At 43.8% G+C, this 51,337-nt stretch carries 42 protein-coding genes and 1 pseudogene; 14 read left to right on the top strand and 29 right to left on the bottom strand.

Going from position 1 to position 51,337, the window contains the following annotated elements; all coding sequences use genetic code 11:
• The first annotated feature begins 602 nt into the window (after window positions 1-602).
• From DSM107010_RS23275 to DSM107010_RS23265, 4 genes and pseudogenes are all read left to right on the top strand, one after another.
• Window positions 603-1,310: a nitrogen regulation protein NR(II) gene (locus tag DSM107010_RS23275; RefSeq protein WP_106168659.1), complete on the top strand. Its 708-nt coding sequence runs from the start codon at window positions 603-605 to the stop codon at window positions 1,308-1,310.
• 12 nt (window positions 1,311-1,322) lie between these two features.
• Window positions 1,323-2,174, top strand: a pseudogene (locus DSM107010_RS42395) (PAS domain-containing protein); the annotation flags it as partial.
• A gap of 24 nt (window positions 2,175-2,198) precedes the next feature.
• Window positions 2,199-3,017, top strand: a complete 819-nt coding sequence (locus DSM107010_RS42390) for a putative bifunctional diguanylate cyclase/phosphodiesterase (protein ID WP_258183942.1) — start codon at window positions 2,199-2,201, stop codon at window positions 3,015-3,017.
• Entirely contained in the window at window positions 3,014-3,823 is an 810-nt protein-coding gene (locus DSM107010_RS23265) for a 4'-phosphopantetheinyl transferase family protein (protein WP_015153946.1), read from the top strand. The genes DSM107010_RS42390 and DSM107010_RS23265 overlap by 4 nt, the downstream gene beginning before the upstream one ends.
• A 60-nt stretch (window positions 3,824-3,883) precedes the next feature.
• Here the strand turns inward: DSM107010_RS23265 and DSM107010_RS23260 are convergent, their stop codons facing one another.
• The 7 genes from DSM107010_RS23260 to xth all read right to left on the bottom strand — a co-directional run bounded on the left by DSM107010_RS23260 (window position 3,884) and on the right by xth (window position 14,520).
• Complete coding sequence (locus DSM107010_RS23260) at window positions 3,884-5,026, bottom strand: PepSY-associated TM helix domain-containing protein (protein WP_106168661.1); 1,143 nt, start codon at window positions 5,024-5,026, stop codon at window positions 3,884-3,886.
• 175 nt (window positions 5,027-5,201) lie between these two features.
• The gene (locus DSM107010_RS23255) at window positions 5,202-6,455 is read right to left on the bottom strand and encodes a TonB-dependent siderophore receptor (RefSeq protein WP_106168662.1); all 1,254 of its coding nucleotides are present in this window, start codon (window positions 6,453-6,455) and stop codon (window positions 5,202-5,204) included.
• A 112-nt stretch (window positions 6,456-6,567) separates the two neighbouring features.
• Window positions 6,568-9,258 carry a TonB-dependent receptor gene (locus DSM107010_RS23250; RefSeq protein ID WP_127024048.1) on the bottom strand — a complete coding sequence of 897 codons (2,691 nt, stop codon included), beginning with the start codon at window positions 9,256-9,258 and terminating at the stop codon, window positions 6,568-6,570.
• 65 nt (window positions 9,259-9,323) lie between these two features.
• On the bottom strand, window positions 9,324-11,870 hold the full coding sequence (locus tag DSM107010_RS23245; protein ID WP_106168744.1) for a TonB-dependent siderophore receptor: 2,547 nt from the start codon (window positions 11,868-11,870) through the stop codon (window positions 9,324-9,326).
• Window positions 11,871-12,137: 267 nt separating this feature from the next.
• Entirely contained in the window at window positions 12,138-12,968 is an 831-nt protein-coding gene (locus DSM107010_RS23240; protein ID WP_015153951.1) for an energy transducer TonB, read from the bottom strand.
• 141 nt (window positions 12,969-13,109) lie between these two features.
• Entirely contained in the window at window positions 13,110-13,712 is a 603-nt protein-coding gene (locus tag DSM107010_RS23235; protein WP_106168745.1) for a hypothetical protein, read from the bottom strand.
• 4 nt (window positions 13,713-13,716) lie between these two features.
• Window positions 13,717-14,520 (bottom strand): exodeoxyribonuclease III, encoded by an 804-nt coding sequence (gene xth / locus DSM107010_RS23230; protein WP_015153953.1) that lies wholly within the window; start codon window positions 14,518-14,520, stop codon window positions 13,717-13,719.
• Between the two features lie 388 nt (window positions 14,521-14,908).
• Here xth and DSM107010_RS23225 point away from each other — a divergent pair, with 388 nt between their 5' ends.
• Window positions 14,909-15,175 (top strand): DUF1816 domain-containing protein, encoded by a 267-nt coding sequence (locus DSM107010_RS23225; protein WP_015153954.1) that lies wholly within the window; start codon window positions 14,909-14,911, stop codon window positions 15,173-15,175.
• Window positions 15,176-15,196: 21 nt separating this feature from the next.
• On the opposite strand, the gene DSM107010_RS23220 is transcribed toward DSM107010_RS23225, so the two are convergent.
• The 4 genes from DSM107010_RS23220 to DSM107010_RS23205 form a co-directional block, all read right to left on the bottom strand.
• Entirely contained in the window at window positions 15,197-15,895 is a 699-nt protein-coding gene (locus DSM107010_RS23220) for a cation diffusion facilitator family transporter (protein ID WP_106168746.1), read from the bottom strand.
• Between the two features lie 147 nt (window positions 15,896-16,042).
• The gene (locus DSM107010_RS23215; protein ID WP_106168747.1) at window positions 16,043-17,230 is read right to left on the bottom strand and encodes an acetamidase/formamidase family protein; all 1,188 of its coding nucleotides are present in this window, start codon (window positions 17,228-17,230) and stop codon (window positions 16,043-16,045) included.
• A gap of 426 nt (window positions 17,231-17,656) precedes the next feature.
• Window positions 17,657-19,300: an acetolactate synthase large subunit gene (locus tag DSM107010_RS23210; protein WP_015153957.1), complete on the bottom strand. Its 1,644-nt coding sequence runs from the start codon at window positions 19,298-19,300 to the stop codon at window positions 17,657-17,659.
• Between the two features lie 142 nt (window positions 19,301-19,442).
• Window positions 19,443-20,810, bottom strand: a complete 1,368-nt coding sequence (locus tag DSM107010_RS23205) for an NAD-dependent succinate-semialdehyde dehydrogenase (RefSeq protein WP_106170900.1) — start codon at window positions 20,808-20,810, stop codon at window positions 19,443-19,445.
• Window positions 20,811-21,570: 760 nt separating this feature from the next.
• On the opposite strand from DSM107010_RS23205, the gene DSM107010_RS23200 reads away from it, so the two are divergent.
• Window positions 21,571-21,963, top strand: a complete 393-nt coding sequence (locus DSM107010_RS23200; protein ID WP_233222841.1) for a response regulator — start codon at window positions 21,571-21,573, stop codon at window positions 21,961-21,963.
• On the opposite strand, the gene DSM107010_RS23195 is transcribed toward DSM107010_RS23200, so the two are convergent.
• On the bottom strand, window positions 21,917-22,351 hold the full coding sequence (locus tag DSM107010_RS23195) for a Na-translocating system protein MpsC family protein (protein ID WP_015153960.1): 435 nt from the start codon (window positions 22,349-22,351) through the stop codon (window positions 21,917-21,919). The genes DSM107010_RS23200 and DSM107010_RS23195 overlap by 47 nt on opposite strands.
• A gap of 648 nt (window positions 22,352-22,999) precedes the next feature.
• Between DSM107010_RS23195 and DSM107010_RS23190 the strand changes: the two genes are divergently transcribed.
• A complete protein-coding gene (locus tag DSM107010_RS23190) occupies window positions 23,000-23,434 on the top strand; it encodes a response regulator (protein ID WP_015153961.1) in 435 nt (144 codons plus the stop codon).
• Window positions 23,435-23,511: 77 nt separating this feature from the next.
• On the opposite strand, the gene DSM107010_RS23185 is transcribed toward DSM107010_RS23190, so the two are convergent.
• The 3 genes from DSM107010_RS23185 to DSM107010_RS38685 all read right to left on the bottom strand — a co-directional run bounded on the left by DSM107010_RS23185 (window position 23,512) and on the right by DSM107010_RS38685 (window position 25,402).
• A complete protein-coding gene (locus DSM107010_RS23185; RefSeq protein WP_015153962.1) occupies window positions 23,512-23,883 on the bottom strand; it encodes a Na-translocating system protein MpsC family protein in 372 nt (123 codons plus the stop codon).
• Between the two features lie 188 nt (window positions 23,884-24,071).
• Window positions 24,072-25,121 (bottom strand): zinc-dependent dehydrogenase, encoded by a 1,050-nt coding sequence (locus DSM107010_RS23180; RefSeq protein WP_015153963.1) that lies wholly within the window; start codon window positions 25,119-25,121, stop codon window positions 24,072-24,074.
• A 119-nt stretch (window positions 25,122-25,240) separates the two neighbouring features.
• A complete protein-coding gene (locus DSM107010_RS38685; RefSeq protein ID WP_158631850.1) occupies window positions 25,241-25,402 on the bottom strand; it encodes a hypothetical protein in 162 nt (53 codons plus the stop codon).
• A gap of 80 nt (window positions 25,403-25,482) precedes the next feature.
• On the opposite strand from DSM107010_RS38685, the gene DSM107010_RS23175 reads away from it, so the two are divergent.
• Entirely contained in the window at window positions 25,483-27,516 is a 2,034-nt protein-coding gene (locus DSM107010_RS23175) for a serine/threonine-protein kinase (protein WP_015153964.1), read from the top strand.
• A gap of 71 nt (window positions 27,517-27,587) precedes the next feature.
• Window positions 27,588-29,417, top strand: coding sequence for an FAD-dependent oxidoreductase (locus tag DSM107010_RS23170; RefSeq protein WP_106167769.1), 1,830 nt, complete (start codon window positions 27,588-27,590; stop codon window positions 29,415-29,417).
• Here the strand turns inward: DSM107010_RS23170 and DSM107010_RS23165 are convergent.
• On the bottom strand, window positions 29,414-30,217 hold the full coding sequence (locus DSM107010_RS23165) for a TIGR00297 family protein (RefSeq protein ID WP_106167768.1): 804 nt from the start codon (window positions 30,215-30,217) through the stop codon (window positions 29,414-29,416). The two genes, DSM107010_RS23170 and DSM107010_RS23165, sit on opposite strands and share 4 nt — an antisense overlap.
• Before the next feature lie 60 nt (window positions 30,218-30,277).
• On the opposite strand from DSM107010_RS23165, the gene DSM107010_RS23160 reads away from it, so the two are divergent.
• Complete coding sequence (locus DSM107010_RS23160) at window positions 30,278-30,709, top strand: VOC family protein (protein WP_106167767.1); 432 nt, start codon at window positions 30,278-30,280, stop codon at window positions 30,707-30,709.
• A 104-nt stretch (window positions 30,710-30,813) separates the two neighbouring features.
• Here the strand turns inward: DSM107010_RS23160 and DSM107010_RS23155 are convergent, their stop codons facing one another.
• The 3 genes from DSM107010_RS23155 to DSM107010_RS23145 form a co-directional block, all read right to left on the bottom strand.
• A complete protein-coding gene (locus tag DSM107010_RS23155) occupies window positions 30,814-31,173 on the bottom strand; it encodes a hypothetical protein (RefSeq protein WP_146138674.1) in 360 nt (119 codons plus the stop codon).
• 163 nt (window positions 31,174-31,336) lie between these two features.
• Complete coding sequence (gene gloA2 / locus DSM107010_RS23150; protein WP_106167765.1) at window positions 31,337-31,723, bottom strand: SMU1112c/YaeR family gloxylase I-like metalloprotein; 387 nt, start codon at window positions 31,721-31,723, stop codon at window positions 31,337-31,339.
• Window positions 31,724-31,968: 245 nt separating this feature from the next.
• Window positions 31,969-32,913: a tetratricopeptide repeat protein gene (locus DSM107010_RS23145; protein WP_106167764.1), complete on the bottom strand. Its 945-nt coding sequence runs from the start codon at window positions 32,911-32,913 to the stop codon at window positions 31,969-31,971.
• A 94-nt stretch (window positions 32,914-33,007) separates the two neighbouring features.
• Between DSM107010_RS23145 and DSM107010_RS23140 the strand changes: the two genes are divergently transcribed.
• Together DSM107010_RS23140 and DSM107010_RS23135 are read left to right on the top strand one after the other, a co-directional pair.
• Complete coding sequence (locus DSM107010_RS23140) at window positions 33,008-34,264, top strand: glycoside hydrolase family 10-like protein (protein ID WP_127024041.1); 1,257 nt, start codon at window positions 33,008-33,010, stop codon at window positions 34,262-34,264.
• A gap of 436 nt (window positions 34,265-34,700) precedes the next feature.
• Entirely contained in the window at window positions 34,701-35,933 is a 1,233-nt protein-coding gene (locus tag DSM107010_RS23135; protein ID WP_241994313.1) for a glycosyltransferase, read from the top strand.
• A gap of 43 nt (window positions 35,934-35,976) precedes the next feature.
• Here DSM107010_RS23135 and DSM107010_RS23130 read toward each other — a convergent pair whose 3' ends face one another.
• The 8 genes from DSM107010_RS23130 to cbiM form a co-directional block, all read right to left on the bottom strand.
• On the bottom strand, window positions 35,977-36,951 hold the full coding sequence (locus tag DSM107010_RS23130; RefSeq protein WP_015153973.1) for an FTR1 family iron permease: 975 nt from the start codon (window positions 36,949-36,951) through the stop codon (window positions 35,977-35,979).
• 108 nt (window positions 36,952-37,059) lie between these two features.
• Window positions 37,060-37,506 (bottom strand): ferritin-like domain-containing protein, encoded by a 447-nt coding sequence (locus tag DSM107010_RS23125; RefSeq protein ID WP_015153974.1) that lies wholly within the window; start codon window positions 37,504-37,506, stop codon window positions 37,060-37,062.
• A gap of 106 nt (window positions 37,507-37,612) precedes the next feature.
• The gene (locus DSM107010_RS23120; protein WP_106166410.1) at window positions 37,613-38,719 is read right to left on the bottom strand and encodes a ComEA family DNA-binding protein; all 1,107 of its coding nucleotides are present in this window, start codon (window positions 38,717-38,719) and stop codon (window positions 37,613-37,615) included.
• A 71-nt stretch (window positions 38,720-38,790) separates the two neighbouring features.
• Window positions 38,791-39,795 carry a multicopper oxidase domain-containing protein gene (locus DSM107010_RS23115; protein WP_015153976.1) on the bottom strand — a complete coding sequence of 335 codons (1,005 nt, stop codon included), beginning with the start codon at window positions 39,793-39,795 and terminating at the stop codon, window positions 38,791-38,793.
• A 164-nt stretch (window positions 39,796-39,959) separates the two neighbouring features.
• On the bottom strand, window positions 39,960-40,733 hold the full coding sequence (locus tag DSM107010_RS23110; RefSeq protein WP_106166411.1) for an energy-coupling factor ABC transporter ATP-binding protein: 774 nt from the start codon (window positions 40,731-40,733) through the stop codon (window positions 39,960-39,962).
• Window positions 40,734-40,840: 107 nt separating this feature from the next.
• Window positions 40,841-41,623, bottom strand: coding sequence for a cobalt ECF transporter T component CbiQ (cbiQ, locus tag DSM107010_RS23105; RefSeq protein WP_106166412.1), 783 nt, complete (start codon window positions 41,621-41,623; stop codon window positions 40,841-40,843).
• A 118-nt stretch (window positions 41,624-41,741) separates the two neighbouring features.
• A complete protein-coding gene (locus DSM107010_RS23100; protein WP_015153979.1) occupies window positions 41,742-42,092 on the bottom strand; it encodes a PDGLE domain-containing protein in 351 nt (116 codons plus the stop codon).
• Window positions 42,093-42,196: 104 nt separating this feature from the next.
• Window positions 42,197-42,949 (bottom strand): cobalt transporter CbiM, encoded by a 753-nt coding sequence (cbiM, locus tag DSM107010_RS23095; protein ID WP_106166413.1) that lies wholly within the window; start codon window positions 42,947-42,949, stop codon window positions 42,197-42,199.
• Window positions 42,950-43,078: 129 nt separating this feature from the next.
• Here cbiM and DSM107010_RS38680 point away from each other — a divergent pair, with 129 nt between their 5' ends.
• Window positions 43,079-43,231: a hypothetical protein gene (locus tag DSM107010_RS38680; RefSeq protein WP_158631849.1), complete on the top strand. Its 153-nt coding sequence runs from the start codon at window positions 43,079-43,081 to the stop codon at window positions 43,229-43,231.
• A 2-nt stretch (window positions 43,232-43,233) separates the two neighbouring features.
• Here the strand turns inward: DSM107010_RS38680 and DSM107010_RS23090 are convergent, their stop codons facing one another.
• Both DSM107010_RS23090 and DSM107010_RS23085 read right to left on the bottom strand, forming a co-directional pair.
• Window positions 43,234-45,999: a condensation domain-containing protein gene (locus DSM107010_RS23090; protein WP_106166415.1), complete on the bottom strand. Its 2,766-nt coding sequence runs from the start codon at window positions 45,997-45,999 to the stop codon at window positions 43,234-43,236.
• A 69-nt stretch (window positions 46,000-46,068) separates the two neighbouring features.
• Entirely contained in the window at window positions 46,069-47,145 is a 1,077-nt protein-coding gene (locus DSM107010_RS23085) for a DUF362 domain-containing protein (RefSeq protein WP_015153982.1), read from the bottom strand.
• 718 nt (window positions 47,146-47,863) lie between these two features.
• On the opposite strand from DSM107010_RS23085, the gene DSM107010_RS23080 reads away from it, so the two are divergent.
• On the top strand, window positions 47,864-51,337 hold a 3,474-nt coding region (locus DSM107010_RS23080), incomplete at its 3' end, for a MupA/Atu3671 family FMN-dependent luciferase-like monooxygenase (protein ID WP_127024038.1).

The raw sequence follows: 51,337 nt of genomic DNA, 5'->3' as shown, positions 1-51,337 counted from the left end.
TTTTTATATTTTTAGCTGGGTAGCTTGTTAACTCAGTACTGCTGAGTCATTTTGTCATTGGTTAGTCTAAACTCCAGTAGATAACATCTGTAGATTCCCTAACTTTACTGAAGCTCGGCGGTCACGCTTGAGGAGTACCACAGCTTTTAAGTGTAAATCTATACAGAAATTATTGAATAGATAACTAGTTTGATCGCTCTAGTATCCGAAATTGCCTAGTATGGGAGTAAGATTGGGCGCATATTTGCTCTAAATAGCGATCGCCATATTAGTTTGTGTAGCAGGTTGAGAAAAAAACCTAGAGAAAACACCGATCCTATAATAAAAAATCTTACCAACTCTGCAATTAGTATAATAAACTGCGATTAAATACCGAATTTCTACTTAGCTTAGCTGAAAACATCAAAAGAAAAACTCCATTGAGGTAGAGTGTCTCTCTAACTTTGAATTAAATTTTCAGGATGTTTACTATTACACTCTGAATCTAGTTTATGTCAAATTATATTGACTATGGATATTCTAGAGCCACTTTACCCGTCTAACAGAATAGCTTAGTACGATTTATCGAGTTGAGATCGAATAGCTACATTTTATAGAAGATTATGGAGAAGTTAGAGTTAAATCAGTCTTTACCTGAAAATATAGATCCTAGCTGTCATTGCTCTTACACTAACTTTGACACTCAACTGAAACTGCCGTCTCATCCAACTAGTACTGCGAATATATCGCGGAAATTCACAGCCTTGCAAGTTACAATCGCACTATTCCTGACGTGCAATTTTGTAACTTTTAGCTGCATATTTTACCTACTGCCAAATAGCCGCTATGGTGCTACCAGTCAAGCGATCGCAGTCAGCTTGTTATCTATTTTAGCTAGTATTGCAGTTTTACTTGCTTATTGGGCTTTCCAATCTCAACATACTGGGTTACCAGCAATTCAACAGGACGAGCAACAAGAAAAATTACAGGAGCGAAGCGTTTTCGATCTTATACCTCTACCAGCTTACTGGATTAATTCGGAATTAAAGATTCTTGCGGTCAATCAACATCTGGTTCAAGCTCAAAACTTGCATACAGAAGAATTAATTGGGCAGCCTATTAGTTTTTATAATTCAAATTGTCATTTTCTTGAGTTTATTCAAGCTTTTTTTTCTCAACCAGAGCAAACCATTTATAAGGAACTAGAGATTCAAGCTGATAGCAGTACTCGTAACTTGCTAATAGTGGCGCAAAAAACTGCGCTAGAAAATACTGCAATTTTGATTGAAATCGATTTAACTGCTCGTCAGCAAAGAGAAATGTTATTGTGAGAGAGTGAAGAACGCTACATTCTGGCTTTGCAGGCTACTAATGATGGCATTTGGGATTGGAATTTAAAAACTAATGCGATTTACTTTTCTTCTCAATGGAAATCAATGCTGGACTATTCAGACAATGAGATGAACTCTTTAGATGAATGGTTTTATCGCATTCATCCTGGAGATGTGGAACGCATCAAAATGGAAATGCTCAATCATCTCTCTGAGCTAAATTCTAAGTTTGAGAGCGAATACCGGATTTTATGCAAGGGGAAAACTTATCGTTGGATGCTTAGCCGAGGAATTATTATCCGGGATACATCAGGAGAAGCGTATCGCATAGTAGGAACGCAATCTGATATTACTAACCGCAAAGTTACCGAAGAACAGTTACTCCATGATGCTCTACATGATGCACTAACTGGATTGCCTAACCGAGTTTTATTTATGGATCGGTTAAGTCATGCAATTTCTCTGGCAAAAAGGCGAAGAAATTATTTATTTGCCGTGCTTTTCTTTGACCTGGATCGCTTTAAGTTAATTAACGATAGTTTAGGTCATTCAGTAGGCGATCAACTACTCATTGCGATCGCCCGTCGTCTAGAAAAATATTTGCGAGTTGGCGATACTGTTGCTCGTTTAGGTGGCGATGAGTTTACGATTTTATTAGAAGATATTAAAGATGAAAATGTGGCTACTAATATTGCCAATCGGCTACAAGAAGAATTAACGCGCTCTTTCAATCTCAGTGGTAACGAGGTTTTTACGAGTGCTAGTATCGGGATTACTCTCAGTAGTTTTAATTACGAACGCCCAGAAGATTTACTTCGCGACGCAGATATAGCCATGTATCGCGCTAAAGCTACAGGTAAAGCTCGCTACGAAGTATTTAATACCACTATGCACACGCGAGCCGCTGCACTTTTACAATTAGAAACTGACTTGCGACGTGGACTAGAACGACGAGAATTTCAATTATATTATCAGCCAATTGTTTCGCTTAAAACAAGTGCAATTACAGGTTTTGAAGCACTTATTCGCTGGCAACACCCACAGAGAGGTTTAGTTTCACCAGCCGAATTTATTCCAGTAGCAGAGGAAACAGGTTTGATCGTTCCGATTGGCTGGTGGGTATTACGAGAAGCGTGCCGTCAGTTGAGTGCTTGGAAAATACAATTTCCTGAATATCAATCGTTAGTCATGAGCATCAATCTTTCTGCCAAGCAGTTTACTCAAACTAATTTAGTAGAAGAAATTACTGAAATTCTGCGGGAAACAAACGTACCTGCCCAAAGTTTAAAGCTGGAAATTACAGAAAGCGTAATTATGGATAATGCTGAAATAGCAACCACAATGCTGTTTCAGTTACAATCTCTGGGAATTCAGCTCTCAATTGATGACTTTGGTACAGGTTATTCGTCGTTAGCATATTTATATCGCTTTCCGACACATACTTTGAAAATTGATCGCTCTTTTATTAATAAGATTGATATCGACAGCGAACAATTTGAGATTGTCCGTACTATTGTCACTCTTGCAGCTAATTTGGGTATGGATGTGGTAGCTGAGGGAGTAGAAACATTAAAACATTTAGCTCAACTCAAAGCACTTAATTGCGGTAGCGGACAAGGATATCTCTTCTCAAAACCAGTTGATAGCCAAATGGCAGCAAAATTGTTACAAGAGCAGAATATAGTTGTAGATACCATACCAATATGATTGCGAATTCTGAAAGCTTAGTACTGCCACAACACGAGATTCACATTTGGCGTGCTAGCCTCAGCCAAAATTCAGCATATTTGCCACAATTAGTTAAAACCTTATCTGTTGATGAATTAGATCGAGCAAATCGCTTTCATTTTGAAGCAGATAGAAACCGTTTTATTATCGGTCGCGGTATCCTCAGAAGCATTCTCAGTTACTATTTAGATATCGAACCTCACCAATTACAGTTTTGTTACGGCAGTCATGGTAAACCAGCACTGAAGACGTGCGACTTGCTGCATTTTAATTTATCTCATTCCCAAGACTTAGCTTTGTATGCTTTTACTTGCGATCGCCAAATTGGAATTGACATAGAATACGTTCGTCACATACCTGAATTAGAGCAAATCGTTGCTCAATTCTTTTCAACCAGAGAACGCACGACTTTTCTCGCGCTTCCTTCCAGCCAGCAGCCAGCAGCCTTTTTCCACGGTTGGACTTGCAAAGAAGCTATCCTCAAAGCACTTGGAGATGGATTAGCACTTCCTTTAAACCAATTTGATGTTTCACTGCTACCAGATCGACCTGCCCAACTACTCAGTATAAATGGCGATCGCGCTGCGGCAGAGCGATGGTTGCTTCGGTCGTTTATCCCAGCTGTCAACTATGTTGCAGCTATGGCAATCGAGGGACATGACTGGAAGGTGAAATGCTGCCAGTGGCAAGGATTGCAGGTTAAAGACAGTGATGTCGTGCTGTCTGTTTGTGAGGATGTAAGCTTTGACTGGCATCGTCCAGTTTATGGAGACAGCCAGTCGTAGAATTCTCAGATTCTTGCTGTTAATTCTCAAATAGATTGAGGCGATCGCCCTAAATATGCATTAATGTCTTTGTACTGGTTCTCTGGCGACATCTATTCGATCTGCAATTTTTTTGCCTCGATAACGGTAGCGCCACATAACAAAGCCAGTAACGAATAAAATTAGAGGTGCAAGTCCAACTAATACGTAGAGAACACGGCTGGGTAATCCCCAAAATGTGCCGTAGTGCAGAGGTGTAAAAGATCCGAGTACTTTTTTTGCTAAAGGTAAGTTTTGTCCATCTATGAGTTTTAATATTTTGCCGCTATATTGGTCGAGATAAACGCTACTGTCGCCATATTCGTTCGACTCTTGAGGATGTTTTTTATAGATAGTGAATGCGTCTTCTGGTTTCCTGGGTAGGTTGATAAAAGTAGTCTCTGTATTAGGTAAAGCCGCATCCGCTGTTTTCAAAATCTCTGTTATTCCCAAAGGTGACTTACCTGTAACAATTTGAGAAACTGGTTCAGGTGATTTTGGCGTGAAAGTCAGGGCATAGATTGCAGGTTCGGCGTAATCGTAAAAATTCCAGCAGAAACCTGTAAAAGCAGTCAAACCCAAAAATATAGCAGTAAAGATACCTGCAACTTTATGAATGTCATAATTAACTCGTTTGGGGTGCGCTTGCCATTTAATCTTGAAGCCACTGATTAGCTTACGCCAACCAGACCATAAAAAGATACCTGTAAGACTGAGAACCAGAAGTAGCAAGGCAACGATTCCAACAATTTTGATCCCAATGTCACCTGCTAGAAGCGCGTAATGGAGTCTAAATACAATGCCGATGATACTATCTTCCCAAACGCGATCGCCTAAAATTTTCCCTGTATAAGGATTGACATAAACATCAGTGGTTTTGTCATCCTCCGTTCTCAGCCGCACTCTGTAAGTCGGGTTGTGGGGCAGAGTATCAATAGAAGCTAGTTTGAGTTCGGGGCGATCGCGGTAAGTTGCTTTTACAGTATTAACAACGGATTCTATTGCGACGCGCTGCGGTTGTGGGGTTATTTGCGCAAATTGGCGCTGTAATAAATATTGGTCAAATTCTTTCTGAAACACTAAAAAGCTACCTGTTACGCCAACAATAATTAAAATCAGCCCTACAGCTAGCCCAATGTATCTATGCAAGCTAAATGCAATACTGCGCAGTGTTTTAGTTTTCATAGTAGATTTTGCATGGAAAAATGTCTGTTGCCGCCTTGGTTGGCGGTGGCGATCGCCTAGCTATGAATTAGAGATTAAAACTAAACCTAGTCAAAGTATCTCATAAGTGAGTATAGTTATCACTTACTAGCTATAAAGTTTACTCTTATTTAAAAGCAGTCTCAAGTAATTTAGCTTAAAATTCTACAAAGATCGTTCCTAAAACAGTCAGAGGCGTGCCGTCGAAATAATTTACATCGAACAGGTTTTCAATGCTGAGTGCAGCTTTCCAGTTTTCGCGCTGGTAGAAGACTGCTAAATCTGTCTGCCAGTAACTCGGTAGTTTAAAACTATTCTCAATATTACCTGGGCGATCGCCAACGTACCGCACACCACCCCCAAAACCCAAACCTTGTAATGTACCTGCCTGAATCTCATATGTCGTCCAAAAACCACCACTATGACTGGCAATGTTGGGAACTTGAGAATCTACAGGCAATTGTGACGATTTGGCAATGCGTGCCTTTGTGTAAGCATAATACAAGATCGCATCCCATCCAGGGGTAATCTCACCGACTATTTCAAAACCGATATCTTGACTTTTTTGTTTTTCTGCCAAAACTTCCAATTCAGGATCGTTTGCATTTGTTAAAGTTACGTTTCGCTGAATGCCGTCGTATAAATAAAGAGTAGCAGAAAAGCGATCGTTAAAAAAATCTGTCTCAATGCCTACTTCTAAACCATTTTCTATTTCTGGTTTTAACAAAATACTAGAAATTTTTGGAACTGGGAGAGAGGAGTAACTTAAATTAGTATAGATAGAAAGCGAGTCACTAATTTGATATGAGATTTCTAGTTCTGGATTAAATGCTACGTAGTCTTGTTGACTAATATTAGGGATTTCATCGGGTAGGTCTGTAATATCGTTAATTACTAAGTCTAGATTACCCTCAAAAAATATACTAAGTCGCTTTCCTATAGCAATTTCATTCTCAAGATATAAGGACAATGAGTTTTGTCTACTAGTAAAATCAGCTAGAGAAAACGGCAAAGGAATTGTTGTTGAGTTTATGAAATTAAATTGTTTGTCTGCTTGAGTATCGGTGGTTTTAGCAGATAGTACAAACGGAGATTTATTCAATTCTATCCCAAAACCCATTTCATGCTGAAGAATTCCAGTTTTAAACTCGTCACTCCACGTAAATTCAAGTACATAAAACCCATTTAGAGAATAATCGTCAAAATCAAATTCTCTGCTTGTTTGATGCGATCGCTTCTTACCATGACAATTTTTAACCCTATCCCAATTCACGTGTGCAGCTTGGAAAGAGTTAGCGATCGCGCAGTTGTCAAGATTGGGATTGCGATGGTCGCGAAGCGAACCGCCTTCGGCATCGCGCAGATCTTTTTCACTATCAGCCCATACTGGTTGAGTAAATAGTACCATCATTGTTACAGGTACGTATAAGAAAGATCTCCCTAACCCCCCTTGGAAAAGGTGGCAAAAGAAGATTTGTTGTAGGAATGAGCGAGATGGCACGATGGCACGGTAAATACTCCAATCAGAATTCTACTGAGAATGAGCCGATAACTGTAAACGGTGTACCAGGTTGAATTGCTCCTCTACCAAAATTGACACTTTCGTAGTACTTCACATCAAAAAGATTTCTAAAATTGATTGCCGCTTGCCAATTGTTACGTCGATAAAAGATAGCAGCATCAGTGCGGACGTAGCTTGGTAACTCATAGGTATTCTCATCGTCACCTGGTTTTTCATCAGCATGAAACAAGCCAATTCCAAACCCTAAACCTTGCAAATCACCGCTTTGAATTCTATAAGTCGTCCAAAGACTAGCAGTATTTCGGGGAACGTTAGCTGTTCGTAAACCAACTGGAAAAGATTCAGGATCGCTGCTTGCCGTTACTTCGCTATCAATATGACCGTAGGAAGCAATGATATTCCAGCCAGGAAGAATTTCCCCATTCACATCGAATTCAATTCCTCGACTTCTGACTTCACCTAGTGGTAGCGAAAAGTCAGGATTATCGGGATCGGTCGTGCCAACATTTTTTTTGGTAATTTCGTATCCTGCAAGCGTTGCAGCGAGTCTGCCGTCAAATAACTCGCCTTTAATACCAACTTCGTATTGCGTTCCTCTTTCAGGTTCTAGAAACGAACCATCAACTCTAGTCGCAGAATTAGGCACAAACGATTGACTATAGCTGGCGTAAAGTGAAATCGGCTCAATCGGTTGATAAACTATACCAATTCGAGGCGAGAAAGCATCTTCAGATTGACTGGAAGAAGTGTCTTCTAGTCTATCTTCACTCTCTTGGTCTACAACATCGAAACGTCCACCAATTAGCAATTTTAAATTATCTAACAAAGCAATCTGATCTTGCAGAAAAATACCGAGCCTATCTGTTTTGGAAAAGTCATCTCGTCTTGGCACGGTATATTCAGAAAGTGGTCTTCGGAAGCCATATACTGGATTAAAAATATTGATGTCAGGAGTAAACGGCAATCCATTGTTTGTTCCTCCTCCTTCTTCTCTAGCTAGATCGAACCCAAATAACAAAGTGTGTTGAATTGAACCCGTAGAAAATTTTCCCGTCAGATCGGTTTGTAAGGCGTATCTTTTCTCAGTATCATCATTAGAGTCAAATCTCCGTTCGATAAAGTCACCCGTTGCTTCATCAAGTTCACCTGGTTGAGTTTTCTGGTCAAAGGTATTAGACTGTTGAAATCGAAAAGCATTGCGTAATAACAAGTTTTCGTTAAATCGATGCTCTAGCCGATAGCCAGCCCCAATTTCTTCTAGTTTGTAAACATCATTTGGGTCGCCTAGAACTCGTGTAATTGGAATATCTGCCACTCCATCACCAAAGGCTACAACACCGCGATCGAATGGTTGCTCAAGATTTAAGTAGTCAAATTCAAAATTTAGGCTAGTATTGTCACCAATTTTCCAAGTCAATACGGGTGCAATGAAAAAGCGTTCGGTATTCTGGTCGTAATCGCGGAAGCTATCTGAGCTTTCGTAAACGGCATTTAATCGATAAAGTAATGTTTTATCGGCGTTGAGCGGACCAGATAGATCGATGCTGGGGCGATAGAGATCGTAGCTTCCTGCTTGGAAGTCGAAAGAGTAGAAAGGCTCGCTCAGGGGCTGTTTTGTTACGAGGTTAACAATTCCCCCTGGTTCGAGGCTACCATATAAAACTGAAGATGGACCCTTAAGAATTTCTATTCTTTCTAAATTAGCAGTCTCTCGCAAACCCCCTTCACCGATCCTGAAGCCATCTCGCAAAACTGTATTCTGCGAAAAACCCCGAATGTTAAACCGATCCAGTGCGCCGCCAAAGTTACTATCTTCCGAAACACCACTGACATTACGCAAAGCCTCCTTGAGTCGGATGGCTTGCTGATCTTCTAGAACTTGTTGAGGAATAACTTGAATTGATTGTGGTATATCTCGAATGGGTGTGTCCGTTCTAGTAGCAGTCGATGCGTCGGGAACGCTATATCCAGTTTCTCGTTCGTCGGTGACGACAATTTCTTGTTCTTCCCCTTGTGTGGTTGTTGGCTGTTGAGTTTCCCCTTCTTTTGGGGGAACTGCTTCTTGTGGTGGTGTTGCTTCTGGTGTCGCTTGGGTTTGAGGTGGTGCAGTTGATGCTGGGGGTGCGGGTTGTTGGGCTAACGCCTCTGGTAGAGTTAAGGTGATAGCGCGATCGCTCGTTGCTACTTCTACCTTGGGTAAATCTCTCGTTCCCGTCACCGTAACGCGGATATTATTCGTTCCCTGCTGCGTCACTGCAATAGACGCAATCCCTGATGCTGGGTTTTCTTGACGAACAGTTTTACCTTCTGCCAGTTGTGCGTTGGGAATGTTGGCGACGAAAGTATTACCGAAACCAGCAGGAAAGACTTGCAATGATTCACCCTCTGGTGTTTCTAAAATAACTGCCAGTCCTTTATCTGTTTGTTGCAGTTGTACGTTAGTAACTTGGGTAATTTTAGTCTGTTGTGCCATAAATCCCCAGATCCCCCCGCCTGTGGCTCCCCCCTTAACAAGGGGGGTTAGGGAGAGTAAATTGCTCTTTGCTGTGTTTTGGGGGGTTGGGGAGAGTAAATTGCCCCCTTTTTTAAGGGGGGTTGGGGGGATCGACTCTGCTTCAGTCGCGCACACTGTTGGCGCGATCGCAACTGCGGCACTAACAACAAGCAATAAAGAATAGATCTGCGACTTCATTGAAATTTCCTCACACCAAATTTGAAACAATTAAGAAAAGCGATCGCGACAAAAAATCACTCAGCTTAAAACTGCCACGAAACTGTTCCCTGAACTGTAAACGGCGCACCAGGAATTGCTTGCGTTCTACTCTGTACTCCTTCAAAATATTCGACATCAAATAAGTTCTTGAAATTTAATGCTGCTTTAAAGTTGTCTCTTTCGTAATAAATAGCAGCATCTACCCGTGTAAAATCTGGGACTGTAAAAGAGTTATCCAAATCCCCTGCTCGACTATCGACATAAAAGATGCCAGCGCCAAATCCTAAACCTGCTAGCGAACCGCTTTGAATCGTATATTTCGTCCATAAACTAGCAGTATTAAAAGGGACGTTGTTGAGGCGATTGCCAACGGCATAAGTATTATCAGCACTAATTTCCGCGTCGGTGTAGGCATAGGAGGCAATAACGTTCCACCCTGGTAGAATTTCTCCCGATACATCGAATTCAAACCCTTTACTTTGTTGTTCGCCTACCTGAATCGAAAAGTCAGGATCGGGATTATTGGCATCGTCAGTCAGAACGTTACTCTTGGTAATATCGTAAAAAGCTAAAGTTGAGGCAAGCCGACCGTCCAAAAACTCACCTTTAACACCGACTTCGTATTGTTCTCCAATCTCTGGTTCAACAGCACCGCCACCAGTAAGCCTACCAGTCTGCGGTATGAAAGCGCGGCTGTAGTTGGCATAGAGAGAAATTGGTTGAATTGGTTGATAAACAATTCCAACTCGCGGTGAAAATTCGCTGGCTTCTGTATCAACGTTTAATGTTGGGTCACCAGGATATCTTTCTTCTGAGTCAAAACTATCAAATCTGCCGCCTAGAACCAGTTTCAGATTGTCAGTAAAAGCAATTTGATCTTGCAAATAAAAGGCAATCGTATCTGATGAAAGCTTACCACCGTTATAGGCAGGATCGGGTTCGAGTGAGAAAGGAAAATCAAAGACAGATTCGTAGTCGGGATCGAAAATATCTATTGATGGGGATTCTGCCGCTGTTGCATCCTCGAAGTATCGTCCCGTCTGTCTAGCGAGTTCGACACCGAACAACAACGTATGCGCGATCGCTCCCGTGTTAAACTTCCAAGTCAAGTCATTTTGTAGCGTATAAGTCTCGTAATACTGACCGCCAAAATAACGAGCTAAAAGTAAAGTCCGGTCATCTGCTTCCAGTTCGTTTGCTTCTACAGAGTTATAGATTTCCTTACTACTGGTGTACCGCAAGGCAGTTCTGAGTGATAAATTTTCGCTGAAGCGATGGTCTAGATAAAGATAAGTGCGAAATTCGTCCATTTCTTGCTCGTAAGAGGGATCGCCCAAAAAGCGACTCAAGGGAATGTCAGCTACTTCGTCACCAACGGCTACTAAACCTCGGTCAATCGGTCGGCGATCGCGCAGATACTCTCCTTCAAAAGTTAAGCTGGTATTGGGGCTAATTCTCCACGAAACTACGGGAGCGATGAAATACCGCTCCGTTGAAACAAAATCTCGGAAACTTTCGGCGTGTTCGTAAGCAGCGTTCAACCGATAAGCAAGCGTACCATCAGAGTTGAGCGGACCCGAAAAATTCAGCGTCGGACGATAGAAATCGTAACTTCCTGCCGTGAAATCAATTTGGTAAAAGGGTTCGGGTAGCGGTCTTTTAGTCGTAAAGTTAATGATTCCTCCAGGTTGTGCTTGTCCAAACAGGACGGAAGCTGGTCCTTTTAGCACTTCAATTTGCTCGATATTTGCTGTTTCTGGGTAAGTACGAGTGTTAAATTGTCTGTCCTCTCTTAACCCGTTTTTGAATTGGATAGCCTCAAATCCCCGCACGTTATAGGTGGGGCTACGACCGCCAGCGTCTGTGGAGAAATTGACACCGCTAACGTTACGCAGTACGTCGTTGATGCGAACTGCTCCCTGGTCTTCTATCACCTCTCGCGGAATGACTTGAATGTTTCCTGGGACATCGCGGATGGGTGTATCGGTCTTAGTTGCTGTTGTGGAGTTAGGAACGCGATAGCCAGTTTCTCGCTCTCCCGTGACTACGATTTCTGATTCCTCATCTCTCTGTGTTGTTAGCTGTTGGACTTCACCTTCTGTAGGGGGAACTTCTGACTGCGGTGTAGTGACTTGTGGCTGTGTCTCGCTTGCAGGTGGTGCTGCTGGTGCTGCTGGGGGTTGAGTTGCAGCTGTTGTAGATGTGGTTGCACTCAGAACCAAACCATTTTCGCTTTGTCGTACCCGTACCTTCGGTAACTCTGTCTCACCCGTCACCACAACACGGAGACTATTGGCTCCAGTTTCGCTAACTGTCACCGCTGCAATGCCCTTTACAGGGTTTATTTGTCGCAGATTATTTCTATCTGAAATTTGTAATTGAGTATTGACAACATTAGCAACAAAAGTTTTACCAAAACTAGATGTAAAAACTTGCAGCGATTCGTTACTCGTTGTTTTTAAGACAATCTCTGTTCCTGATGCTGTCGGTTGAATTTCTACAGATGTTACCTTAACTACATCAGCTCTTACTGGCTGTGCCACAATAGCCACAGCAATTCCAGCCAGTCCCACACAACTGACCAAATGCATTTTATTCACAGTGTTTCCTCACACAAAGCCACAGCGATTTAATACAGCTCAAGCGCAAGCTATATGCTGAATTACTGAGTTATAAATCTACCTTCAACTAGGAAATTTTATCATTATTAATGCAAACTAATAGCATTAAATTTTAAGTATTTCACAACTGCTATGAAAACAAGTCTTTTTTTATACAAAATTTCAAAATTGGGAAATTTGAAAGTTTAAACTCGATCGCATATGCGATCGAGTTTAAATACAAGAGCGGCTCCAATCTTAGTTGAGGACGAAACGCACTCTTAGCACGACACGTCTTCCCCTTTTGAGATCGTTATATTTCCAACGAGTTACCTGCCTAAGTGCCGCTGCATCTAGGTCTGCATCACCGCTAGACTGCACTAACTGCGCGTTGCTCACATTCCCATCCGAATCTACATAGAAAGCAACTTTGGGAACCCCCTCTACTCCCCGCCTTCTAGCACTGGCTGGATACCTGGGTTCAGGACAACGGCGACAAGTTAGAGTGTTGGAACCTTCGGAATCACCCGTTTCGCTGCGCGGTTGTCTGACAGTTCGGGGTCCTGCTGCTACAGGAGTTCTAGGAGCTACAGCGGGTGCTTGAGGATTACCTCTACCAGTTAATACTTTTTCCTGCGTTGCCCTCTCGTTCCTGAGATTCGATAGCTGGCTTCTTAACTGAGGATTAGGTGTGGCTACCGGAGGTGGAGGAGGCGCAGGCTTCGGTGCAACAGCGCGCGGTACGGGCTTGGGTGTAGCCCTAACAACTTTTGGAGGAGGTGTCTGACGTACGACTCGTTGAGGCTGTCTGACTCTGGGCTGTTGTACCCGCCGTGGCTGCGGTTTTGGTTTTGGTGGTTCTGGTTTGGGTTCTGGCTTCTTGACCTCCGGTTTTTTAGGAGGATTGACGATAACAACTTCAATGGGTTTCGGCGGCTGGGTGAAATTCCTTTGCCATAATTTATCAATACCTGCGTATAGCAGACCAACGTGCAAAGCTACAGAACCAACTAAGCTACAAGCTAAAAGAGTCTTCAGCGATCGCGCTTCTTTCTCTCGCTGCTGGATAGCAACATTATCAGAACCCATAGAAAATAGTTGCCAACAATTTTCATTAACTCTTGCTAGACTATGATGTTACGTTCCCCGTGTCAAGAGGGAATCAGTTATCAGTTATTAGTGACTAACCACCAACTACCGATTACCCATTACCAATTACCCATTACCAATTCATTTCAATAAGTCTGCGTCTCCTGGTTTTGGCTGAGAAAAGGTTGTTGGTTGTTGGTTGTTGGTTGGTGGTTGTTGGTTGTTGGTAGGAGGTTCGGTGGTGGGAGATGTGGAGGTTTCGGGAGTAAAGACATTCACTAGAGTTTGTACTAAAGCATCTCGCTGTTGGCGGTTGAGGCGGTTAATCGCAGCGCGATCGCCTTCTAGGGGATTTTGATGTAAGGTTTTTGCCCCTGGATACGTAGTGTCTTGAATGAGTTCGTTTGCCCCTAAATAATCTGCTAGGGTTAATTTCCAATCTAGACGGTAGTTGGGCGCTCGACCTTTGACATAAACGTGATACTCAATTAAGCGGTTGACAAGAGTGCTATCTGGATTGACTTTTCCTGACTCTCTACTAACGTACTTATTTTCTAGTGGAAGATTAGGTAGTTGTTTGTAAACTGGCTTCCATGCGTCGCGGATGTCGGCTGCGGGTGGTTGTTGGGCAATTGCTGGTAAACTCAGAGCGATCGCGATTAAGATCCCCCCAACTCCCCTTTTTAAGGAGGGTTTCGGTACACTTTTGGTTAGGAGAAATCTAAAAAATAACAAAAATCTCATATTGCTAAAATTCCACAACAACTGGTGTATGGTCGCTAGGCTTGGGTAGCTTTCGCGGTGCGGGATCGATCCAACAAGCGATCGCCTGCTGGTACAATTGTGGCGATAAGTATAGATGATCGATCCGCCAACCTAAATTGCGGCGGAATGCTGCGGTGCGATAGTCCCACCAGCTATAGTGTCCGCCTTCTGTGATAAATTTGCGAAAGGCATCGGCAAACCCTAGTGCTAAAATCTCCTGCAAGGCTTGACGTTCTAGTTCTGATGCCATAATTTGACCTGTCAGCTTGTCTGGATCGTGCAGATCTCGCTCGTCGGGAGCAATATTAAAATCACCGCAAACACACATCACCGGAGAAACGAGCAACTGCGATCGCAAATATTCCCGCAGGACTTTTAACCACCCTAACTTATATTCATATTTTTCACTGCCCACTGCCGCACCATTAGGGACGTAAAGATTGACGATGCGGACGCGATCGAGCGTACCTGCAATTACTCGCTTCTGTTCGTCTAAAGCTGCGAGTAACTCAGCTTCTACAATACCGCTCTCTACTAACAGTGGTGCAAACCCAGTACTTACGTCTTGTAACGGCTGTTGACTGAGGATAGCAACGCCGTTATAGGACTTTTGCCCAGAAGCGTATACATAATAACCTAGATGCTCGAAGGGCGATCGCGGAAAATCTGCATCTACGACTTTGGTTTCTTGTAAACACAGTACATCTACTGGAGTTTGTCTTAACCAATCAATCACCTGCTCTAGGCGGGTACGAACCGAGTTCACATTCCAAGTGGCAATCTTCATTTATCAGTTATCAGTTATCAGTTATCACTATCACAAGAGAGTGACTAGTCACGAGTGGCTGATGACTAGCAAATAGTCTAGCCACCAGCCACTAGCCACTCACTACTTAATTACCCACGATCGCTCCATTGCAGATCGTACATTAACAAGTTGCAAATTATGGATTATATTAATCGTTGTTTATTTAAGTTTTAACGCTACAATTTAGAACGATCGAAAATTCTGTTTTGCATTGATAAGATGAAAACAATCTGTTGTTATCTAGTAGAGCAACCATATTTTTTGGTATTGTCGATCGCAGTTGATTTAGTAATTAAAAAATTTTGAGAATTTTTTCCTTCTTCCGATAGAAACCATACATAATTGAAGTAGCTACAGTATATTTAGTATGAGATTACTAGATCGAATCAAACAAGCATTCGCTGGGTTTAGGGTGGTGCAGGAAACTGATTGGTGGGTAGAAATTATCACGACAAAGCCACGCTGCACTTACTATTTTGGACCTTTTTCAACGCACGATGAAGCAAAAGCAGCTTATCCTGGTTACGTTGAAGACCTTGATAGTGAGGGAGCGCAAGGAATTACAATTGTTATCAAGCGCTGCCAACCCACGGAGTTAACCATTTGCGCCGAAGAGGAAATGCAGGCTGATTAGATAGTTGGGAGTCAATCGCTATCACTGCTCAAGACTCACTTTGTTACGAATTGAATTGAGACTTTGAATAATCAAAGGAATGGCACTAACAAATATCAAACTAGATACAAATAAGCCAACTGCGCCATCTACCCATAACCAATGCATGAGCCAGATTGCGATCGCTGCTACAATTACGCCGATCGAACTAATTAGATCTGCCAAAATATGTAGAAAAGCACCTCGGACGTTGAGATCGTGATGGCTGCTGTCGTGCAGTAAAAAGACATTAAACCCATTGACTCCCAAACCTACCCCAGCAGTCACCAACATGGGTAAACTGAGGATCTCTGTCGGTGGAGACTGGAGGCGAGAGACAGATTCAATTGCAATCCAAACTGCGATCGCTACCAGTCCCAAACCATTGAGTACAGCGGCGATAGCTTCGATCCGCATACGGGCAAAATTTTCTCCTCTAGCTGCTTGTCGCTGTACGAACCAAGCTGCTAGCAGAGACAAAGCCAAAGCAAAGCTATCTGAGAGCAAATGACCGGATTCAGCTTGTAAAGCTAAACTATGACTCCAATAGCCCACCCCAAACTCAAGTGCGGCAAAACTGGCGATCGCGATCAGTGCCGTCCATAATAATTTAATTTTGCGATCGTAGTTGCTTAGTGTATGACAAGTGCAGCCGTGGATACCATGATGAGAATGACCGTGATGAGAATGAGAATTCAGCATAGAGTCTTGGCAAATATAAGTTGCGTATAACTTGTGAATTGTAATTTGTAATTCGTATTTTGTAATTAGTAATTCTATGTAGATGAGCTGTAGGGACAGACAGATGTAAGTCCCTACGAATTGACTTTGGCTGGATTTCTGGCTGAATTACTTAGTAGGAAACAACTGCTTGGGGATCGTTCCGTGAATTCCTTTCACAATATCTACTACCTGAGAAACATCAAAATCAATTGCCGCACTACCTAGCATCAAGGCATCTTGTTTTGTCATGCCATACTTCTCATTGGCAATTTGCAAGTATTCTCTGACAGATTTTTTCATGGCTTCATCCAGATCTTTATCTAATCCGACAGCAATCCAAGCATCCTTTGTTTCCCCCATTGGAGTTGCTAACTTCATATCTTTGTGCAAGACAAATTCAAACGTGGGAGTTAAGGAACACTCGATCGCCGTCAAAGCAACTTCGCCATTTGCTTGAGCGCAATGGGGATCGCCAGCATAAAATAGTGCGCCAGGAACTTGTACGGGTAAATACAAGCTCGAACCACGTCCTAGAAGTTTGATGTCCAAATTACCACCATAGTTCCCAGGTGGTACGGAATTCGCTGCATCGGCTGGGTTAGCAGGCACGACTCCCATCAATCCGATAAAAGGTTTCAACGGGATCTCAATTGGTGGTAGGTTGTTGGCAGGTTGAAAAATGCCCACTTCCCGCCTGGCATCTATGGCGATAACTTTGGAGTAGATGGGAGCGTTATTTTCAGGATACTCGCCAGGTAATGCTCCTTTGCCGTGACGATTGGAAATTGCACCATAAGGCGATCTGTAATTGATGTCTAGAGTCTTAATCTCCAAAACATCGCCTGGTACTGCGCCCTCTATGTAAACTGGTCCAGTAATAACGTGAGGACCGGGACCAGTCTTTTTCACTTTGGCTTTAGTTTGTAGCTGGTCTGAGAGGATCTGCTGTCGAGAAATCGTACTTTTAGGATTTTTGGGAATGCCACCCTGGGCGAAAAACCGAACGGTGTCTCCTTGATCTGGGAGGATACCTTCGTGAGATATTGTCTCCATAACCACGCGATCGCCCGATTTGACGCGGGCGATGGGCTTGCTATCTGGTTTAAATAATTCTCCCCAAATCACGTTTGCGGGAGTTGAAAGAATTTTTTGCGTCCGTCCGGCGGCGATGACGGGAACTGAGATTGAAATCGTACCAACCAATAGTATTAACCCTAAACCTATTGCGATCGCCAGCCGCCCAGATTTATTCCATCTCCAAATACCGATCGCTAGCTGGGAATTGGCGATCGCAAATATTTTTTGCTTGTTCACTTGCTCCTCACAATCACACTTATAAATTCACGCTGATTTAGGCAAACTGATTCAATCAAATTAGGCAGATCGATTCATCGACTAGCTGACGCTAAGCCTGTAACTTTTAGCTCGGTTCATATTTTGATTGAAAGTACGTTCAATTATTTGTGATAAAAGATACATATAGCCAAGTTCGACATTTCAAAATAAAAGGGATGGACATCTTGTCCATCCCACAAAAAATCTAATTGAGGGAGCAGGGAGCAGGGACGAGCTGGGAGCTGGGGGAAGAGAGCTGAGGGGGACAAGGGAGCAATTCACAATTAATTCCCCACACCCTACACCCCACACCCCACACCCTACACCCCACACCCCACACCCCATTCATCACTCACCACTACCAATTACCCATTACCAACTACCATCTTGACTTCTGACTTCTGACTACTCCCACAGCTTGCAGCTAAGATCCCCAGATTTTTGTGTCAAGCGTAGGTTTTCACGGTAGTCTACAGGACAATCGATTACGGCTGGGACATCATCAGCTAAAGCAGCCTTGAGCATGGGGATCAAATCAGTTGCCGATTCTACACGGTAGCCTTTGAGTCCCATACTTTCAGCTAATTTGACAAAATCTGGATTGCCAAAGTGGACGTAGGTTGATTCGCCGAATTGATTGTGCTGCTTCCATTCAATTAAGCCGTAGCCGCCATCATTAAAAATTAGGGTGACAAATGGGTGTCCGACACGCAAGGCTGTTTCCAACTCCTGACAATTCATCATGAAACCACCGTCACCAGTAGCGGCAATCACTTTGCGATCGGGATAAACTAGCTTAGCCGCGATCGCCCCTGGAATTGCAATTCCCATCGCCGCAAAACCATTAGAGATTAAACAAGTATTGGGGCGATCGCAATGATAATTGCGGGCAATCCACATCTTATGCGCCCCAACATCAGAAATTAAAATATCTTCTGGTCCTAACACCTGCCGCAGGTCGTAAATTAATTTTTGCGGCTTGATCGGATAGCCAGGATCGTTAGCATAGTGTTCGTAATCAGCTCGAATATCTGCTTGCAGTTCCAAAGCGTAAGGATTCGGCTTGCCACTGCGATCGGCACGTTGCAAAATTTCATTCAAGGAATCAGAAATATCCCCTACGACTTCCGCCAATGGAATGTAGCTACTATCAATTTCGGCTGGATTTGCTCCGACATGGACGATGGGGATCTCACCTGCTGGGTTCCAGCGTTTGGGCGAATATTCGATCAAGTCATAACCAATAGAAATAACTAAATCTGTATTGTCAAAAGCGCAATTAATAAAATCTCGCAGTTGCAATCCTACTGCCCACAAAGCTAAAGGATGGGTGTAAGGAATTACGCCTTTACCCATAAAAGTGTTGATAACAGGGATATTCAAGCGCGTAGCAAATTCCGTAACCGCTTCGCTGGCATTTGCCCGAATTGCGCCATTGCCGACTAAGATTAAGGGATTGTGAGCTTTAGAAATTGCCTCAGCTGCCTCGTTAATACTGTGAAATGAAGCATAAGTTTTTTCTAAGCCAGTTATACTCAGAGGTGTACCTGCCGCTGGCATCGCCGCGATGTTCTCTGGTACGTCAATATGCACTGCACCAGGTTTTTCACTTTGCGATCGCTTGAATGCCCTGCGAACCAGCTCTGGTGTAATGCTGGGGCGAACGATCTGGGCGCTCCACTTCGTTACGGGGGCAAACATAGCCACCAAATCTAAGTATTGGTGAGATTCGATATGCATCCGATCCGTCCCCACCTGTCCGGTAATCGCCACCAGTGGCGCACCATCTAAATTTGCATCCGCTACCCCTGTCATCAAATTAGTTGCCCCTGGACCCAAGGTAGAGAGGCATACTCCAGCTTTCCCTGTCAAGCGTCCGTAAACATCCGCCATGAACGCTGCACCCTGTTCGTGACGGGTGGTAATGAATTGAATGGAAGATTTCTTCAACGCCTCCAAAACGTGCAGGTTCTCTTCCCCTGGTAAACCAAACACGTATTCCACGCCTTCATTTTCCAAACATTGCACTAACAGTTCTGCCGTATTCATCTACCTTTCTCCTTGTTTGTGGGGAGTCGGGAGTCGGGAGTCGGGAAAAGTCAAAAGTTAAAAGTTAAAAGTCAAAACTAACTAATGCTTCTTACCTCTTGCCTCTTATCCCTAACCCCTCACTCCTCGCTCCTAACCCCTCTTACTTTATCCACACAGTTTTAACATTCACGAACTCATGTATACCCTGAATGCTCAGTTCCCTGCCGTATCCAGAGTGCTTAATGCCACCAAAAGGTAGCCTGGGGTCTGATTTGACCATACCGTTAACAAACACCGATCCTGCTTCAATTTCGGCGATCGCTCTGTCTCTTTCTGTTGCGTCTTGCGTCCAAATACTCGCTCCCAAGCCGAACGGGGTAGCATTGGCAAGTTGAATCGCTGCGTCTAGATCTGCAACTCGAAATAGGAGAGCTACCGGACCAAAAAATTCTTCTTGGGCGATCGCTGCATCCACCGGAATTTGACTCACAATCGTCGGCAGGTAGAAGTTTCCCGCTCGTTCGGCTGGCGGTTGACCTCCAATTAAAACTTTTGCCCCCACCTTGACGCACTCCTGTACTTGGTGGTCTATATCTTCTAGCATACTTGGCGTAGCTAGGGGACCGACATCTGTATCAGGTAACATTGGATCGCCAACTTTGAGCGCCGCAAATTTTGCTACCAAAAGTTTTTCAAATTGCTCGGCGATCGCCTCGGTAATGATAAATCTTTTTGCGGCAATACACGATTGACCGTTACATAACATTCTGGCAGTGACAGCCGTGCTAGCAGCTGCTTCGATGTCGGCACTCGGCATGACAATAAATGGATCGCTTCCCCCCAATTCCAACACTGTTTTCTTAATTTGTTTGCCCGCCGCTGCTGCTAAACTCGCTCCCGCTGGTTCGCTACCTGTTAAAGTGGCAGCTTTGACTCGTGGGTCGGCGATAATTGCCGCTACCTGTTGCGACCCTACTAGTAAAGTTTGGAAGACTCCTGTAGGCAATCCTGCCTCTTTAAAGATCTCTTCAATTGCTAAAGCGCATTGCGGTACGTTAGAAGCGTGTTTGAGCAGACCGACATTACCTGCCATCAAAGCTGGTGCGGCGAAGCGAAAGACTTGCCAAAAGGGAAAATTCCACGGCATCACCGCGAGGATAATTCCTAGTGGTTGATAGCGGACGAAACTGTGGCTGGCATCTGTTCCTACCGATACGTCTGCTAAAAATTCAGCTGCGCGTTCGGCATAGTAACGACAGACCAAAGCGCACTTTTCGACTTCGGCGATCGCGCTTTTTACAGTCTTACCCATTTCCAGGGTCATCAATTTGCCAAATTTTTCTTTGTCGCGTTCCAAAATCTTGGCTGCGGCATTCATCCACTGAGATTTTTGCTGCATCGGCACTCGTCGATATTGCTCGAAAGCCTGTTGTGCCAACTCTAATTTCGTGGCTATTTCTGCCTCGCTTAGCGCTGTAAAAGTTTCAATTGTTTCCCCAGTTGCCGGATTAATCGTTGCGATCGCCATAACTCAAACCTCCAAAATGAGGGGTAAGGGTAAATAGTTATCAGTTATCAGTGACCAGTGACCAGTGAAGAATGGGGTGTAGGGTGTGGGGTGTGAATTTAATTTTGGATTTTAGATTTCGGATTAAATTTCTACCTTGTCTCCCTTGTCCTCCTTGTCTCCCTCAGCTCCCTCAGCTCTCTTATCCCCCTTGTCCCCTCCACATTCCTATTTTTGCTAGAAAATTACCTCTTTACCGCCGCAAGCGTTCAAATAAATGTATAAATAACTACAACTTTTTGATAGTGAAATAATATGGCTAGGTTATTGGTAGCTGCAAACCTTGCCAGATCTTGAATAATTGTCTATTCTAAAAAAAAGCTTAAATTTGAGCGTTTTTTTGTGGAGGCTCGTACTAATTTAGCTTAGCTACTGGACTCTACAAATGTTCGCTAATGTTCACAGATGTAACTATTGCTACAAAATTATTCAACTAAGTTCATGAGAAATTTATCTTTCAGGTTGAATTGAGCTAGAATTGCATCAGTCATCATAACTTCTGTTGATTTAATTCTGTCCTTTTTGCTTAAAAGAGTTAAGCCTTAAATTCAAAATAATATCTAGCAAAAATGTAGTTGAGAGCCAGTCCATTGCAAGCGCCGGATCGCCGCTTGGGGAGTGCCTTTTATCCTCTAGAGATAAATTTTGTTTGTAACTTGGCAACTTTCCACACCGGAGGATGGTTTTGGAACTCCTAGCTCAGAATAATTACCTGTCAAAAATGCATCAACCCCTGATTTTGGCTGTAGATGATGATGAAGATAATTTAGAGCTGCTGACTGAAGTTCTTTACCCTCTAAATTGTCATATCATCACCGCAAAAGATGGGCGCTCCACGATTAGTATTGCCCAACAGCAGCGCCCCGACCTCATCTTGCTGGACATATTATTACCGGACATCTGCGGTACGGAAATTACCCGGATGCTCAAGCAAAACCCGCAGACGCAAAACATCACCGTCATTGCAGTAACAGCATTAGCACGAGCCGAAGATCGAGAAAGTTTACTCGCAGCAGGCTGTAGTGCTTATATTAGTAAGCCTTATATGCTAGACGATTTAGAAGCTGTTATTTGTCGCTATCTGGGTTTGAATCCGACTTTAGCCTTTGTTTGACTCGCCTTGTAGTGTCTAAACCTGAGATGTTGGGAGCGCTATCCAAAAGAGCAACAATGCTAGTACGACCAGTTTCAAATGTACTGTTGCAAATTACGTCCACTACAGGTACGCCAATCGTCTGTTCAATTAAAGATTGCAGGTGCGGTTCTAAGAATTTGAGCAAGTTAGTTCTAACTTGTGAAGCAAGATCTATCTGTTGATTTTCTCCTAAAAACTGTTCTAATCGGGTAATAGAATCATCTGCCAATATTGTGACTGTTCGATCGACAATATGACAAGAAACTTGGGGCAGCTTGTATCCGAGGTGAGTACGGTAAAGTTCTATAACTTGCTGTACTAACTCTTGTTGTAGCTGCTCTAACGTGGGAGATAAAGATTCTTCCATATCGTGCCAGCAGCAAAAACGAATAAGTAAATTTTCCTAAAATTTATCAGTATAAGCGATCGCATTAATCAGCCTTGAGATGTAGATCTTTATAAGGGAGCAGGGAGCAGGGCGCAAGGTAAGTTACCAGTCACAAATCACAATTAAATTACTTGCCACTCATTACACCCTATACTCTTTCTTCACTGATAAACTGTCAACTGATAACTGTTAAAAGATTGCCTGAACGCGAAATTTAAGGCTGTATATGGCTACACTTTAACCTTAGTTAGCTATGATACGCGATCGCCGTCCAAATCTTGCTATTTCTTGCCAAAATCGAGAAATTTAATGATATATTTTCATTTATGACAATTTGTAGCTTTCAACCAGCATGAGATTGTCTATTGGCGTAATTTTTGGTATGCGTAGCAAAAATTACAAATTGCAGTAAAATTCAATGTTGTTGCTTGCTGTTGCTAGCTTGCTACTTACATTCGTACTGAGTACGGAGACGAGCAACCTACAGCGGCTAGTACGAGCCAATTCATCACCAGCGCCGATTGCGATTGCCGCTAGGGGGAATGCCTCGTCGTAGAAGCAACCATCTTTGTTGTCATGTCGTGCAACAAAAATTTTCTTACTTCTACGACTAGCTCCAAACGTATTATGGACATGCAAACTCGTTTTAGTTTCTCTCTAGAGGCAGATTCTTTTCAGCCGCTTGTTTTAGCTGTAGATGATAACGATGATAACTTGCAGTTACTCGCCCAAATTTTAGCGATCGCCGATTGCGACTATATCACTGCGGTTGATGGAAAGAGTGCAATTCTCAAGGCAAAAAGCTATCGTCCCAGCTTAATTTTGTTAGACATGATGCTGCCAGATATTAGCGGTATAGATGTGACGCGAACTCTCAAACAAGACCCGCAAACTCAGGCAATTCCAATTATTGCGGTGACAGCAATGGCAAGAACTGAAGATAAAGAAAGTTTCATTACCGCAGGCTGCGTAGAATGCGCGATCAAACCTTATGATATTGTCCAATTAGAAACGGTAATTCGGAAGTATGCCTTTGGTGGAATTGGAAAACTTGATAGCTAATGGTTGATAGTTGATAGTTGATAGTTAATGGTTGACAATCGCAGCCAAGAACGCTCTACCATCGATCTACAACTAAACTAAGAATTGCGTACAGACGGCGGGCTAGCTAAGATAGCAACTGTTGCAGTCCGACCCGTCTCTATTTTGGTATTACTCAGAATATCCAATACTTCTACACCCACAATTTCCTCAATTAGGTCTTTTAGTTGGGGTTGAAGTGCTTGATCTAATTCTTCTCTAACTTTTTCGCCTAATTCCTCTTTCCCGCTTTCTACTAGCAGTTGTTCCGGCTGAGTTACTACATCTTCCAGAATAATCGCAATTTTTTCATCAAACATTTGACAAAAAACTTGGCTTGGTCGATGCTCTAACTGAGCGCGATACAGCGCTTGAATGCGTTGCGATAGAGTGCGTTCTAATTGTCCCCGGGTCGGAAAAGATGAGTCCATGTTAAAAATTTAGCTGAATCAAACTTAGCGCCAAACATCTGCTAATAGATAGATGATAAAGATAAAAGGCGCAAAATAGAAGTCGTAAGTCGTAAGTAGAGTGTGGGTAATTGGTAGTTGGTAGTTGGTAGTTGGTTGGTATTCTCCCCCTCAACTCCCTCAGCATCATAAGCACCCTCAGCTCTATACTACTGGGGATAGATGAGAATCTTATAGGTATCGGGCGTAGGGTTGACAGCTTGCTCTACGGCTGCTGAGAGTTGTTGTAGGGGATAGCGATCGCTGATTAAGGCATCAACGTCAATGCAGCGATTGAAAACAAGATCGACAGCAAGACTTTGCAGGCGATAAGAAGAACTATAACTGCCAATTAAATCGATTTCGCGGCGATAGATAAGATTAGGATTGAGGGAAATTTCAACCTCGTCGGGAAATTCGGCAAAAAACAGAATCTTACCACCCTTGCGCGTGCCATCGAGAGCTTGAGCAAACGCCTTTTCACTAGGGACGGCAAGTAGAGTCGTATCGACTCCCAAACCGTCTGTTAAAGCTTGAATTTTAGTGCTTAAGTCGCGATCGCGCGCATCAAAAGCAGCATCGGCTCCTAATTGTAAAGCTTTTTCGAGCCGCGATGGTAATAAATCGGTAGCGATCGCCCTTGCACCGAAGTATTTAACTAACATCACGAACATGAGTCCGATGGGACCCGCACCAGTCACTAATACCGTTTGTCCTGGGGCAATTTGTGCCTTTTTGACTGCTTTGAGACAGCAATTCGTTGGCTCGACAAAACTCGCTTGCTCAAAGCTAACGCGATCGGGAATCGGAATCAAGCCACCATTGCGGACAATGTGACCGGGTACTTTCACATATTCAGCAAATCCACCCCCACTAGGCACAAAACCAGCCGTTGTAGAGATATTTTTATAAACCTCACACATAGAAAAATTGTCATTCAGGCAATAGCGACAACGCATACAGGGAATGTGGTGCATCACCACGACTCGCTGTCCTACTTGCCAATCGCTAACTTGGTTTCCAATTGCGGCGACAACTCCAGCCGTTTCATGCCCAAAAATGCGCGGTGGTTCGTAGAGAGGATAGCGAATCTTTTTGATATCTGATTGGCATAAGCCAACAACCCGCACTTGCACCAAGACTTCATCCGCTTCAATAACTGGTACGGGTAATTCCTCATAACTCAATCGATCCACACCGCGAAATACCTGGGCTTTCATAGCTTGTAGTCATTAATCCAGTACTTTAGAATGTAGCAGTTATCAGTTATCAGTGAAGAAGGGGTGTAGGGTGTGGGGTGTGGGGTGTAGTGGATTGTTAACTGGTAACAGGTCACTGGTCACTGCTTCCTTGTCTCCCTTGTCTCCCTTGTCCCCCTTGTCTCCCTTGTCTCCCTTGTCCCCCAGCGACTCCCAACTCCCGACTTCTTATCACAAGCTAGAATCATTTTGGAACCGTGATGAGATTTGGTTATGTTACGGCGATCGACAGAGAGATTCATCGCCAGAACCGCCAGCTATCGCTATGATTAACTAACACTAAAAACGCCCAATCATTGCCACTGCTTTTGCAACTGCCACAATGCTAGGTGAAATTATCAAAGGGCAATACCAGATCGTCCAAATCCTTAGTAGTAGCGATTACTGTCAGACCTATCTGGCACAAGATCTCGTTACCCCCTCACCGCAAGCATGTATTGTCAAACATCTCTTGCCTGGACCATCCGGTCGCACTAGCTCCCTGTCTTCTCTACGGCGTGTATTTACTCGTGAAGTCGCAGCGCTAGAAAAATTGAGTACTTATTCCCAAGTACCGCAATTGTTAAACTATTTCGAGCTAGATCAACAATTTTATCTGGTATTAGAATACATTCACGGACAGCCACTGAATCGAGTTTTGGCTCCAGGAGTACGCTGGAGTGAAACCCAAGTCATCGATTTTTTACAGGAAGTCCTTACTATTCTAGAAGTGATTCACGCCCACGGGCTAATTCACCGCGATATTAAACCCAGTAACTTAATTCAGCGTGACAGCGACGGCAAGTTGGTACTGATCGATTTTGGGTCGGTCAAGCAGGCATGGACGCAAGTTGTCACTGCCGCAGGACAAACCAATGCCAACTTTGCTATGGGAATTCCAGCGACAATGGCGATCGGCACGCCAGGCTATATGCCCAGCGAACAAAGCCGAGGTCGTCCTCGCCCGAATAGCGACATTTATGCCTTGGGAATGATTGCGATCCAAGCGTTGACTGGAATGCAACCAACAATGCTTCTAGAAGATGCCGACAGTGGGGAAGTCATTTGGCAACATCTCACAAATGTCACTCTAGCTTTGGGATCGATTTTGAATCAAATGGTACGCTACCATTTCACCGAGCGCTACCAATCAGCAACTGAAGTCCTAGCGGATCTCCAACCACTCCTACCAACAGCAGCACTGTCACAACCAACACCTATCTCAAGAAGTTCTGCCCCAAATTCTGCCTCAACTGCTCCAAATTCTAGTAGTCATCATGCATCGGCGGTGAATGGATCGGGAACGAAGTCGAGAAGAACATCAACTGGAGGGCAGCAACAGATAGCGCTATGGTTGGGGATGGCAATTGGCATTACTTCGGCGCTGGGATTAATTCTAGGCTTGTATTACGCTCTTCGACCAGGATCGAAGGCTGTGCCACCGATCGCGCCACCTAAAGCACAATTTGCCGCGATCGCCTCGAATCGGCTTTCCGATCGCTATACGTTGACTCAAACTTTAACCGGACACACAGATTCAGTATGGGCGATCGCTGTCAGCCAAGATGGACGTACGTTGGTCAGTGGTAGTGCAGATAAAACGATTAAGGTATGGGATCTACAAACTAGAGAATTACAGCGCACGCTTACCGGACATACAGATACAGTACGGGCGATCGCTCTGAGTCAAGATGGACAAATTTTGGTGAGCGGTGGCGGCGAAAAAACGGTACGGCTGTGGAATATCACAACAGGCAGACCCTTGGGAAGGCTGCTCGGACATGGGGGACCTGTATGGACTGTTGCCATCAGTCAAGACGGACAAACGCTTTTTAGTGCGGGAGAAGATGGAACCGTCAAGCTGTGGAACGCCCAGAACGGACAACTGCATCGCACGCTCCCAGCACACGATCGCCGGGTGTTTTCCTTGGCTGTAAGTCCTAACGGGCAAACTTTTGCTACTGGCAGCATCGATCGCACGATTAAGTTATGGGATTTAGCTACAGGAAGACTACTACGCACGCTGACCGGGCATACTGATGCAGTCAGGGCAATTACCTTTAGCCCCGACGGACAACATCTGGCTAGCACGAGTTGGGATAAAACCGTGAAGATTTGGAACTGGCGAACTGGAGAGCAACTACAAACGCTGGCAGAACACGAGCATAGAACTGTTGCGATTGCTTACGGTCATGATGGTAATACCCTAATGAGTGCAAGCCTCGATCGCACGATCAAAATTTGGCAGCCGCAATCGGGACAACTCCTACACGATCTACTAGCTCACACCGACTGGGTATTAGCGATCGTGCCTAGCCCCAGAGGTCAAACCTTAGTTAGCAGCAGCAAAGATCGGACAATCAAAATTTGGGAATAGCAAGTTGTCATTGGTCATTGGCAAATTATAAGTTCTTCCCTACTCCCTGCTCCCTACTCCCTAATGACTGAATGAATTCTCAATTTCATACCGATGTCCTAGTCGTTGGCGGTGGTACTGGCGGTACGGCTGCGGCAATCCAAGCAGCGCGCTCTGGTGCAAAAACAATGCTGGTCAGTGAATTTCCTTGGTTAGGAGGTATGCTGACATCAGCTGGGGTATCGGTTCCTGATGGTAACGAATTAGAAGCATGGCAAACAGGCTTGTGGGGAGCATTTTTGCGGGAATTGCAGCAATGCCAGCCGGAAGGATTAGACCATAGCTGGGTGAGCTTTTTTAGCTTCGACCCGCGTATAGGAGCGCAGATTTTTGCTCGATGGGTACAAGAATTGCCTAACTTGAATTGGCTGGTGGGACAAGTACCGCAAGCCGTTTTACGCCAAGGCGATCGCATTTTTGGGGTAGAATTTGCAGAGTTTACAGTTACTGCCGAAATTACCATTGATGCTACGGAGTTAGGGGATTTATTGGCTTTAGCCGAGATTCCGTACCGTTGGGGTTGGGAATGGCGATCGCAATGGGGAGAACCCAGCGCCCCAATTGCTCCAAACGAGCTAACGACAAAATACCCAGTTCAAGCGCCCACTTGGGTAGGACTCATGCAAGATTTTGGGGACGCGATCGCTCCCGTTATTCTCCCACCACCGTCATACAATCCAGAAATATTTGCTGGAGCCTGGGAAAGTTACGGAGCCGAACAATTTCTTGACTACGGGCGTTTACCAGGCAATTTATTCATGCTCAATTGGCCCATCTGCGGCAACGACTACGGCGAAGGTTTAGACCGGCTAGTTACCTCCACCACGGCTAGATCTGAGTTTCTGCAAGAAAGTTTGTGGCATACGCAGGGCTTCTTACACTATATTCAAACCCAACTTGGAAGGCGATATGGTTTGGCTGAAGGTGTATTTCCTTCCTATGCCAATCGTGTAGGGGCGTACAGTCGTGCGCCCCTACACCACAGTGGTGCATACGCTCTTCACCCTTACTACCGCGAGAGTCGGCGCGTTGTTGGCATGGCTACGGTGCGGGAACAGGATATTTTACCCTTAGCTGAAGGTCGAGTCGCTGCTTTACCAGTCGCTAGTACAGATAAAGTCAACGCGATCGCAATTGGTAACTATGCCAACGACCACCACTACCCGGGTTTCGATTTTCCCCTACGATCGAAATCCATTCGCTGGGGAGGGCGCTGGACGGGAACGCCTTTTACCATACCCTATCATTGTCTAATTCCGGCAGCGATCGACGGCTTCTTAGCGTGTGAACAGAATATTTCTGTCTCTCACATTGCCAATGGTGCGACGCGCTTGCAGCCAGTGGTGATGAATCTCGGACAGGCTGCTGGAATGGCAGCAGCCATGTGTATTTCTAGGGGTTGTCAGCCGCGAGAATTACCCGTAAGAGACGTACAAGAAGCTCTATTACAAGAGCCGCACTGTCCAGCGGCGATCGTGCCTTTATTCAACTCATCACCCGCATCTCCTGACTGGTTAGAATGGCAACGCTACTACCTCGATCGCCCAGAGGAGTATCCTGCTAGCGGGAATCATTGGGGTAAGAAAGGACAGGGGGACAAGGGAGCAACTACCAATGACCTATTACCCATTACCCATTACTCTGGCACTTTTCATCGTCGGGACGTGCAAGACTATACATTGACTATATCCACACCTGAAGAATTACAGGGACACGATTGGACGCTGGTAACTTTGCGATCGCCCATTGACGAAAAACTAGAAACCTATCCAGATAACCAACCAATCGCGGTTTACGGGCGGTTGAACCATGCAGGTAGATGGTTGTTGGTAGAAGAAATTGAGCCGATAGTCAACCATTAACCATTAACTAACAATTGCCAAATTAAAGCGAGCAATATCGCTGCGATCGCCCCAATTAACGTATTCAAAAAATTGACCACATCATGAGTCAGCCAACGGACTTTACCTTCTACCGTTGCGCCAATTAAGCTTTCAATATTAGTGGCAATAAAGGCAGCGATGACACACCAGAGTATGCCTCGTAAATCGATTAAACCGAGTCCCCAAGCTAGCATGGCGATCGCTACCGAACCCGCTACACCAGCCAACGTCCCCTCTAGGCTGACAGCCCCTTCCGTTCCTCTTGCCACAGGTTGTAGAGTCGTAATTAAAAATGTCCTCTGACCGTAAGCTTTTCCAACTTCAGTGGCACAGGTATCGGAAAGTTTGGTGCTGAAACTTGCGACAAAACCTAATAATAGTAGAGACACAATCGGACTCGAATGAGCCACAAAGGTAGTCGCGTTAGCGAAGCTTAACGAATTTATCGCGATTCCTACTGCACACAGTGCCCCCGTCAATGCCGAACTCCAGACATTTTCTGGACCCCTCGCACCAGAACGCTTTTCTGCAATTCCTTCTGCTTCCTTTTGTGCCATACCGATGTATGTCACAGCAGAACCAACGAGAAAATAGAACACGACAACTAATTCACCCTGCCAACCTACACTCAAGTACAAGAGAACACCCAAGAACAAAGCGTGCAATAGCCCAGCCGGAGTTAGCAATTTTTTGGGAGCAATCCAGGCTATACCTAATAAAACTGTATGCACCCCGACAGCAACTAGTACGGAATTGAGGAACGATGAGCTTGAAAGCATCAAGGATAAGTTATTAGTCATCTGAATTTTGCCAGAATCTTAAAAAATTGCGGGTTGTATATGAATCAAACCATTTTTCATCTTGCCTTTCCCATCACCGACATTGCCCCGACAAAAGCCTTCTATATCGATGGTTTGGGTTGCATTCCCGGTCGTGAAACTCCCCATGCTTTGATTTTAAATCTTTACGGGCATCAGCTAGTAGCTCATATGACTAAAGAACCTCTGGCTCCACAGCGTGGTGTCTATCCCAGACACTTTGGTTTAATTTTTTCCTCTAAATTGGAATGGGAAAATTTATTAGAGCGATCGCAACAACAGCAACTTAAATTTAGAGAAACACCCAAACAGCGCTTTGTTGACTCTCCCCTAGAACACTACACGTTTTTCCTAGAAGATCCATTTTATAATCTAATAGAAGTTAAATATTATCGTAACTTGGAAGCTATTTTTGGTAGTTACAACAGCGCTCCCATCGGAGATTTAGTTTAAAACTTATACTCATTCACAAACAAGTTTTTTCAACTTAAAGCTAACTAAATTTTGCACTGTGAACTGCTCCCTGACAACAATTTTAAAATTTTGACTTTTAACTTTTAACTTTTGACTTTTGACTGCGGTGCTTCTAATCGCACATTTCTCCCGCTATTATCAGTACGATAAATCCATTTTTGGCTACCGTCCGACACCACAACCCGCCAACCTTCAACGATCGCCTGCGAGCAAATTTCTTCCGGTTGAGCTAGTCCCAAACAACCATCAGACCAACTTTCGCGACTGTATTTAGTCACTTTTAGTTTCTCTGGAGGAAGATTTTGCTGCTGAGACAAATCGGCAATGACAGCTTTAACGACTTTAGGAGGCACGCGATCGCTTTGACCACTCGCGCCTGTATTTTCAGCAATCTGACTCGGTGCAGCTACAGCACTAGAAATAAAATTAACGCTAAAACACAAAAATAAACTACAAGTCAAAACCAGAGTTAAAAAACTCCTTGTTGATAGACAAAATTTAAAACAATCAATTGTCCTATAGTCCGCATGCGCGGACTTCGTTTGTGTAGCCGCCAATTTTATTCGTCTCATATTCGTTAGATCTTCTTTAAGAGGAACAAACATATTAATTTTCATACAGTTCTAGTGGTAAATTATCTGGGTCTTGAAAAAAAGTAAAACGTTTACCGGTAATTTCGTCTATTCTAATATCTTCTACCTGCACTCTCTGAGCAGTTAGCTCCGTAACAGCGCGATCGAGATCCTCAACAGCAAAAGCTAAATGCCTCAATCCACAAGCTTCCGGTTTACTCGGTCTTGACGGCGGCGTGGGAAAAGAAAATAATTCAATTTGAACTGTATCGCTGACTCTTAAATCTAATTTATAAGAATTTCTCGCCGCCCTAAATGTTTCTTCAATAATCGAAAATCCTAAAATTTCTGTATAGAATTTCTTCGATCGCTCGTAGTCAGAACAAATAATTGCAACGTGATGGACACCTGTAACGTGCATAGATCGGCAAGGAGATAACTGTAAAGGCGCACAACCATGCGCCCATATACTAAGTTATCAAATAATAACTATTAACCTTATTCTTAACCCTCGCAGGCGGGTTTTGCCTGTGTAGTCGCGACTTACAGTCGCCCCTATACAGATTCGATCGCGGTTTTCAATTGGATGCAATACACGTCTGGTAGGGGCGCACAGAGAAAGCGCCCCTACAAATGTCATCCACACAATCGAGAATTGCTATGAGATCAACCAACAACCAATCTTTGAAACTGTCGATCGCGCCGCAACTCATCCCATCCCGCATCAGCCATTGCTTTTTCTCTATACTCTCTTGGATTGAGATAGATCGCTTGTTGTAAATTTGCCAAAGCCAAATCGGTATCTCCTGCGGCTGCAAAACAGCAAGCACGATTGTAGAAAGCATCGCCGAAGTCTGGCTTGTATTTAGAACCTGGATTATGGCTGGCGATCGCCTTTTCGTAGCGTAGGCGGACGGACTGTAACCGATCCAAACAGTTACACCATAAATTATCCAGAGAATACCAGAAGTCTTGCGGCTCGGCAATCTCTACCTCATTTGCTCCGTTTTGTTGCCAACCCCGATTGTATCGGTGCATATACTGCATTGCTCGGTCGTAGCTAAAAATTGCTTCTCTGTACAATCCCAATTCTTGCAACGCCAGACCTCGATGATACCAAACCTGATAGCGTAAATTGCGATGATATGTTTTTGTATATTTGAGCGATTCGTCGTAATTGGCGATCGCCTGTTTATAACGCCCTAAGTGATGTAATGCCAAACCTCGATGATACCAGACTCGATAGGGAAATCCTTTGTAGTAATCTCTAGCACAATCTAAAGCTTTATCGTAACTCGCGATCGCCTCTCGATAGCGTTTTAACTCAAATAATAATAAACCTCGGTTAAACCAAGTAAAACCGTATCCTGGCAAACGTCCGAGAAAGCGATCGCAAGCCGCGATCGCTTCTTGATAGCGTTTTAATTTACATAGATAAAAGCTGCGCTCTCGTAAAGGAATATATCGCCATTCTTTTAGTACAGCCGCTATATAGAAATAGATCGATGGAAATGCAACGAGGGATAGCAGAAAATTTTTCGTCACAATGCCAAATACGAATGTTGCTACAAGTATCCCCAGGAGTAAGGCTAGCAGAACTATAACTTGCATAAACCAATAGAATCAGCAAAATTCCTTTAAGAGTTCTGACAGATAGCTTTCCCCATACTGTAGAATTTGCCGTCAGTAGGTTCACTTAATCAAGATGCGCCGGAAATTTTTTGCTCCCCTAGCGATCGCCCTGTTCAGCATAGCGGCGATCCTATGCTTCTCTTCTGTAACTCTCATAGCCTCGCCAACTCCTCCCAAACCCAATTCAAACTCTGCCGAAATTAGGGGAGTATGGCTGACGAATATTGATAGTGACGTGTTATTTAAACGCGATCGCCTCAGTCAAGCAATCCAAACCTTACATCGATTAAATTTTAATACTATCTATCCGACGATTTGGAACTGGGGATACACGTTGTATCCTAGCTCAGTTGCTGCAAACACCATCGGGCGATCGCTCGATCCCACGCCTGGATTACAAGGACGAGATATCTTACAAGAAATTATCCAGCAAAGACATCAACAAAATGCTTTTCAGGGCGATCGACAACGCATGGGAGTCATTCCCTGGTTTGAATTTGGTTTTATGGCTCCTGCTGATTCCCAGTTGGCAAAACGCCACCCTCAGTGGCTAACTCGTAGGCGAAATAATCAGGAAATTTGGTTAGAAGGTAAACACAAACGAGTCTGGCTTAATCCTTTTCATCCTGAAGTACAGCAGTTTATTCAAAGTTTAATTTTAGAAGTTGTGACGAAATACGATATAGACGGAATTCAATTTGACGATCATTTCGGTTTACCTTCAGAATTTGGCTACGATCCATTTACCGTGAATTTATATCAACAAGAACATCAGGGAAAAAAGCCACCTAGCGATCCCCAAGATTCCGAATGGCTGCGCTGGCGTGCTGATAAGATTACGGCTTTTTTGAAACAGGTATTTCAAGCAGTCAAGCAACAGAAACCGAATTGCATAATTTCAATTGCGCCCAATCCTCAAAGAGTTTCCTACGACCTTTTTCTTGCAGATTGGGCAGATTGGGACAGACAGGGATTGGTTGAAGAATTAGTTTTACAAGTCTATCGCAACGATCTCAAAGTATTTCTAAGCGAATTACAATACCCAGAAGTGCAAGCAGCACGAAAACACATTCCAGTAGGAATTGGAATTTTATCAGGCTTAAAAGGTAAATACGTTCCGTGGGGGCAAATTCAAAATCAAGTTCAAGTTGCTCGCAGACATAACTTTGCAGGAGTTTCTTTCTTTTTCTATGAAACTTTATGGAATTTAGCCAAAGAATCTCCAAAAAAACGTCAGTTGGGATTTCAAAAAATATTTTCCCTTCCTGTAAATAGACCAAATACTTTAGTGGGATGGCAACCAGAAAAACTCGCTAGAAATGCTTTGTAAAGTAGTTTCTATTATTTTAGCCGATACACAATTGCGATCCCCCAACCCCTTTAAAAAGAGGCATTTATTCCCCATTGAAAAAGTTGTGTTCTTCAAATAACTTAAAAAAGAGCTATCTATTCCCCCCTTTTTAACGGGGGTAGGGGGGATCGATATTTCTAACTTCAAACACGTAATTCCTTGACTTTTTATAGCAGTTTTCAGTCACATGAGGTACACAGATCTGTAGGGGCGCACAGCTGTGCGCCCCTACAAATGTAATGCATTAGAATTGGAATTGCTATATATCGCTCAGTAGTTTCACTAATGCCAGATTAGTGAAATATTTGCTATAGAGATAGAGCAATTTATTAGATTGAATTAAATATAAAGTTTGCCTAGAAGCTGAAAATGGGCAAACTGAAATAGTCATGAAACATGAAAAATATACAAAACTATGATAAAAAAACGCAATTTGATGCTATTCGACCTTTCTATTTTTGGTCATCATGCAGCATACATTAAATATCTCATACAATATTGGGGCGATCGCCAGTTAGCAGATAGACTCGACGTAGTTGTATCACCAATGTTTCTTGAAAAACACGCTGATGTTGTCGGTCTCGTTAACGAATATAATCAAAATAATATTCAAATAGTAGCGATCTCCGCCGCAGAAGACGCTGCGCTCAATTCTCGAAATTCCAAGTTAAAGCGTGCTTGGCGCAATTTTCAAGAATGGCAAATACTTTGTCGATATGCTAAGTCTTTAAACGCTAGCGAGTGTCTGATTATGTATTTAGATACTTGTCAAATTCCACTAGCTCTAGGATTCAAGTCACCTTGCAAATTATCTGGAATATATTTCAAGCCAACTTTTCACTATAGCGACTTTAGTAGCTACGTACCTTATAGAAAAAGTTTTCTGCAACAACATTGGGAAAAAACTGTCATAGCACGGATGCTAAAGCATCCACAATTGAAGACTCTCTTCTGTCTCGATCCCTTCGTCATCAAACATTTGGATCGATTGAATTCTCATGTAGCAGCCGTACATTTACCAGATCCAGTCCAAGTCGATCGCCATGTTTCTGAAATCATACAGCCAGACCTTCTCAAAACAAAATTAAGTATTGATGCTAATCGGCAAATATTTCTTCTGTTTGGTTCGTTTGAAGCCGAACGTAAAGGAGTGTATCAAACGCTGGAAGCGATATCGCAGTTGCCATCAAATCTTAGCGCACAGATCTGTCTTTTAATTGTCGGCAATGCATATCCGCCAGAGCAAGCAGCCATCCAGTCACAAATTGAGCGAGTTCAGCAGTCACACCCCGTACAAATTCTGACACGGTTTGAATATATTTCTGAAGATACCGTACAAGCATATTTTCAACTTGCTGATGTCGTATTAGCCCCATATCAACATCATATTGGTATGAGTGGCATTTTACTATTAGCTGCCGCAGTCCAAAAACCAGTTCTCAGTTCCAACTACGGTTTAATGGGAGAAATGGTTAAACGCTATCAGCTAGGGTTAGGTGTAGACTCCGCGATACCAAGTGAAATTGCTCAAGGATTAATTCGATTTGTGACTGACGCTACAAGTTTAGGCGATCGCAATAGCATGAAACAGTTTGCCGAGCAAAATACTGCCGAGGAATATGCCAAGGTAATTTTTCAGTACGTGTAAGATTTCATAATTGTAGGGTGTGTTATTTAACGCACTCTATTAGTTAAGTTTCCTTGCTACCAGAACTAATAGACTGATGAGTTGTAGCAGACTCTGATTTTGGCTTACTTACACCCATGCCTAAACTGCGAAAATAAATCCCACCTACAGTCACTAAAAACGCTACATAAGATATTGCCTGGACTAAAAATAGGTCGTCTCGATAGCCAAATAAAGCTTTTAAGATTACGCCAGGAAATTGCTCGTCTGGTAAAATTTTCGAGGTATTCCATACTCTTGGTCCCAAAATACACGAGGGATTGCGGGTGAAGCGTTCGTAATAAAAACACAGACTTTCTGACTGTCGATTCAATTTGGCAAGAGTAGCAATAGCAGTATCAAAATGTGCCAGTGCAGAAACAACTAACCCCGCCACGATTAGCAATAATAGAACGCCCATGATTTGAAAAAATAGGCGAATGTTAATTTTTACGCCCCACTTAAATAACAAAAATCCGATCGCGATCGCACTCACTAAACCACCAATTGCCCCAATCGCCGGAAAAAAACCTTGTTGAAAATTGGCAGCAATAAATAAGACGGTTTCAAACCCTTCTCGCAGTACGGCAATGAAAATTAAGCTAAAAACGCCCCAACCCGCACCATTGTTCTGTTTGAGCGCCGCCGTCACCGTCCCTTCCACTTCCGCCTTCAAAAACCGCGCCTGACGAGTCATCCAAATCAGCATCCAACTAAGCATAGCGATCGCGATAACGCTGAAGACTCCTTCCATCAGTGGCTCTACCACTGGAGTATATTCAGGATTTATTGAACCTACAGCTTGAATGATGGCACTGAATAACAAACCCACCAACGCACTCGCAGCGATTCCAACTCCAACACCAGCATAAACCCAGGAGTTGAGTTTGCTCTGTTTGGCTTTCTTGAGCAAAGCCAAAACTATCCCCACGACGAGGGCTGCTTCTACTCCCTCCCGCAGAGTAATGACAAAAGTAGGTAGAGCGGCACTAAAATTCATTGGATTTTCTAAGTAATTTTATCCAGATAATTTCACAAAATCACTGATTGTTAATAGTCAATAGTTAATTGTTTGCAACTACAAACCATCAACGATTGACCATCAACACTACACAGTACTACCACTAAAGTCGCGTAGCATCTTTTTAATTTCGATGTTGTGCAGTTCTTCCGTTCCAATCATGGTACGGGCAAATTCCTCTAGATAAACGCTGGCATCTTCTACAGTGTCGAGCAGCTTTTTATATAAATCTAGCGCTTTCCGTTCGTGAGAAAGACTTTCTTCCAAAATATCCCGTACCGTATGCTGGTGGGTTTCCTCCATCGGAGCAATTCTCAGGCTGGGATGTCCTTCTAAACCAGTTAAAATTTCTCCTACTTGTTGGGCATGTGTGAGTGACTCGGTAGCTTGCAGTTTGAAAAACTCGACAATTGGAATCCGGTTGGGACCAGTCACCATGAGAGAGTAGTGGGTATAGCGTACCACTCCCGCCAGTTCAAACTCCATGATGGAGTTTAGCAGTTCGATTGTCTTTTTTTGGTCGAGTTCGCGCATTGTTATTTGTCATTTGTTATTGGTCATTGGTCATTGGTCAGTAGGTTGTAGCATTTCGTTATTACCTACTGACGACAGACGATCTATAACTGTAACAAATCTGGGTTTAGGCGGAGGGATTAGATTTGCTAATAACTTGCTGCGAGTTTTGCTCGATCGCTTTGACTAACTGAGATACTTCCTCGGGAGTATTGACAGGTTTAGCTGGGGGAACGGCAGAGGGCCAAGCTTTGGCAAGGTCTTTGAAACTCGTTTCTATTGTCTTGTGTGCTTCGGGGTTTTCCTTTGCCATTTGGTCGGCTATCTTTTGATAAAGGTTGTTGGCATAGATGACAAAACCACGGGAGTCTTGGTACTCAATTGCAGCTGAAATTTTACCATTGGCGATCGCCGCTCCATATTCGGAGTTAGCAGCATCGAGTAATTCGTTGATGACTTGAAGGTTAAATGCGGCAGAGGAACGCTCGTTTTCTGGTAATGCCGCGATCGCGCCGTCTACCGCTTGCATAGAAGCTGAGAAGTCGGCTTGCACTTTATCGGACTTGGGCTGAGCTCTAATCAAATCTTGCAAGCCAATCAAAGTTGTCTTAAATTCTTTAACATTGCGTTCGTTGAGCTGATCTTCCACATCCACGTAGATTTCTTCTACTGGGTGTCCGATGTGGGGTTCTGCTTGCTTCGGTAGCTGTTTGTCGAGTAATTCTTTTGCTACGATTAAGTGTCCTTTCATCAAGCCGAGTTTGGACATGTAGTCTACATCTTTAGCTTCCCCAGTCAGCACCACATCTTCTACTGTCACCATGTCCTTAATTTTGTCGAATTGCTCTTGGGTAACGACGTTTTTAGAGACGAGTTCTTCGGGATTAGCGTAGGGGCGACTGGCTTGAATTTTATTAGACAAGGCAGGTACGCCTAACATGGCTTCAAATTTATCTAATTCTGAAAGGATGGCAGTATTGATGTTAATTTGCTCTTTTCCACCGTGTTGTTGATGGTTGGGTGCAGAGGCGCTTGTATTCGTTGCAGGGGCTGGAGAGGGATTATTAGTAGTATCTGGTGTTTGTTGAGTGCAACTAACAACGATCGCCAACATTGCGGCGCTGATACTGAGTAACAAGAACCGCGCGATCGCCCTAATTCTGCGATCGAAGCCTAGAAACCAAGAATCTTTTTCTTGTGCCACTCTCCGCCCGTTGGGTAATTTCTGCAACATTTTCAGCCTTCCTTATTGAAAAGTGAGTTTCGGTGAAAATTATTGTCAACTGATTTGACAAAATTTAGTAGTTATGCTTGGCTAATCACGTCAAAATAGCCCATGCATCCTGCTTCGGCGATCGCGTCTTGATGGGGGTGAAACATATACTTGCCCGTATAGGGGTAAGCAAATTCTAAAATGTGACGTTCGGCTGTCCCCATCGTGATGACATCTGATTCGTGGCTGGGGTTGAGAGTCATGCCCGTGGGATAAACCTTGAAGAAGTTAGCGTGAATGTGAAATGTCACCGCCGGATCTAATTCGATCATGTTCAGCAAATAAAGCCGAATGAGCTGATTTTGGTAAACAGGTATCGGATGCATGTGGTAGTAATCCGGCAACCCATTAAAGGCATACAGCTCGTTGTGCTTATCTTCATCCACATCAAAGCCACCCATAACTAAAACCATTTCATCCGCTGGCGATCGTCCTTGAGGCGGATCGATGATAAACATACCGTACAATCCCTTACCGATGTGACGGGTCACAGGCTCGGCGTGACAGTGGTAGAGGTGAATGCCATATGGCTTTGCCTCAAATTCGTAAACTGTTGCCGCACCATGCCGAATCGGACGCACGCCATCTTCTTCTGTAGGATGAATGCCGTGAAAGTGCATTGAATGAGAATGCCCGCCTTGATTGAGAAAGACAACACGGATGAAATCACCTTGTTTGGCGCGTAAAGTTGGTCCTGGGATGCGATTGTTAAAATTCCAGGTGTTAAAAACAACAGCGCGATTGAGTTGAATCGTCGTGTTTTGAGCTGTAATCCGAAATTCGCGAATATTTCTGCCGTTTTCTCGTTTCAGCGTGCCGTAGTCGAAATCTCTGAGAACGGTCATGGGTTGCAAACCGCGCTCGTCTGATGGATCGCTAGGTGGTATGGGTGGCACGCGCGCGGCGGAATGACTTCGAGATGCCAAGTGTAGCCCTACAGCAGCAGCACCGGCAGTTCCTGCACTTGCTAAACCCCATTTCAACAATTGGCGGCGGTTCCAAGTTTTTGATTTGCTCAGAAAAAATTTGTTCGGCATGATATCGCCAGCGTAGCGGCGGAATCTTTTGACAAATATTCGCAGATAATTTTCTGACCCTCTAGTATAGTTTTAGAGAAAATTACTGTCAATAAAATAGTGAAAATTTTTGATACTTGAGATAGATGTATACTGACTTTTTGTAGAGTAAGGAAAGTCAGTTATCAGTGAAGAAAGGGAGCATCTTCCAAATTACAGTAGGGACGACTGTAGCTAAGTGGTGGTTCGAGGGCGTGTTCTAGTAAGAATTTGGCATCACCCATGACTCGTTCGGTTGTACCGTCGTAAACCACTTGACCCTGACTCAAAACCACGGTGCGATCGCATAAATCTAAAGCTAAGTCTAAGTCGTGGGTGGCAACGAGTTGAGTAATCGGCAGAGATTTGAGCAATTTGATCGATCGGCGGCGAGAACGAGGATCGAGTTGAGCTGAGGGTTCGTCTAGCACTAAAATCTGGGGTTGCATAGCCAAAACACCCGCGATCGCAATTCTTTTTTTCTCTCCTCCTGAGAGGTTCTCCGTACTGCGATGTCCGTACCATTCTGGATCGATGTTTACATGTGCCATCGCTTGCAAAACTCGTTTATGCAATTCTTCTCCCCGCAAACCCAAATTCATCGGACCAAAAGCTATATCTTCCCAAACTGTGGGCATAAATATTTGATCGTCAGGATTTTGAAATACTAGCCCGACAAAATTCCGAATTAATTGTAAATTTTCAGGCTGCACAACCCACTCTCCTACCATCACCCTCCCTTCTTGAGGCAGAATAATTCCGTTTAAGTGTAACTGTAATGTCGATTTTCCCGAACCATTCGCCCCAATTAAGGCAACTCGCTCGCCAGATGCGATCGCCAAATTCACTTTCCTGAGTGCCTGCGTACCATCAGGGTAGGCATAACTGAGATTTTCTACAAGGATCGGGTTGTGATGCATTTTAACTAGAGCCGAGAAGAGAGAGTTGCAACGCAGTTACCAAGTCGTAATTCGTAAGTCGTAAGTCGTAATTCGTAAGTCACTGATAACTGATAACCGATCGCCAGTCACTTTCTAAATAAATAAACACTTTGTCCTGCTAGCATCACAATTAAAGTTAGCGCTAAAGCGACAATGTCGCGTCTTCCTGCTGAGGGGATTTTTTCAACTGGAAATGCTCCTCGATAACCGCGCGATAACATAGCATGATGAATTCGTTCGCCGCGATCGTAAGTACGAATGAATAGAGAACCAATCGTATTTCCAATAACTAATCGCTGCCAGTATCTATTAGTCATTAAGTTACGACAGGCTGCTGCTCGTCGCATCGCGTTGAATTCACCTATCAATACACCTAAATAGCGATACATAGAAGCAATAGTTGCGACGAGTAAAGGTGGAGTACGCAACTCTAATAACCCATTTAACAAAGCTGGCACTGATGTCGTTAAAGTCAGTAAATTTAACATCATGAGCGATAGCAACGCCTTCAGCGTGACGCTACCCAATACGGTTAATCCTGTGGTGGTGATTCGTAAAAATCCCCATGTCCAAATAACTTCGCCTCCATCCCGGAACAAAGTCCCGAGTAAAACTACACTTACAAAGGACAATTCCACGGCTATGCGTTTGAGCAGTACGGGTAAAGTAATGCGAGTGAGAAATAATAAGCTAATAACGGCTATGCCGTAAATTCCCCACGTCCACCAGTGTCCGTTGGGAGTCAAGACAATGGCAAAAACCATCAGTAAAACACACAAAATGCGAGTGCGTGGTGCAAGGGCGTGCCAAACAGTATTTTTGTGGCTATCAATATCTAGCTGAAATGCCCCAATATGTAATAGCGTCATTGGTCATTGGTTATTAGTCATTGGTCATTGGTCATTGTCATTTGTGAGTAGCTGGACTCTTTTCTAGCCACCAGCCACTGGTTCCACCAGCCACTAGTCACTGATAACTGACAACTGCTTACCGATCGCCTTCCTCGGAGGAGCTAGACTCACCACGGACAACTATTTTCCCGATTCCCCAGGCTAAGCCGAAAGTAGCTAGCGTACCGACTAAACCAGCTATGGGGGTTGCTATTCCTTCAGGAACTCCTCGCAGGGCATATTCATCGAAAATGGAGTAAAAAGGTAACTTGCTAGCTGGGGCATCCTCTGCGGCTTTGTCTTCAAATTTAAGGTCTTGGGAAACTCTGTCTAAGCCGTCGGGATCTTGACTGGCAAAGGGAGAGAGGAAAACGGCAACGATGAGGGCAATTCCCAATCCAGCGATCGCAAAAGCACGGTTACGCGATCGCGTCAAATTATTACTCATACGGTAGTCTCGCTAAAATCAGTTCCAAAGCTTTTCAAAATCGAGAGGGACACGAGATAAATGTCTGCTTTTGACTTTCGACTTTTGACTTTTGACTTCTTTCTCTAACCCCCAACTCCTATTCTGTTTCTTGGCGATACAGCCCGACGGGGTGGATCGTAAAACATATCGGGGCGAGTTCGCCAGATGAAGACAAGTGCTACAACTGTAATTGCGGCTTCACCAATCCCAATGAGGACGTGCCATGTTGCCATAGCTCCGATTGCGACTGCTAAGGGAACGGTTCCAGAGATAGCAAGTTGAATCGCGCAAATAATCGCGGCAATCATGACACTTGCCCAAGCCGCGATTGCTGCTCCTACAGCCATCCCTGATAATTTATTTCTACCAATGGCAAAGCGAATTGCTTTGTAAAGGTAGTAACCGGCAAACGTACCGATCAGACCCATATTGAAGATGTTGGCTCCTAATACTGTCAAGCCTCCATCTTGAAACACCACCGCTTGGACGATGAATACGACTGTCATCACTAGCGTTCCCGCCCAAGGACCTAAAAGCGCTCCTGCTAGAGTACCTCCCAGCAAATGACCGGATGTACCTCCTGGAATGGGAAAGTTGATCATCTGTGCGGCGAAGATAAATGCAGCGCAAACGCCCATTAGAGGCACTGCCTTTTCCTGGTAGTCTGCTTGCACGCGATTTAGAGATATAGCGATCAGGGCGATCGCCAGTATCCAGGTAACAGCAATTACGGGTAGGTTTAAAAAGCCATCTGGGATATGCAGCGCTAGATATGGCTGTATTGAATGATACAGCCAACCAGAAGAAAGAGCTTGCATCAATGGAACGATTGGCATAGCTTTATGCTTTATTCAGCAGACATAATCTTAATCAGCCTTTTAATCAAAACGATTTTGTATAAAAATTTCAATCCTATAGGGGGGCATACAAATCAAGCTTTAGATTATTTTTATAAGATGGAAAAAATGTCTAAATTTAAGCAGCTAAATGCTAATTGTGTGCATTCTCTATTTCTACACCTAAAGATAGAGAAGCGATCGCATTACCTACGAACGCGATCGCTTCAGTCAATTCTCAATAATTTTTGTTCTGGTTATCGGCAACAAACAACGATTTAAACTCAGTTGCCCACAGCTTTCTCAATGCAAATTTTCAACTTCTCTGCCAAAAGTTTAGATGCCATGATAGAAGTATGATTCCCTGGAATATTAAAAACTTCAACTCCATCTCTGGCAATGCTACTCCAACCTAACCTGGCATCTACTCGATGTCCTGGGGGAGTTTCTCCAGCTTTAAACACAGTAATTTTTCCTGCATATGGCTGGGCATTGTAAGTCTTTTGGACTTTGCTATAAATCTCCTCTAAACTTCTCAGATTTGTTGATATAACATCATCCATTTCCTCAAGCTGAGTTGATGGCGTAAGGAATGCCCAGGAAGAACGCTGTAGAATATACTTACTGATTTGAGCTAACTTCTGTTCCAAAAAGCTAGGGGCTGAAAAATGTCCTGGATCTGAAAAAATCGGATCTGATTTCTGCATATGGACTTCTGAGAAAAAGGCAAGCTTCTTCTCTCGATCTAATGTCTCTGCTCTAGCTTTAGATTGAAGCAGAACTTTTCCAACTGCCCCTAAAACTGTCTGAAGCTCGCTCAATAAAATCTTAGGTTGCGATCGCGTTTTAAGCAAGTAAGCAGGCAGCATATGCTGCCGAAGATAATCAACAGAAGATAGGAATCGCGGTAAAGGAGGAAGTAATGTAATTGCATCTGGACCATAAGTGTCAAACAAAGCTAGCAAAATTACTTCTTGTCCCTGTTGGCGCAGCTGTTGCGCCATTTCAAGTGCAATATTGCCACCATTGGACAATCCTCCTAGCATATAGGGTCCTTCAGGTTGAACGGTTTGAATTTCACGAATGTAGTCAGCAGCAATACTCTCAAAACTCAAGTGTACGGGTCGATTTCCATCTAAACCCCTCGCTTGCAGTCCATATACAGGTTGGTCGGCTCCTAGATTTCGTGCGACATCACGATAAATCAACACATTGAAACCAGCACCATGTACGCAAAAAAGCGGTAGTTTCTTAAAGTCGCCAGCTTGAATAGTAACTAGAGGAGACCAAGAAACAGTTTCTTCAGCACGTTGAACAACATCAGCTAATTGGCAAATAGTTGGTGCTTGAAATAGAACGGATAGCGGTAAGTTTTTTCCAAATTGCTTTTCCATTTCAGCAAACAGTTTCACGGCTAAGAGAGAATGACCGCCTAACTCAAAAAAGTTGTCGTAAATGCCAATTTGCGGATGATTAAGAATTTCTGACCATACTGCGATCAGTTTCTTTTCTATCTCTGTGGTAGGAGCTACAAATTGTCTGTTGGAATTCTGTGTCGCAGCTAATTCGTCTTTTAAATTCTCATGAAATTGAGTACAATCGATTGTTTCAGGAAGTACGATATCGGCAATTTTCAGCTCTTGGTTTTCAGTTACGCTTTCTAGCAGCGCTTGCAGATTTTGAATAAGTTGTTTGATGGTAGATGTTTCAAATAATGCTGATTTGTACTCTAGCTTTCCAAAAATAGAATCCTTGCCGCTATCTGTGATATCTAAGCTCAGCTCCATTCGAGTCAAACCTAGTTCCACTGGGAAATCTCGCACCTGAAGATCGGGTAGATCGAGATTTTGAGCCGTAGTACTATCTCTTAGCAGCAGCAAGATTTGAAATTGAGGAATATTTGCTAGAGATGCAGATAAGCGCTGGAAGGGTAAATCTTGATAGCTATAGGCATCAAGCGTTGTTTCTCGAACTTTTGTTAAAACTTCACTAAAGCTCAAATCGCTGGAAAAATTCGTTCGTAGAAGTAGATTGTTAGAAAAATTTCCCACTAGTTTCTCGACTTCTCTACGGTTGCGATTTGACATAAGCGTGCCGATGCTAATGTCGTTTTCTAACGTACAGCGATGTAGGATCAGCTGAAACAGAGCCACAAATGCCATGAAAGATGTAACGCCTTGCCGACGACATAACTCTCTTAATTTATCGGATAAAGTTGAGAAAAACTCAAATTTTTCACATCCTGCATCAAGTGTTGCAAATTGGCGACTTTGATAAATGGGCAATTTTAATTGTGTAGGTGCGCCGCTGAGTTGCTGTTTCCAGTAAGTGGTTTGCGGTTCAAATATTGCATCAGAAAACCATTGTCGTTGCCAAACTGCAAAGTCAGGATATTGGATATTTGGTTCTAGAAGAGAAGAGCGATCGCCAACTAAAATTGCTTTGTATAAAGTCGCTAACTCTTGTAGTAAGAATCTGAAGGACAATCCATCGGTAGCAAACTGGTGCGTCACCAACAATACCAAAAACTCTTGTTCCCCAAGGCAAAATACTATAGCTCGAAAAAGTACATCTTGTGATAAGTCAAATGGTTGTCGTGCGATTGCTTCCGCCTGACTTGTAGCACGTTCTAACCTTTCTTCTTGAGAAAAATGACTGAGATCGATTATCTCCACCCAAGGTTTGAAGGTAGTCATCACTGTTTGAACTGGTTGGCGATCGCGTACCGTACACGTAGTTCGGAAAATCTCATTGCGCTCGATCAGAAGATGTACGCTTTTTTCAAAAACTTGTAAGTTAAGATTTCCAGAAATCTGAAAAGCTACAGGTACGTTATCAACAAATGTATCTGGAGACAACTGAGCAATAGTCCAAATTCTTTCTTGAGAATAGGACAGTGGAATTAGCTCCGATCCCATTCGTTTTGGGATGGCAAACTGAGCCAAATCTTCACCTTGTTTTTTTAGTAGTAGTTCCAATAACTGACGTTGTTCTGTTGATAATTCGACTAAACTTTGAAAAATATTACGTTCTGTAATGAATGTTGCCATTGTTTTACCTAATTTAAACTGTTGTCGTGGAGTGAGCGTTGCCTGCTCGACGCTGAGATTTGAATATTTTTAAGTCATAATATATGGACGAATTCCATCAGCGATTTTTTGACTAGCTGCGTCGGCTGTAATTAATTCAATTTGCTCTGAATTAGCAGCTCCTAAGCCTAATTCTATAGCTCTACGAATTTGTTCTAAATTCCAAATTGAGCCTTGAGCTACTTCTGGTGTTGTACCGAGCGATCGCAATATTCCTAAAGCAACGACATCAACTGCAACCCGATCTGTGCCAGCTAAAATCACATTTGCAGCGACTTTATCGCCAGCTTCAGGTCCACCTTTGACAAAGGCTTCGACTCCATCCATTAAGACAAGACTGGGTTGGTAAACAGAGTTAATTTCTGCAATCATCAACTGCATATACTTTGATGTATGCAAATCGTTCATATAGTTGAAGCGATCGCCAGGAACGTACTTTGCTACCATACCCACAGTATTTTTAAGCGAAAGAGTATAGCGAGCGCCACCGTGAGTTTTCAGACAACACATATTCACAACTGCTTCTGCATCCAAAATCGGACGAGCAAAGGCAAAACCTTGTTGCCAGTGAGTTCCCTCAGCAGAGAAATACTGCCAATCTTTAATACTCAACTCGTCTAAGACAATTGCATTAAGTCCGTAGCGATCTGCTAATTTAAACACTCCTTTAGCTTCCATCGCTTGCCGCGTCTGCGCCATACCAGAGCGATCGCCGATACTAATTTGTCCTGCTCCAGCATTTTGTAATTCTTGTATTAGAGCTTCTAGCATTTTGGTATCTGTTGCGGCTGGAGCGGGATCGGCAGTGTTGTAGTTGGGTTTGAGGAAAATGCGCTTTCCTTTTATACCATCTGGTTGCAACAGATCGAGAGCGCGGCGTGTTCCGTTGACTCGATCTTCGCTATATACGAGTACGACTTTACCAATTTCATTTGATAGTGATAACGGTGCAACTTTCTTCGCATCTGCATACTTGGCTTTAGTAGCTTTTAACGAAGTTTTGACGGCATAAAAAGTAGGAGGAAATATTGCTGCTCCAACTGCTAGTCCAGTCAGTTGCAGAATACTGCGCCTCTTATGCTTGAGGTTAGGAAATTTATAGGACATAATTTTCTTGACTAAAAACCAAATTTGTAACGTAAGGTAGCGATTGCTTAAAGCTCGATCGCCAGTGGTAGGCTAACTTTACTAATGCTTCAAATAATAGTAGATATATTTCAGGGAGAAAGGCTGAATTGATTGTAGTTGAAACTACAAATACTTATGGAATATCCAGTATATTGCAAGCAAATAATACTCAGCGAATGGTCAAAAATGGTATAAAGAAAAAGCCACTTTATTAAAATTTAACGCAAATCATTCAATCTTGTGTTTTAGCTTCATAAAATATTAGTTTTTATAAGTTATTTATTGATTGTGGATTATACTTTAAAGATTCTGGCTTATTAATTGATAGAGAGTCAAGTCATATTAAACCATTTCTGAAATTGGTAGTAATTGATAAAGCTCTCTGTAGAAATACTGATGTTATTAACACTGGTTATTGCCGTTCGTTTTTGATGATTCCTACTAAGTGAATGTTCGATTGGAATTTTCACTGAGTTGTTTTGCGCTTCCAAAGTGTAAAGTGTGGATGAATACTAAAACTATATTCAATCGTATTCTAAACAAAATAACAGTTTTTAAAAACTGTGAAATTGCTTACAAAGTGTTGTTGGCAATCTTCAGGCAACAGGGTATGTGGCTTGGCGGCTCGTATGAGTAATAACTCAGTGAGTACAGTAACTTAGATGATTCAGTCGATCGCGTATATTAGGAAATAATTATGTCTAGTTTCTCTTGTTTTGTTGTAGGTAATGGTGTCCTTGCAGTAAAGTGCTTAGAAATTTTATTAAAAACAGAACATAAAGTCCTTGGAGTTTATTCAGCAGATAACTCGCTAGTTAAGTTTGCAGAGGAACTTGGCATTCCTCATGCTCCTTCTCTACCTACCTTTGAAGATCGGCTACTTAGTACTGAGTACGACTACCTTTTTAGTATTAACAACGTCTGGTGGATCGTACCACCAAACGTCATTACCCAGGCACGAAAGGCAACAATCAACTTTCACGATTCACTTTTACCAAAGTATGCGGGGTTATATGCAACATCTTGGGCGTTGCTTCATGGAGAACGGCAACACGGTATCACCTGGCATGAAGTTATCTCTGACATTGACGCTGGACGCATTCTCAAACAGCAAATAGTACCTATTGAACCCACTGATACAGCATTCGATCTCAATGCTCGCTGCTTGGATGCCGCGATCGCAACCTTTGACGAATTCATAGAGGAACTGGCAACCGATCGGTTAAAGCCATTGCCACAGGATCGATCGCAACAGAGTTATTTTGGTTCCAGCGATCGCCCAGCAGCAGCTTGCATTTTGGCGTTTGACACGAGCAGTAAAGAGCTTTGTAATTTAGTGCGGGCATTAGATTTTGGTCCAATCCGCAATCCACTAGGCTTACCCAAACTCTGTTTACCAGATGGAGTCGTTGCTGTAGGAGTTGTTGATGCAGTAGTAACCTCCCACGCAAGTGTGGGGCAGGTGTTAGAACTCGATACAGATGGAATTTGCATTGCCACTAGGGATGGTGCAGTACGGCTGAGCCGTCTGACATCGCTTGAGGGAAAACCCCTCACGTTAGAAAACTTGCAGCAATCTTACGGCGTGCGTGTTGGCGTTATTTTGCCCGGACTCAATGCCGAACTGAGAGATGCGATCGGTCAGCGTAATGCGGCGATCGCTCGTCACGAACGGTCGTGGGTCAAGCAACTGGCACAAATGACTCCGTTTCAACATCCCTATTTACAGGTTGGAGCGCTGAATACGTCGTCCGATCGTTTGCGCCGATACCCGATTTTGCTGCCAGCCAAACGGGTAGAACCGCGATCGCTACTAACCATGTTCGCAGCTTATTGCACGCGATTGGCAACAGAGTCAGAGTTTGACTTGGGGCTGCAAACCGCAGCACAGCGCAGTATTGCCCCAGAAATTTTTGCTCAACAAGTGCCGATTCGCGTTCAGTCTGTTGCTGAGGAACCATTTACCGATTTTCAGAAACGCTTTGAAGCAGAATTAGATCGTGCGTCTCGTCTAGGTAGTTACACCTTAGATATCTTTGCCCGCCATTCAGAATTACAGCAGCTTTCCCAAGATGCCCTCCAAGTAACAATTGTTCTTGTGGAGAACCCCAATCGACTGGAATGGGCTGATTTAGGAGCAACAATTGCCCTGGTTGCCTATGAAGATGGCAGCTTGCCGGAATTGATTCACGCTGGAGCGATCGATGAAGTAAATAGTGCGGCGATCGCCCAGCAACTTCGGAGTCTGATCGATGCCTGTGTCGAACATCCCGAACAATTACTGCACCAACTCCCCTTACTCTCCGCTACAGAACTACACCAAATTGTGGTGGAGTGGAACCAAACAGTAAAACCATACTCTAGAGATTGCTGCATTCATCAGTTGTTCGAGCAGCAAGTCACCCTCCATCCCGACGCGATCGCTGTTGCTTTTGAGGAGCAACAGTTAACCTACGGAGAGTTGAATGCCAAAGCCAATCAACTAGCTCGTTATTTACAACAACAAGGCGTAGGTCCCGACGTTTTAGTAGGGTTGCACGTAGAGCGATCGCTCTTAATGATGGTAGCGTTGCTGGGAATTCACAAGGCAGGCGGTGCTTACGTTCCTCTCGATCCAGATTTTCCACGGGATCGGCTCGGCTTCATGTTGCAAGACTCTCAAGCTCCGGTTATTGTCACCCAGCAACAATTAATGAGCAATTTGGTTGTCGAGCCTGGTGTCAGTGTTATCCCCATCGATACGATGTGGGACGAGATCGAGCAACAGGCGATCGCCAATCCTAATAGTGGAGTCAAGCCGGAAAACCTGAGCTACGCGATCTATACCTCTGGTTCTACTGGTAAGCCCAAGGGTGTGATGGTAGAACACCGTAACGCAGTCAATTTCTTTACGGGGATGGATGGAGTTATCGAGCATAACCCTCCTGGAGTCTGGTTAGCGGTCACGAGTTTGTCCTTTGATATTTCCGTGTTAGAGCTATTTTGGACGTTGGCACGGGGGTTTAAGGTCGTCATTTACAATGCCAAGAAAGAGCGTACCGCTGCCAAGCCGTCATCGCTCCAGAATACAAACAAGGCGATCGATTTCAGTCTGTTTTATTTCTCTAGCTACGAAAATGGTGGGGATACTGCCGCTAAATACCGTCTATTGACTGAAGGCGCTAAGTTTGGCGATACGAACGGATTTAAAGCAGTCTGGACTCCAGAACGGCACTTCCATGCCTTCGGGGGGCTATTTCCCAACCCTGCCGTTACCAGTGCAGCGATCGCGGCAACGACGAAACAGATTCAGATTCGGGCGGGTAGCTGTGTTTCTCCACTGCATAGCTCGGTACGAATTGCCGAAGATTGGTCTATTGTGGATAATTTGTCAGGCGGTCGGGTGGGGATTTCCTTCGCTGCTGGCTGGCAACCAAATGATTTTGTCCTGCGCCCGGAAACCTTTGAGAATCGTAAGGACATTATGTTCCAGCAGATTGAGGAGGTGCGATCGCTCTGGCGTGGGGAATCTGTAACTTATCCGAATGGAAAAGGTGAAGCCGTAGCCGTTCAAACGCTGCCACGCCCGATTCAACCCGAACTTCCAGTCTGGATTACTGCCGCAGGCAATCCAGAAACATTTCGCATGGCAGGTGCTAAAGGTTTTCACCTTCTGACTCACTTATTGGGGCAGAGCCTAGAAGAATTAGCAGAAAAAATTGCCCTTTACCGACAAGCGTGGGCAGAAAACGGACATTCCGGTCAGGGGACTGTAACCTTGATGCTCCATACCTTTGTAGGTCAGAGCGATGATGCCGTCCGCGAAATTGTGCGTCAACCGATGCGGCAATATCTCGCCACTTCTCTCGATTTAATCAAGCAAGCTGCATGGGCTTTTCCCACTTTCAAGCAGAAAACCACGAACGACAAAGGACAATTTGCTATATCCCACTTATCCGAGCGAGATATGGATGAGGTGCTGGATTTTTCCTTTGAACGATACTTTGAAACCAGTGGTTTGTTCGGGACTGTAGAAACTTGTTTGCAGATAGTCGATCGCATCAAAGGCATTGATGTGGATGAAATTGCTTGTTTGATTGACTACGGCATCGACACCGATCTAGTCTTGTCCCAACTGCCACTACTCGATCGCGTGAAGGAGCAGTCCAATCTGCCTATGACTGAAGTTGCA

This window comes from Chroococcidiopsis cubana SAG 39.79 (genome assembly GCF_003991895.1).
GTDB lineage: Bacteria > Cyanobacteriota > Cyanobacteriia > Cyanobacteriales > Chroococcidiopsidaceae > Chroococcidiopsis > Chroococcidiopsis thermalis.
This window is presented reverse-complemented; position numbering and strand designations above follow the sequence as displayed.

Bases quoted from the DNA above. Each gene is read 5' to 3' on its own strand.
- DSM107010_RS23100 (WP_015153979.1), bottom strand. From the start codon at position 42,092: ATGAGTAATAATTTGACGCGATCGCGTAACCGTGCTTTTGCGATCGCT.
- DSM107010_RS23175 (WP_015153964.1), top strand. From the start codon at position 25,483: ATGCTAGGTGAAATTATCAAAGGGCAATACCAGATCGTCCAAATCCTT.
- DSM107010_RS23200 (WP_233222841.1), top strand. From the start codon at position 21,571: ATGCATCAACCCCTGATTTTGGCTGTAGATGATGATGAAGATAATTTA.
- DSM107010_RS23135 (WP_241994313.1), top strand. From the start codon at position 34,701: ATGATAAAAAAACGCAATTTGATGCTATTCGACCTTTCTATTTTTGGT.
- xth (WP_015153953.1), bottom strand. From the start codon at position 14,520: ATGAAGATTGCCACTTGGAATGTGAACTCGGTTCGTACCCGCCTAGAG.
- DSM107010_RS23220 (WP_106168746.1), bottom strand. From the start codon at position 15,895: ATGCTGAATTCTCATTCTCATCACGGTCATTCTCATCATGGTATCCAC.
- DSM107010_RS23160 (WP_106167767.1), top strand. From the start codon at position 30,278: ATGAATCAAACCATTTTTCATCTTGCCTTTCCCATCACCGACATTGCC.
- DSM107010_RS38685 (WP_158631850.1), bottom strand. From the start codon at position 25,402: ATGAATCTCTCTGTCGATCGCCGTAACATAACCAAATCTCATCACGGT.
- DSM107010_RS23185 (WP_015153962.1), bottom strand. From the start codon at position 23,883: ATGGACTCATCTTTTCCGACCCGGGGACAATTAGAACGCACTCTATCG.
- DSM107010_RS23255 (WP_106168662.1), bottom strand. From the start codon at position 6,455: ATGATGGTACTATTTACTCAACCAGTATGGGCTGATAGTGAAAAAGAT.
- DSM107010_RS23245 (WP_106168744.1), bottom strand. From the start codon at position 11,870: ATGCATTTGGTCAGTTGTGTGGGACTGGCTGGAATTGCTGTGGCTATT.
- DSM107010_RS42390 (WP_258183942.1), top strand. From the start codon at position 2,199: ATGCACACGCGAGCCGCTGCACTTTTACAATTAGAAACTGACTTGCGA.
- DSM107010_RS23090 (WP_106166415.1), bottom strand. From the start codon at position 45,999: ATGGCAACATTCATTACAGAACGTAATATTTTTCAAAGTTTAGTCGAA.
- DSM107010_RS23235 (WP_106168745.1), bottom strand. From the start codon at position 13,712: ATGAGATTTTTGTTATTTTTTAGATTTCTCCTAACCAAAAGTGTACCG.
- DSM107010_RS23180 (WP_015153963.1), bottom strand. From the start codon at position 25,121: ATGAAAGCCCAGGTATTTCGCGGTGTGGATCGATTGAGTTATGAGGAA.
- DSM107010_RS23195 (WP_015153960.1), bottom strand. From the start codon at position 22,351: ATGGAAGAATCTTTATCTCCCACGTTAGAGCAGCTACAACAAGAGTTA.
- DSM107010_RS23115 (WP_015153976.1), bottom strand. From the start codon at position 39,795: ATGCCGAACAAATTTTTTCTGAGCAAATCAAAAACTTGGAACCGCCGC.
- DSM107010_RS23190 (WP_015153961.1), top strand. From the start codon at position 23,000: ATGGACATGCAAACTCGTTTTAGTTTCTCTCTAGAGGCAGATTCTTTT.
- DSM107010_RS23165 (WP_106167768.1), bottom strand. From the start codon at position 30,217: ATGCTTTCAAGCTCATCGTTCCTCAATTCCGTACTAGTTGCTGTCGGG.
- cbiQ (WP_106166412.1), bottom strand. From the start codon at position 41,623: ATGACGCTATTACATATTGGGGCATTTCAGCTAGATATTGATAGCCAC.
- DSM107010_RS23140 (WP_127024041.1), top strand. From the start codon at position 33,008: ATGCGCCGGAAATTTTTTGCTCCCCTAGCGATCGCCCTGTTCAGCATA.
- DSM107010_RS23250 (WP_127024048.1), bottom strand. From the start codon at position 9,258: ATGAAGTCGCAGATCTATTCTTTATTGCTTGTTGTTAGTGCCGCAGTT.
- cbiM (WP_106166413.1), bottom strand. From the start codon at position 42,949: ATGCCAATCGTTCCATTGATGCAAGCTCTTTCTTCTGGTTGGCTGTAT.
- DSM107010_RS23265 (WP_015153946.1), top strand. From the start codon at position 3,014: ATGATTGCGAATTCTGAAAGCTTAGTACTGCCACAACACGAGATTCAC.
- DSM107010_RS23125 (WP_015153974.1), bottom strand. From the start codon at position 37,506: ATGCGCGAACTCGACCAAAAAAAGACAATCGAACTGCTAAACTCCATC.
- DSM107010_RS23130 (WP_015153973.1), bottom strand. From the start codon at position 36,951: ATGAATTTTAGTGCCGCTCTACCTACTTTTGTCATTACTCTGCGGGAG.
- gloA2 (WP_106167765.1), bottom strand. From the start codon at position 31,723: ATGCACGTTACAGGTGTCCATCACGTTGCAATTATTTGTTCTGACTAC.
- DSM107010_RS23275 (WP_106168659.1), top strand. From the start codon at position 603: ATGGAGAAGTTAGAGTTAAATCAGTCTTTACCTGAAAATATAGATCCT.
- DSM107010_RS23145 (WP_106167764.1), bottom strand. From the start codon at position 32,913: ATGCAAGTTATAGTTCTGCTAGCCTTACTCCTGGGGATACTTGTAGCA.
- DSM107010_RS38680 (WP_158631849.1), top strand. From the start codon at position 43,079: ATGTCTAAATTTAAGCAGCTAAATGCTAATTGTGTGCATTCTCTATTT.
- DSM107010_RS23085 (WP_015153982.1), bottom strand. From the start codon at position 47,145: ATGTCCTATAAATTTCCTAACCTCAAGCATAAGAGGCGCAGTATTCTG.
- DSM107010_RS23205 (WP_106170900.1), bottom strand. From the start codon at position 20,810: ATGGCGATCGCAACGATTAATCCGGCAACTGGGGAAACAATTGAAACT.
- DSM107010_RS23170 (WP_106167769.1), top strand. From the start codon at position 27,588: ATGAATTCTCAATTTCATACCGATGTCCTAGTCGTTGGCGGTGGTACT.
- DSM107010_RS23240 (WP_015153951.1), bottom strand. From the start codon at position 12,968: ATGGGTTCTGATAATGTTGCTATCCAGCAGCGAGAGAAAGAAGCGCGA.
- DSM107010_RS23225 (WP_015153954.1), top strand. From the start codon at position 14,909: ATGAGATTACTAGATCGAATCAAACAAGCATTCGCTGGGTTTAGGGTG.
- DSM107010_RS23120 (WP_106166410.1), bottom strand. From the start codon at position 38,719: ATGTTGCAGAAATTACCCAACGGGCGGAGAGTGGCACAAGAAAAAGAT.
- DSM107010_RS23210 (WP_015153957.1), bottom strand. From the start codon at position 19,300: ATGAATACGGCAGAACTGTTAGTGCAATGTTTGGAAAATGAAGGCGTG.
- DSM107010_RS23260 (WP_106168661.1), bottom strand. From the start codon at position 5,026: ATGAAAACTAAAACACTGCGCAGTATTGCATTTAGCTTGCATAGATAC.
- DSM107010_RS23110 (WP_106166411.1), bottom strand. From the start codon at position 40,733: ATGCATCACAACCCGATCCTTGTAGAAAATCTCAGTTATGCCTACCCT.